At 67.8% G+C, this 57,063-nt stretch carries 53 protein-coding genes (1 of these 53 only partly in view); 20 read left to right on the top strand and 33 right to left on the bottom strand.

The genetic code is table 11. The features are described from left to right. The 6 genes from ABD210_RS06935 to ABD210_RS06910 all read left to right on the top strand — a co-directional run. Positions 1–1,055 carry the 3' portion of an amidohydrolase family protein gene (locus tag ABD210_RS06935; protein ID WP_344109981.1) on the top strand. Its footprint begins 166 nt before the window's first position, so only the last 1,055 of its 1,221 coding nucleotides appear in the window; its start codon lies beyond the left edge, outside the window; the stop codon is at positions 1,053–1,055. After that, the gene (locus tag ABD210_RS06930; protein ID WP_344109979.1) at positions 1,052–1,558 is read left to right on the top strand and encodes a RidA family protein; all 507 of its coding nucleotides are present in this window, start codon (positions 1,052–1,054) and stop codon (positions 1,556–1,558) included. The genes ABD210_RS06935 and ABD210_RS06930 overlap by 4 nt, the downstream gene beginning before the upstream one ends. Then, positions 1,555–2,583 carry a D-cysteine desulfhydrase family protein gene (locus ABD210_RS06925; protein WP_344109977.1) on the top strand — a complete coding sequence of 343 codons (1,029 nt, stop codon included), beginning with the start codon at positions 1,555–1,557 and terminating at the stop codon, positions 2,581–2,583. Before ABD210_RS06930 ends, ABD210_RS06925 begins: the two co-directional genes overlap by 4 nt. A 454-nt stretch (positions 2,584–3,037) precedes the next feature. After that, positions 3,038–6,274 (top strand): discoidin domain-containing protein, encoded by a 3,237-nt coding sequence (locus ABD210_RS06920; RefSeq protein WP_344109975.1) that lies wholly within the window; start codon positions 3,038–3,040, stop codon positions 6,272–6,274. Then, positions 6,275–6,997 carry a FadR/GntR family transcriptional regulator gene (locus tag ABD210_RS06915; RefSeq protein ID WP_344109973.1) on the top strand — a complete coding sequence of 241 codons (723 nt, stop codon included), beginning with the start codon at positions 6,275–6,277 and terminating at the stop codon, positions 6,995–6,997. Then, positions 6,994–8,025 carry an enolase C-terminal domain-like protein gene (locus tag ABD210_RS06910; RefSeq protein WP_344109971.1) on the top strand — a complete coding sequence of 344 codons (1,032 nt, stop codon included), beginning with the start codon at positions 6,994–6,996 and terminating at the stop codon, positions 8,023–8,025. The genes ABD210_RS06915 and ABD210_RS06910 overlap by 4 nt, the downstream gene beginning before the upstream one ends. Before the next feature lie 28 nt (positions 8,026–8,053). Here ABD210_RS06910 and ABD210_RS06905 read toward each other — a convergent pair whose 3' ends face one another. Beyond that, positions 8,054–8,590 (bottom strand): TetR/AcrR family transcriptional regulator, encoded by a 537-nt coding sequence (locus tag ABD210_RS06905; RefSeq protein ID WP_344109969.1) that lies wholly within the window; start codon positions 8,588–8,590, stop codon positions 8,054–8,056. A gap of 127 nt (positions 8,591–8,717) precedes the next feature. Here ABD210_RS06905 and ABD210_RS06900 point away from each other — a divergent pair, with 127 nt between their 5' ends. From ABD210_RS06900 to ABD210_RS06890, 3 genes are all read left to right on the top strand, one after another. Next, positions 8,718–9,692 carry an aldo/keto reductase gene (locus ABD210_RS06900; protein ID WP_344109967.1) on the top strand — a complete coding sequence of 325 codons (975 nt, stop codon included), beginning with the start codon at positions 8,718–8,720 and terminating at the stop codon, positions 9,690–9,692. A 50-nt stretch (positions 9,693–9,742) separates the two neighbouring features. Continuing rightward, entirely contained in the window at positions 9,743–10,240 is a 498-nt protein-coding gene (locus tag ABD210_RS06895) for a DUF2505 domain-containing protein (protein ID WP_344109966.1), read from the top strand. 114 nt (positions 10,241–10,354) lie between these two features. Further along, positions 10,355–10,555 carry a hypothetical protein gene (locus tag ABD210_RS06890; protein WP_344109965.1) on the top strand — a complete coding sequence of 67 codons (201 nt, stop codon included), beginning with the start codon at positions 10,355–10,357 and terminating at the stop codon, positions 10,553–10,555. A gap of 92 nt (positions 10,556–10,647) precedes the next feature. Here the strand turns inward: ABD210_RS06890 and ABD210_RS06885 are convergent, their stop codons facing one another. Next, on the bottom strand, positions 10,648–11,517 hold the full coding sequence (locus ABD210_RS06885) for an alpha/beta fold hydrolase (protein ID WP_344109964.1): 870 nt from the start codon (positions 11,515–11,517) through the stop codon (positions 10,648–10,650). Between the two features lie 140 nt (positions 11,518–11,657). Here ABD210_RS06885 and ABD210_RS06880 point away from each other — a divergent pair, with 140 nt between their 5' ends. Next, entirely contained in the window at positions 11,658–12,296 is a 639-nt protein-coding gene (locus ABD210_RS06880) for a TetR/AcrR family transcriptional regulator (protein WP_344109963.1), read from the top strand. A gap of 13 nt (positions 12,297–12,309) precedes the next feature. Here ABD210_RS06880 and pruA read toward each other — a convergent pair whose 3' ends face one another. From pruA to ABD210_RS06855, 5 genes are all read right to left on the bottom strand, one after another. Continuing rightward, entirely contained in the window at positions 12,310–13,938 is a 1,629-nt protein-coding gene (gene pruA, locus ABD210_RS06875; protein ID WP_344109962.1) for an L-glutamate gamma-semialdehyde dehydrogenase, read from the bottom strand. Between the two features lie 200 nt (positions 13,939–14,138). Beyond that, the gene (locus ABD210_RS06870) at positions 14,139–14,585 is read right to left on the bottom strand and encodes a VOC family protein (RefSeq protein WP_344109961.1); all 447 of its coding nucleotides are present in this window, start codon (positions 14,583–14,585) and stop codon (positions 14,139–14,141) included. A 68-nt stretch (positions 14,586–14,653) separates the two neighbouring features. Continuing rightward, positions 14,654–15,583: a non-homologous end joining protein Ku gene (ku, locus tag ABD210_RS06865; RefSeq protein WP_344109960.1), complete on the bottom strand. Its 930-nt coding sequence runs from the start codon at positions 15,581–15,583 to the stop codon at positions 14,654–14,656. A 25-nt stretch (positions 15,584–15,608) separates the two neighbouring features. After that, positions 15,609–16,133 carry a DUF6912 family protein gene (locus ABD210_RS06860; protein WP_344109959.1) on the bottom strand — a complete coding sequence of 175 codons (525 nt, stop codon included), beginning with the start codon at positions 16,131–16,133 and terminating at the stop codon, positions 15,609–15,611. Further along, positions 16,130–17,596, bottom strand: coding sequence for a WS/DGAT/MGAT family O-acyltransferase (locus ABD210_RS06855; RefSeq protein ID WP_344109958.1), 1,467 nt, complete (start codon positions 17,594–17,596; stop codon positions 16,130–16,132). Before ABD210_RS06855 ends, ABD210_RS06860 begins: the two co-directional genes overlap by 4 nt. Positions 17,597–17,853: 257 nt before the next feature. On the opposite strand from ABD210_RS06855, the gene ABD210_RS06850 reads away from it, so the two are divergent. Together ABD210_RS06850 and ABD210_RS06845 are read left to right on the top strand one after the other, a co-directional pair. Further along, positions 17,854–18,336 carry a cupredoxin domain-containing protein gene (locus tag ABD210_RS06850; protein WP_344109957.1) on the top strand — a complete coding sequence of 161 codons (483 nt, stop codon included), beginning with the start codon at positions 17,854–17,856 and terminating at the stop codon, positions 18,334–18,336. 8 nt (positions 18,337–18,344) lie between these two features. Beyond that, on the top strand, positions 18,345–19,757 hold the full coding sequence (locus ABD210_RS06845; RefSeq protein WP_344109955.1) for a hypothetical protein: 1,413 nt from the start codon (positions 18,345–18,347) through the stop codon (positions 19,755–19,757). A gap of 122 nt (positions 19,758–19,879) precedes the next feature. On the opposite strand, the gene ABD210_RS06840 is transcribed toward ABD210_RS06845, so the two are convergent. After that, the gene (locus tag ABD210_RS06840; RefSeq protein WP_344109954.1) at positions 19,880–20,554 is read right to left on the bottom strand and encodes a DUF1345 domain-containing protein; all 675 of its coding nucleotides are present in this window, start codon (positions 20,552–20,554) and stop codon (positions 19,880–19,882) included. A 67-nt stretch (positions 20,555–20,621) separates the two neighbouring features. Between ABD210_RS06840 and ABD210_RS06835 the strand changes: the two genes are divergently transcribed. Beyond that, a complete protein-coding gene (locus tag ABD210_RS06835; RefSeq protein ID WP_344109953.1) occupies positions 20,622–21,260 on the top strand; it encodes a hypothetical protein in 639 nt (212 codons plus the stop codon). Positions 21,261–21,300: 40 nt separating this feature from the next. On the opposite strand, the gene ABD210_RS06830 is transcribed toward ABD210_RS06835, so the two are convergent. The 3 genes from ABD210_RS06830 to ABD210_RS06820 all read right to left on the bottom strand — a co-directional run bounded on the left by ABD210_RS06830 (position 21,301) and on the right by ABD210_RS06820 (position 24,504). Beyond that, entirely contained in the window at positions 21,301–22,227 is a 927-nt protein-coding gene (locus ABD210_RS06830) for an aldo/keto reductase (RefSeq protein WP_344109952.1), read from the bottom strand. Positions 22,228–22,270: 43 nt separating this feature from the next. After that, the gene (locus tag ABD210_RS06825; protein ID WP_344109950.1) at positions 22,271–23,671 is read right to left on the bottom strand and encodes an FAD-dependent oxidoreductase; all 1,401 of its coding nucleotides are present in this window, start codon (positions 23,669–23,671) and stop codon (positions 22,271–22,273) included. 113 nt (positions 23,672–23,784) lie between these two features. Next, positions 23,785–24,504 carry an LmeA family phospholipid-binding protein gene (locus ABD210_RS06820; RefSeq protein WP_344109948.1) on the bottom strand — a complete coding sequence of 240 codons (720 nt, stop codon included), beginning with the start codon at positions 24,502–24,504 and terminating at the stop codon, positions 23,785–23,787. Positions 24,505–24,611: 107 nt separating this feature from the next. Here ABD210_RS06820 and ABD210_RS06815 point away from each other — a divergent pair, with 107 nt between their 5' ends. Next, a complete protein-coding gene (locus ABD210_RS06815) occupies positions 24,612–25,004 on the top strand; it encodes a VOC family protein (RefSeq protein ID WP_344109946.1) in 393 nt (130 codons plus the stop codon). A 356-nt stretch (positions 25,005–25,360) separates the two neighbouring features. On the opposite strand, the gene ABD210_RS06810 is transcribed toward ABD210_RS06815, so the two are convergent. From ABD210_RS06810 to ABD210_RS06780, 7 genes are all read right to left on the bottom strand, one after another. Continuing rightward, positions 25,361–25,936, bottom strand: a complete 576-nt coding sequence (locus tag ABD210_RS06810; RefSeq protein WP_344109944.1) for a DUF6036 family nucleotidyltransferase — start codon at positions 25,934–25,936, stop codon at positions 25,361–25,363. Beyond that, positions 25,933–26,520, bottom strand: coding sequence for a helix-turn-helix domain-containing protein (locus ABD210_RS06805; protein ID WP_344109943.1), 588 nt, complete (start codon positions 26,518–26,520; stop codon positions 25,933–25,935). The genes ABD210_RS06810 and ABD210_RS06805 overlap by 4 nt, the downstream gene beginning before the upstream one ends. Positions 26,521–26,638: 118 nt before the next feature. Further along, positions 26,639–27,853, bottom strand: coding sequence for a glycosyltransferase 87 family protein (locus ABD210_RS06800; protein WP_344109941.1), 1,215 nt, complete (start codon positions 27,851–27,853; stop codon positions 26,639–26,641). A gap of 2 nt (positions 27,854–27,855) precedes the next feature. Further along, a complete protein-coding gene (locus ABD210_RS06795) occupies positions 27,856–28,512 on the bottom strand; it encodes an HAD family hydrolase (RefSeq protein WP_344109939.1) in 657 nt (218 codons plus the stop codon). A gap of 69 nt (positions 28,513–28,581) precedes the next feature. After that, positions 28,582–29,373, bottom strand: coding sequence for a DUF4097 family beta strand repeat-containing protein (locus ABD210_RS06790; protein WP_344109937.1), 792 nt, complete (start codon positions 29,371–29,373; stop codon positions 28,582–28,584). A gap of 109 nt (positions 29,374–29,482) precedes the next feature. Next, complete coding sequence (locus tag ABD210_RS06785; protein WP_344109935.1) at positions 29,483–30,748, bottom strand: CpaE/TadZ family protein; 1,266 nt, start codon at positions 30,746–30,748, stop codon at positions 29,483–29,485. Continuing rightward, positions 30,748–31,410 (bottom strand): SAF domain-containing protein, encoded by a 663-nt coding sequence (locus ABD210_RS06780; protein ID WP_344109934.1) that lies wholly within the window; start codon positions 31,408–31,410, stop codon positions 30,748–30,750. The genes ABD210_RS06785 and ABD210_RS06780 overlap by 1 nt, the downstream gene beginning before the upstream one ends. A gap of 189 nt (positions 31,411–31,599) precedes the next feature. Here ABD210_RS06780 and ABD210_RS06775 point away from each other — a divergent pair, with 189 nt between their 5' ends. Then, entirely contained in the window at positions 31,600–31,848 is a 249-nt protein-coding gene (locus tag ABD210_RS06775) for a helix-turn-helix domain-containing protein (RefSeq protein ID WP_344109933.1), read from the top strand. Between the two features lie 37 nt (positions 31,849–31,885). Here the strand turns inward: ABD210_RS06775 and ABD210_RS06770 are convergent, their stop codons facing one another. Then, the gene (locus tag ABD210_RS06770) at positions 31,886–32,440 is read right to left on the bottom strand and encodes a hypothetical protein (protein ID WP_344109932.1); all 555 of its coding nucleotides are present in this window, start codon (positions 32,438–32,440) and stop codon (positions 31,886–31,888) included. Positions 32,441–32,595: 155 nt separating this feature from the next. Here ABD210_RS06770 and ABD210_RS06765 point away from each other — a divergent pair, with 155 nt between their 5' ends. From ABD210_RS06765 to ABD210_RS06745, 5 genes are all read left to right on the top strand, one after another. After that, positions 32,596–33,558, top strand: a complete 963-nt coding sequence (locus tag ABD210_RS06765; RefSeq protein ID WP_344109931.1) for a LysM peptidoglycan-binding domain-containing protein — start codon at positions 32,596–32,598, stop codon at positions 33,556–33,558. 1 nt (position 33,559) lies between these two features. Beyond that, positions 33,560–34,066 (top strand): Rv3235 family protein, encoded by a 507-nt coding sequence (locus ABD210_RS06760; protein WP_344109930.1) that lies wholly within the window; start codon positions 33,560–33,562, stop codon positions 34,064–34,066. A gap of 222 nt (positions 34,067–34,288) precedes the next feature. After that, the gene (locus ABD210_RS06755; RefSeq protein WP_344109929.1) at positions 34,289–35,170 is read left to right on the top strand and encodes a VanW family protein; all 882 of its coding nucleotides are present in this window, start codon (positions 34,289–34,291) and stop codon (positions 35,168–35,170) included. An 85-nt stretch (positions 35,171–35,255) separates the two neighbouring features. Next, positions 35,256–35,948, top strand: a complete 693-nt coding sequence (locus ABD210_RS06750) for a helix-turn-helix transcriptional regulator (RefSeq protein ID WP_344109928.1) — start codon at positions 35,256–35,258, stop codon at positions 35,946–35,948. 324 nt (positions 35,949–36,272) lie between these two features. Then, on the top strand, positions 36,273–36,755 hold the full coding sequence (locus ABD210_RS06745; RefSeq protein WP_344112010.1) for a phosphotransferase: 483 nt from the start codon (positions 36,273–36,275) through the stop codon (positions 36,753–36,755). Here the strand turns inward: ABD210_RS06745 and ABD210_RS06740 are convergent. The 14 genes from ABD210_RS06740 to mtrB form a co-directional block, all read right to left on the bottom strand. Continuing rightward, entirely contained in the window at positions 36,746–38,752 is a 2,007-nt protein-coding gene (locus tag ABD210_RS06740; protein WP_344109927.1) for a hypothetical protein, read from the bottom strand. The genes ABD210_RS06745 and ABD210_RS06740 overlap by 10 nt on opposite strands. Beyond that, a complete protein-coding gene (locus ABD210_RS06735; protein ID WP_344109926.1) occupies positions 38,749–39,807 on the bottom strand; it encodes a glycoside hydrolase family 130 protein in 1,059 nt (352 codons plus the stop codon). The genes ABD210_RS06740 and ABD210_RS06735 overlap by 4 nt, the downstream gene beginning before the upstream one ends. A 20-nt stretch (positions 39,808–39,827) precedes the next feature. Continuing rightward, a complete protein-coding gene (locus tag ABD210_RS06730) occupies positions 39,828–40,652 on the bottom strand; it encodes a carbohydrate ABC transporter permease (protein ID WP_344109925.1) in 825 nt (274 codons plus the stop codon). Further along, the gene (locus tag ABD210_RS06725; RefSeq protein ID WP_344109924.1) at positions 40,649–41,578 is read right to left on the bottom strand and encodes a carbohydrate ABC transporter permease; all 930 of its coding nucleotides are present in this window, start codon (positions 41,576–41,578) and stop codon (positions 40,649–40,651) included. The genes ABD210_RS06730 and ABD210_RS06725 overlap by 4 nt, the downstream gene beginning before the upstream one ends. Then, positions 41,575–42,867 carry an extracellular solute-binding protein gene (locus ABD210_RS06720; protein ID WP_344109922.1) on the bottom strand — a complete coding sequence of 431 codons (1,293 nt, stop codon included), beginning with the start codon at positions 42,865–42,867 and terminating at the stop codon, positions 41,575–41,577. The genes ABD210_RS06725 and ABD210_RS06720 overlap by 4 nt, the downstream gene beginning before the upstream one ends. A 15-nt stretch (positions 42,868–42,882) precedes the next feature. Further along, positions 42,883–43,911 carry a LacI family DNA-binding transcriptional regulator gene (locus ABD210_RS06715; protein ID WP_344109920.1) on the bottom strand — a complete coding sequence of 343 codons (1,029 nt, stop codon included), beginning with the start codon at positions 43,909–43,911 and terminating at the stop codon, positions 42,883–42,885. 939 nt (positions 43,912–44,850) lie between these two features. Next, complete coding sequence (locus ABD210_RS06710; protein WP_344109918.1) at positions 44,851–45,801, bottom strand: NAD(P)H-dependent flavin oxidoreductase; 951 nt, start codon at positions 45,799–45,801, stop codon at positions 44,851–44,853. 112 nt (positions 45,802–45,913) lie between these two features. Further along, complete coding sequence (gene secA / locus ABD210_RS06705) at positions 45,914–48,835, bottom strand: preprotein translocase subunit SecA (RefSeq protein ID WP_344109917.1); 2,922 nt, start codon at positions 48,833–48,835, stop codon at positions 45,914–45,916. A 217-nt stretch (positions 48,836–49,052) separates the two neighbouring features. Continuing rightward, complete coding sequence (locus ABD210_RS06700; protein ID WP_425552638.1) at positions 49,053–50,264, bottom strand: winged helix-turn-helix domain-containing protein; 1,212 nt, start codon at positions 50,262–50,264, stop codon at positions 49,053–49,055. Between the two features lie 110 nt (positions 50,265–50,374). Beyond that, positions 50,375–51,706, bottom strand: a complete 1,332-nt coding sequence (locus ABD210_RS06695) for a ferredoxin reductase family protein (protein WP_344109913.1) — start codon at positions 51,704–51,706, stop codon at positions 50,375–50,377. A gap of 189 nt (positions 51,707–51,895) precedes the next feature. Further along, entirely contained in the window at positions 51,896–52,522 is a 627-nt protein-coding gene (gene hpf / locus ABD210_RS06690; RefSeq protein ID WP_344109912.1) for a ribosome hibernation-promoting factor, HPF/YfiA family, read from the bottom strand. A gap of 212 nt (positions 52,523–52,734) precedes the next feature. After that, positions 52,735–53,424, bottom strand: coding sequence for a ComF family protein (locus ABD210_RS06685; RefSeq protein ID WP_344109911.1), 690 nt, complete (start codon positions 53,422–53,424; stop codon positions 52,735–52,737). A gap of 68 nt (positions 53,425–53,492) precedes the next feature. After that, a complete protein-coding gene (locus ABD210_RS06680; protein WP_344109910.1) occupies positions 53,493–55,301 on the bottom strand; it encodes an LpqB family beta-propeller domain-containing protein in 1,809 nt (602 codons plus the stop codon). Further along, positions 55,298–57,063, bottom strand: a 1,766-nt coding sequence (mtrB, locus tag ABD210_RS06675; protein ID WP_344109909.1) for an MtrAB system histidine kinase MtrB, incomplete at its 5' end; no start/stop codon positions are given. The genes ABD210_RS06680 and mtrB, both read right to left, overlap by 4 nt.

Genomic DNA, 57,063 nt, shown 5'->3' with positions numbered 1-57,063 from the left:
AGACCCGGGCCGGTGTGGAGACCTCGCGTCCCGCGGAACTGGCGCTGGCGGGAGCGAGGAACGCCATCGAGTGTCTGCTGGGTGGGGTCACGACCGTGCGGGACCTCGGCGACACCGAGTTCATCACGCTCGACATCAGGGATGCCGTGAACGCCGGCGCACTGCCCGGCCCGCGGATCCTTGCCGCAGGCCCACCGTTGACGACAACCGGCGGCCACCTGCACTGGTGCGGCAACACCGTCGACTCCGCCGACGAGATCCGCCGCGCGACCCGGCTGCTGTGCACCCGCGGCGTCGACGTGGTCAAGGTGATGGCCAGCGGTGGAAACATGACCAGGGGATCCAACAAGCTGCTGCCGCAGTTCGATACGGCTGAGCTCGAGCTGATCGTCACGGAGGCGCACCGGCTCGGCCGGCGTGTCGCCGCGCACGCGCTCAACACCGAGAGCATCCGGCGAGCCGTTCGAGCCGGCGTCGACACGATCGAGCACTGCACCTGGGTCGATGCGAACGGTGATCCCGACCTCGATCTGGAACTGGTCAAGGAGATGGCCGAGCGAGGCGTCGCCGCGACCATCACGATGGCCGGTATCAGCCGGGTGTTGCTGCCCGGCTTCGGGGAGGTCGGTGAGGAGGAGCTGCGCGCCGCTCGAGCCATGTCTGCGACCGGCAGCCTTTTCGGCGACATGGAGTGGGCCCGGATCATGCAGGCCGAGGGCGTGCACCTGGCGATCGCCAGTGACGGCGGAGTGCGCTTCACGCCGTTCCGGCGCTTCGATCAGACCATCGAGTGCGGTATGGCGGGGCTCGGAGCAACCGCGAGCCAAGCGATCGCCCTGTCGACCCTCCGAGCGGCACAGGCGCTCGGCATCGATGACCGGGTCGGCAGTATCGACGTCGGGAAGCGTGCCGATCTCGTCGTCATCGACGGTCGACTCGACGACGAGTCAGCACGTCTCGGCGCTCTGCGTCAGGTCTGGCGCGACGGTGTCCTGGTGGTGGACGACGGTCGGCTGACGGTCGAGACAGCCCCCTCTACAAGTGGAGTGAGATGAATCCCGACATTGCGCAACGTCTGACAGAGCTGGGGATCGACTTGCCCTCGCCGCCGCCGCCGCGCTTCCAGTATGTGGCCGCGACCCGGCTGGATGATCTGGTGTTCTTCTCCGGTCGTACCCCGATCGTCGACGGCATCGTCGCGTACCCCGGCCGGCTCGGTGAATCGGTCAGTCTCGAGGACGGTCGGCTGGCCGCCCGCATCGCGACCATCAACCTGCTGGCAGCAATCGAACAGGAACTCGGGCTGGAGAACGTCGGCCGCATTCTCAAACTGACCGGATTCGTGGCCAGCGGTGACGGTTTCACCGACCAGCCCAAAGTGATCGACGCCGCTTCGTCGCTGCTCGGTGAAGTCCTGGGGGAGGCTGGACGGCACGCCCGCTCGGCGGTCGGTGTCGCCTGGCTGCCCGGCAACGCAGCCGTCGAGGTCGAGGCCATCGTTCACGGGCTGTCCTCGGGGCAACTGTCCTCGGGGCAACTCGCCGAGGCGACCTCATGACCGGCTCGGTGACGGAGAGGATTCGCGACATCCAGTCCCGGATCGACGCGCTGCCGCGGGTTCGCCTGGCTCATCTGCCGACACCGTTGGACGCATGCCCGAATCTGTCCGCCGTACTCGGTTGCGACCTCAGCATCAAGCGCGACGACTGCACCGGACTGGCCTTCGGTGGTAACAAGGCGCGCCAGCACGAGTTCATGCTCGCCGACGCGCTGGCGGACGGAGCAGACTGCATCATCCAGGGATCGGCGTCCCAGTCGAACCACTCCCGCCAACTCGCCGCAGCGGGAGCGAAGCTGGGGCTCGAGGTCTTCCTGCTGCCGAAGATGGACGAGTTCAGCTCACCTGTGCAGGGCAACTACCTGATCGACCAACTGCTGGGCGCAACGATCATCCCGATCAGTCCCGACGAGAGCACGAAAGATCGCAAGGAGCAGTTGGCCGAGAAACTCCGAAGCGCCGGCCGCCGCCCTTACGTCGTCGGCATGGGAGCCACTCGGAGTCTGACACTGGGCGTAATCGCCTACGTGCAAGCGCTGCTGGAGATCATCACCGCGCAGCCGGACGCGATCCCCGACTGGATCTTCTCCGCAACTCAGGGCAGCACGCTCGCGGGTCTGCAGCTCGGATGCGAGCTACTCGGACTGCCGACCAAGCTGGTCGGCATCTGCCCTATGACCGCTTCGCACGAGGCCTACCTGTCCCCGCAGGAGATTGCGGAACTAGCGCAAGGCGCTGCTTCCTTGCTCGGTGTCGGCACCGGCATCACGGCCGACCAGATCAGCACGACGACCGAGTACGTCGGCGAGCGCTACGGGGTCCCCAGCGCTGGTTCTCTCGACGCGATCCGAATGCTCGGATCGCTGGAGGGCATCCTGCTCGATCCGGTGTACTCCGGAAAAGGATTCGCGGGACTGCTCGACTACTGCAAGCGTGGGATCGTCGGACCGGGCGAGCGAATCGTTTTCGTCCACACGGGCGGTCTGCCGGCTCTCTTCAGCCAGTCCGAGTATCTGGTCGGGTAGCGATCCCCACCCGGCTCATCGCGCTTCGCAATAACGATATTTGAGCTACGGCGAGTATTGCACCACAGCAGGGGCCGCGGAGGGCTGGGTGGGGTGTGGCCCTGACCAAGAGTGGGGACCTGGGACAGGTAGTCGGGACCTTGAACACGTTATTTCGTGTCCGCGGTCCCTGTTTGGTGTTCAAGGTCGCCGCTTCGTGACCGCTGGCAGTCCCGGCGCGTCACCGGCCAACCCGCCGGCCACAACTGATCCCTCAGCATCGGGGCACCCGGCCCGCCAACCCGGGTGGCCCCATCCTGACCGACCGCGCCCGACGAATCTGATTTGAGACTCGCGGGGGGTGAATTGATCAGGTACATCTTCCCTCCGGGCCGACATCGTGGCAGTCTGAGCGCCGATAGATCCGATCTATTGCCCAAAGCTTCCGTCCGCCACCGCCCGATTGGTGCCGCCCATGCCGCGATCCGTCCGCCGGCTTCTCGCTGTCCTCACCGGTCTCGTCCTGCCGACCGTCCTGCTCGCCGCTCCCTCCGAAGCGGCCGTCACCACCCTGTACGTCGCGCCGAAGGGCGCGGGGGGTTCCGGGACTCTGGCGCGGCCGTTCACCTCGCTCGAGCAGGCCAGGGACGAGGTCCGCAAGCTGACCAAGAAGCAGCGCGCGGACATCCACGTAGTACTGCTGCCAGGTGACTACCGGTTGGCCAGCACCTTCAAGTTGACCAGCGCTGACTCCGGCCGCAACGGTCACAAGGTCATCTACCAGGCCAAGCCCGGCACGGTCACCGTGAACGGCGGCCGGACGCTCACCGGCTGGACCGTCTCCGACCCGGCGCGGAACATCTACAAGACCCACGTCGGCGCGATCGACTTCCGCCAGTTCTACGTGAACGGTGAACGCGAGCAGCGCGCCCGCGGCCCGGAGAACCCGCCCGGCTTCTCCAAGACGTCGTCGGGTTACACCGACACGACGCAGAGCATGGTCGGCTGGAAGAACCAGGGCGACATCGAGGTGAACAGCCGCTGGGGCTGGATGCACTACCGCTGCCCGGTCCAGTCGGTCTCCGGTACGACAGTCACCATGCAGCAGCCGTGTTTCTACAACGCCAACCTGCACAAGGACCAGGAGATCCAGAACCCGACCTGGATCGAGAACGCCTACGAACTGCTGGACACTCCCGGTGAGTGGTACCTCGACAAGAGCACGGGCGACCTCTACTACCTGCCCAAGCCCGGGCAGGACCTCAACACCGCGACAGTCCCACTCGTCCAGGATCTGCTGAGCGTGACCGGCACGATCACCGACCCGGTGCAGAACCTCAGCTTCGACGGCATCACCTTCTCGTACTCGACCTGGCTCGACCCGAGCAGCGACGACGGGATGGTCGAGGGTCAGGCCGGGTTCCGGATCGTCGGCACCGGCCACCCTGACTTCGACGAGACCCGGCTGACCTGGCTGAAGACGCCGGGCGCGGTGAACGTCGGCTACAGCCGCAACATCTCCTTCACCGGCAACACCTTCACCCACCTGGGCGCGGTCGGGCTGAACCTCAACACCGGCTCGCAGGGCACGACGATCAAGGGCAACGTCGTCCGCGACGTCGCGGCCACCGGAATCCAGGTCGGCGGCACGGACATCATCGACCACCACCCTTCGGACGCCCGGGCGATCACGAGGGACACCCTGGTCAGCAACAACCTGGTCACCAGGGCGGCAGCCGACTACAGCGGCTCTCTCGGGATTCTGGCCGCCTACACCGAGCACACCGTGATCGAGCACAACAAGGTCTACGACCTGCCCTACAGCGGGATCTCGGTCGGCTGGGGCTGGGGCCTCACCGATCCGGGCGGCGACACGAACTACCCCGGCAACTCAGGCGTCCCGATCTACGACACCCCGACGACCTCGAAGAACAACATCATCCGCGACAACGAGATCAGCGACATCATGAAGCACCAGGCCGACGGCGGCGCCATCTATACGCTGAGCATGCAGCCCGACAGCGTGATCTCCGGCAACTACATCAAGAACACGCCCGGCCCGGCGTACGGCGCGATCTACCACGACGAAGGCAGCCGCTACTTCACCACGACCCAGAACGCGCTCTGCAATGTCGACGCCCGCTGGCTGTTCCTCAACCACGGCATGAATATCGATGCCCAGCGCAACTTCACCACCCAGCCCGTGTCCCTGACCCAGGCGAACAGCACGGACTCGACGATCGCGAACAACACCGTGATCCCCGGCTGTGAGCAGCTGCCCGCGTCGATCGTGAACAACGCCGGCCTCGAACCGGCGTACAAGTACCTCGACCCCCAGCCCACTCCTACCGACCGGACAGCACCTTCCACACCGGGCACGCCGTCTGTCCGGACCAGCTTCCCGACGATCGCGGAGCTCACCTGGCCCGCTTCGACGGATACCGTCGGCGTGACCGGCTACTCCGTCTACGCGAACGGCCAACTGGTGAGCGCCTCGAAGGAGCCCTCGGCAAGAATCACCGGCCTCACGCCTGGCGGCACGTATGCCTTCACCCTGACCGCTCGCGATGCCGCTGGCAACGAATCAGCACGCAGTACGGCGACAACAGCAACAATGTCGGCCGGCACGAATCTTGCCCTGGGCAAGGACGTGACTGCCTCCTCGTACTCCGAGCCGAACGACCCGTCGCTGGCGGTGGACGGCAAGCTCCCGACCCGCTGGGCGCAAGGCCTCGGGCAGCCGGATCCCTCCTGGCTGCAGGTCGACCTCGGCGCGCAGTACGAGCTGAGTGGCGTGATCACCACCTTCGAGCTGTCCAGCGGATATCGCTACAAGCTCGAGGTGTCCTCGGACGGCAGCGACTGGATCATGTTCGAGGACCACACCGGTACGGCCACGACGCAGCCCGACAACTACGCCTCCGTGCCGACCTCGGTGCGCGGCAGATATCTGCGGCTCACGGTGGTCGGGTCGAACTTCAACGGCGGCAGCATCTACGAGATCGAGGCCTACGGTAAGCCGGCCACGATCACCGGCGACCAGCAGCCGCCTGCCACTCCGGCATCGCCGACCGCGAACATCTTGCTACCGACAACGATCGACCTGAGTTGGCCGGCGGGCACCGACAATGTCGGAGTGACCAGCTATGTCGTCTATCAGGACGGACAGCGGATCGCCACGACCCCACTGACCCAGCTCAGAGTGGACGGCCTGAGCGACGGCTCCACGCACACCTACACCGTGGTCGCTCGTGACGCGAACCTCAACGCCTCGCCGCCGAGTCCTGCAACGACAGTCACGACACCGGCCGAGGCAGGGATCGCGGTCGGCAAACCCGTCACGGTCTCCTCGTACTCCGAGCCGAACGTCCCGGCCCATGCCGTCGACGGCGATCTGACGACTCGCTGGGCCCAGGGGCTCGGCCTGCCGGATCCGTCCTGGCTGCAGGTCGATCTCGGCGCGGCCACATCCGTGAAGAGCATCGTCACCAACTTCGAGCTTCCGAGCGGCTACAAGTACAAGCTCGAGTACTCACTCGACGGCACGAACTGGTCGCTGTTCGACGATCACACGACAGTCGCCACCAGCGTCCGGCGAAACCCCTCGATCCGCACCACCTCGGTGTCGGCAAGATATGTTCGGTTGACTGTCACCAGCTCGAACTTCAACGGCGGCAGCATCTACGAACTACAGATCTATGGTGGCTTCTGAATGAACGAGACGAACGGCTACCGGCCGGGCTACGAGATGGTCGCCGAGCAACTGCTCGCGTACATCGCGGAGCAGGGACTCCGGCCGGGTGACCGGCTGCCGACCGAGAAGGGCCTGGCCGAGATCCTCGGCACCGGCCGCTCGGTGACGCGCGAGGCGATCAAGGTGCTCGCGGCGGTCGGCAGGGTCGCGGTACGCAAGGGCGCGGGCATCTATGTCTCCGTGCCCTCCAACCCGCAGGCCGACAGCGAGCTGGGCTACTTCAAGCCGACCGATCTGGCGCATGTCGCGATGCTGTTCGACCACCGCAGGCTGATCGAGGCGGAGTCTGCCCGGCTCGCCGCGACTCTCGCCAGACCTGCGCAAGTGCGCACGATCCGTGCGGCGGCCGACGCGTCGGTCGAGGCTCACCAGGACCACGCATTGTTCCGGCAGCACGACCGGGTCTTCCACGACGCCGTGGCCGAGGCGTCGGGCAACGTCTTCCTGCAGGCGGCTGTCACCTCGCTGCGGGACTTCAAGGAGCAGTCCGACCGGTTGCTGTTCGCCGGCGGGCTGCCCGGCTCCCTCGAAGTCGCCGCCCGACAACACGTCCAGCTCGCCGAAGCGATCGCCGCGGGTGACCCCGACAAGGCCCGCAGCGCGGCGATCCAGCACATCGACACCACGCAGGCGCAGTTCGAACAGCGGATCAAGGATCGACTGAAGGCGGCACCTAAGTGAGCTTGATCGAACGCGTAGAAGTCGAGCTGGTCGACATCCCGGCGGCGTATCCGTTCCGCTGGCGCGACGGCCTCCCCGGGTCGGAGCCGGCGCTGCAAGGTGGCGTGCTCACGATCACGACCAGCGACGGGGTGATCGGCCGGGCCTCGACCCCGCGTGGAGTCATCGCCGCGGACCTGGTCAACCGCCGCGTCCGTGGCGACCTGATCGGCCAGAACGCCTTGCACCGCGAGTGGTTGTGGCACCGGATGTGGGAGCTCGACCGGATCGAGGAATTCCCGCTGTACTTCCTCGGCCTGGTCGACATCGCACTGTGGGACATCGCCGGTCAGCTCGCTGGGCAGCCGGTCCACTCCTTGCTGGGGACCTACCGGACCTCGCTGCCTGCCTACGCGTCGACGGTCACGTATGGCTCCGTCGAGGAATACCTGGACGTGGCCGACCAATGTCTCGAGCGCGGGTTCTCGGCGATCAAGCTGCACGCGTGGGGCGACGCAGTACGGGATGCGCGGTTGTGTCAGCGGTTGCGGGAGCACGTCGGCGATGACGTCGAGCTGATGTACGACGGGTCCGCCGGGTTCGACCTGGCCGACGCGATCCGGCTCGGGCGGGTGCTGACCGAGCTCGACTTCCGCTGGTACGAGGAGCCCATGCGCGAGTTCAACATCACGAGTCACCGCTGGCTCGCGGAACGCGTCGGCGTACCACTCCTGGTCGGCGAGACGAGCGACGGCGCACACTTCAACACGGCGGACTTCATCCACGCGGGCACCGCGACGTATGTGCGCACCTCGTCAGGCCTGAAGGGCGGCATCACCGGAGCGATGCGGATCGCCCACCTGGCCGAAAGCTTCGGCCTCCGAGCCGAGGTCCACGGCATGGGCATCCCGAACCAGCACCTGTGCATGGCGATCCCCAACACCACCTACTACGAGGCGCTCGTCTGGGGAAACCCCATCATCACGGACCCAGCAGTCGGCAAGGACGGCCTGATCCGCGCGGCAGTAGACCCCGGCCTATCACCGTAGAGCGACGAACCACCGCTGTACGGGGGCGTCAACTGCGGAGGCCGGCTACCAACAGATCCGACAAACGCCCGGCGAGCGCCCGATCGTCGCCGGCTATCAACGTGATCCCACCCAGCCCCATCATCACATCCTCGGCCGTGACATCGTTGCGCAGGGCACCTTTCGTGATGCCTGCCTGCAGGAGCACCGCGATCGCGTCGGACAGGAGTTTGCGCGAGTCCATCCGCAGGTCGCCGGCGCCGTCGAGGACCGCTTTGAGCGAGTCTGCCATGCCGTGTTTCGTCGCGACGTAGTCGACGAACTGATCCATCCAGGTCCGCAAGGCCTGCACCGGCTCCAGCTTCTCCAGCAGTTCCGTCGCTGCGTCGGCCAGCTTGGTCGTCTCGTTCCGGTAGGTCGCCTCGACGAGCATCTCGCGGGTCGGGAACCGCCGGTACAGCGTGCCGATCCCGACGCCGGCGTCCTTGGCGATGTCCTTCAGCGACGCCTCCGAAGCGTCCCGCGCGAACGCCCTTGCGGCGGCCTCCAGCAACCGCTCATGGTTCTGCTGCGCATCAGCACGCATCCGGACCCCCTTCGCTCGCCCGCGTGTCATCCCACGTTGTGGATTTCGCTTTGGAGTCTGTATCCCGGCGACTATTCTGAATCAACCGGATTCGGCTCCGTTTAACCAGTATAGGAGTTCTCTGCTGATGAAGTACGTGAAGCTCGGCAGCACCGGCCTGGACGTCTCGCCGATCTCCCTCGGCTGCATGACGTACGGCGAACCGACGCGTGGCGGGCAGCCGTGGAGTCTGCCCGAGGACGTGAGCCGGGTCCGGATCAAGCAGGCCCTGGATGCCGGGATCAACTTCTTCGACACCGCCAACGTGTACTCCGCAGGCTCCAGCGAGGAGATCGTCGGCCGCGCCCTGAGGGACTTCGCCGACCGCGACGACGTGGTGGTCGCGACCAAGGTGCACGGGACGATGCGTCCGGGCCGGCCGAACGGCGGGGGTCTTTCGCGCAAGGCGATCCTGGCCGAGATCGACGCGAGCCTGAGCCGGCTCGGGATGGATTACGTCGACCTCTACCAGATCCACCGGCTGGACCGCAGCGTCCCGATGGAGGAGATCCTGCAGACGCTGGACGACCTCGTACGGTCCGGCAAGGTCCGCTACCTCGGCGCCTCCTCGATGTATGCGTGGGAGTTCAGCAAGGCACTGCATTTGCAGCGGGCCAACGGCTGGGCGCGGTTCGTCACGATGCAGAACCACTACAACCTGCTCAACCGTGAGGAAGAGCGCGAGATGCTGCCGCTGTGCGCGGATGAGGGCATCGGCGTCATCCCGTGGAGCCCGCTGGCTCGCGGCGTCCTCACCCGCGACTGGGGCCAGACCACCAACCGCTGGACCGGCGACGAGCGGGCCCGGACCCTGTACGGCCAGAACGCCGGCGACAAAGAGATCGTCGACGCCGTGGCCTCGGTCGCGGCTGATCGCGGCGTTCCCCGGGCCCAGGTCGCCCTCGCGTGGGTCGCCCAGCAGCCGACCGTCTCCGCACCGATCATCGGCGCCACGAAGCCGGAACACCTCGACGACGCGATCGCCTCCCTGGACCTCGAACTCACCCCCGCCGAACTGGTCCGCCTCGAATCCCCCTACACCCCACACGCCGTCGCGATGTGATCACCGCGAGCCGTCCGGGGTGACCGAGCGGTAATGCCATGATGTGCGGCATGGAGCTGAAGCTGTCGGCGTCGTACGACGCCACCCCGGAGGAAGTTTTCGCCATCGTCACCGACGCCACCTTCCGCGAGCAGGCCTGCGAGAAGACCAAGGCGTTGTCGTACGACGTCAAGGTCACCGAGTCCGGCGGCGACACCGTCGTCCGGGTCCAGCGGGAGATGCCGTCGGACAACGTGCCCGACATCGCCCGCAAGTTCGTCGGCCAGACGCTGACGGTCGTGCAGACGGAGACGTGGCACCCGGCGAACGCGGACGGTTCCCGCAACGCGGAGGTGAAGGGCGAGATCACCAACACCCCGGTCACCCTCAGGGGCACCGCCAGGATCAGCTCGGACGGCACTCAGACCGTCCAGGCGATCGACCTCGACGTCAAGGTGGCGGTCCCGCTGATCGGCAAGAAGATCGAGCCCTTCGTGGTGGACGCGATCCGCTCCGGCCTGCAGAAGGAGCACGAACTCGGCCGCGACTGGCACGACGGCACCAACTGACCCCACGCCGTACTGCGGTCCGCTCGCGCCGAGATCCGTGTCGGTCCACCCGCTCGGCGATCTCCGGTGGCAGTCTCTGAAGCAGACGAGCTGTCAGGAGGAGGTGAGCCTGTCATGCGGAAACGCCGGGCTGTCGCGCAGTCAGCTGCCGAGGATTCGCAGTACTGCGTGTTCTGTGATGCCGTGGTGCTCTTCGAGCGGGTCGAGGCGGCCGATCATCCGGTCGACGACCCGGCCGGCGAGTGGATCTGCGTGAGCTGCGGATCCGCCCTGCTGATCGGCCTCCCGCTGCAAGACCTGCACCACACCGCCTAGTCCTGCACCACACCGCCTGGTCCTGCACCAAGCCGGGCGCGGATGTCGGCTCCCCTGCTGCCGACATCCGCGTCCTCTTCGGCTCGATCCACTCAGAGCGGCGGCCCGTAGCCGCAGCTCACCCGTGAGGTGTGCGCGGGATCGAGGGCGTTCGCGACCAGTTGTGCCACGGTCGGATCGAAGGCCAGCCCGACGTGTCCGACAGGATCCAGCGGGCAGGTGTCCTGGACGAACTCGTTCCGTACTCCGGTTTCGCGGATGAACGACGTCTCGTGCGGCGTCACCAGGGCGTCGAAGCGAGAGGCGATCACGGTGTACTTCACGCCGGCCTGGGCGATCGGCCCGGTGGTCAGCCGATTCACCGCGGACCCTCCGACGATGATCTCGTCACAGGCCGGGCAGCCGAACTGCCGCAGCACCTGGTCCACCAACGGCCGCAGCCCGAGGTAGTCGCCCACGCTCACGAGCCCGCCGAACGACGTACCGTGCGTGGGCGGTGCCAGGGCGACCACCTTCGCGACCTTGGCGGCGTACCCGCGAACCTTGGGCCCGTAGATGCTCTGGAAGCCGCCCTCGGAGTGGCCGACGATGTCGACCTTCGCGGCCCCCGTCGTCTGGCGGACCCGGTCGATGAACGCCTCGATCTGCGCCGAGGACTGAACCACGGAGACGGTCCCGCCGACCGGGATGGCAGGGGTCGCCTGGCCGTAGGTCAGGGTGAAGGCGCAGTAGCCCTCGGCCGCGAGGTACGGGCCCAGGTATGAGTAGTTGCCAGGGCCGTTACCGCCTAAGCCGTGGAGCAGGACCAACGGTTCTGGATGGGCGGCCGACGGCTTGCAGGACCAGTTGTCGAAGCCTGAAGAAGGCGCTGCTTGGGTTGCAGCGGTTGCTGCTGTGGCCGAACTGATGATCATCGCGGTGGCCGCCATGGCGACGGCGGCTCGCTTGAGTATCGTTCTCATGGCGGCTCCTCCCGGGGACTGTGTCGTTCGGTGACGACGCGCTGACCGACAGTGCAGCATAACCTCGGGTTATGAACAAGCCCTCATGTTGAGAACCCGCCTGCTAGTTAGTGACTCCATATCCGGGTACCCTCCTCCCCATGGGTCGACGGATCAGAGGACTGGACGCTGACGAGCGCCGCGAGGAACGACGCGAGCAGCTGCTGGATGCCGCGCTGGATCTGTTCGCGGCCAACGGCTACATCAACACGTCGATCGAGCAGATCTGCACCACGGCGTATGTGGGGACCAAGAGCTTCTACGAGGTCTTCGAGAACAGGGAAGCCTGTTACCTCGCCCTCCTGCAGCGCACTTCCGAGCGCCTCGAGGCCGACATGGTCGCGGTCGTCGAGACGGCCACGGGCAACGAGCGGCAGGCCGCCCCGCACCTCATCGCCGCCTTGGCGCACGCCCTGATGGACGACCCGCGGGTCGTCAAGGTCACCTTCGGCATGGCCTCCGGAATCTCGGCAGCCATCGAGCGCCAGCGCCGTACCAACCGCCGCTGGGCAGCAGGTTTCCTGGCGCAGATCTGGAACCGGTACGACGGGACGGCCCCGGACGATCCGGATGAGCGGATGCGGCACAGCGTCGCGATCGGACTGGTCGGCGGGTTGTTCGACCTGATCTCCGACTGGCTCCTGGACGCCGACCTCAAGTCCGAGACCCAACTCGAAGCCCTGATCGACGACATGACCACCTTCTACATCACCGTCCGCCGGGGCTTGTCCGGCCGCTGATGCGCCGCCAGGCTCAGCCCTGGTGGGGGTAGCGGTAGTCCGTCGGCGGGTTGAAGGTCTCCTTCATCGAGCGAGGGCTGGCCCAGCGGATCAGGTTCCACATCGAGCCGGCCTTGTCGTTCGTGCCGCTGGCGCGGGCGCCGCCGAACGGCTGCTGGCCGACCACCGCGCCGGTCGGCTTGTCGTTGACGTAGAAGTTGCCGGCGGCGAACCGCAGGTAGTCACTCGCCTCCGCGACCGCGTGCCGGTCCTGGGCGATCACCGCGCCCGTCAGCCCGTACGGCGCCGCGCTCTCCATTTGCTGGAGCACCTTCGAGTAGTCGGCGTCGTCGTAGACGTGCACGCCGAGGATCGGGCCGAAGTACTCGGTGGTGAAGATCTCGTCGGTCGGGTCGTCCGAGACGAGCAGCGTCGGGCGGACGAAGTATCCCTGGCTGTCGTCGTACGTGCCGCCGGCCAGCACCTCGATCTTGTCGGACTGCTGGGCGCGATCCAGTGCGGCCTTGTGCTTGGCGAACGCGCGGTCGTCGATCACGGCGCCTAGGAAGTTCGACAGGTCGCTGACATCACCCATCGTCAGCGAGTTGGTCTCGGCCGCGATGTCGTCGCGGATCTTGTCCCAGACACTGCGGGCGACGTACGAGCGGCTTGCAGCGGAGCACTTCTGGCCCTGGTACTCGAAGGCGCCGCGGACCATCGCGGTCTTCAGTACCGCGGGGTCGGCCGACGGGTGCGCCAGGATGAAGTCCTTGCCGCCGGTCTCCCCGACCAGCCGCGGGTAGGTCTTGTAGCCGGCGATGTTCTGCCCGACGGTGGACCACAGGCTCTGGAAGGTCTTCGTCGAACCGGTGAAGTGGATGCCGGCCAGCTCCGGGTGGGTCAGCGCCGCCTTGCTCACGTCGATGCCGTCACCGGTGACCAGGTTGATCACGCCGGCCGGCAGTCCCGCGGCCTCGAACAGCCGCATCGTCCAGTGCGCCGCGAACTGCTGCGTCGGCGACGGCTTCCACACCACCGTGTTGCCCATCAGCGCGGGCGCGGTCGGCAGGTTGCCGGCGATCGCGGTGAAGTTGAACGGGGTGATCGCGTAGACGAAGCCCTCGAGCGGGCGGTAGTCGACCCGGTTCCAGATCCCCGGCGAGGAGATCGGCTGGTCGCTGACGATGTTGCGGGCGAACGCGACGTTGAAGCGGAGGAAGTCGATCAGCTCGCAGGCGGCGTCGATCTCGGCCTGCTGGACCGTCTTCGACTGGCCGAGCATGGTCGCCGCGTTCAGCGTGTCGCGCCACGGGCCGGCGAGCAGGTCGGCCGCTTTGAGGAAGATCGCCGCGCGGTCGTCGAAGGACAGCGAGCGCCACGCCGGCGCAGCCGCGAGCGCCGCGTCCACCGCCGCCTTGCCGTCGGCCGCGGTCGCGTTGCCGAGCGTGCCGAGCACGTGCGCGTGCTTGTGCGGCTGGACCACCTCGATGGTGGCGCCGCCGCCGAGCTTCTGCTCGCCACCGATCGTGCAGGTGAGGTCGATCGCGCCGGCCGCGTTGAACTCCTTGAGCTTCGCCTCCAGGCTGCCGCGTTCGGGCGAGCCGGGCGCATACCCCCGGACCGGCTCGTTGACGGGCGTGGGGACGGCGGTGACGGCATCCATGGTGCGGTGCTCCTCGATCAGCTCGGTGGTGGTACGCCGGGGCAGGTGGTGCTGGCAGCGGGGATCGCCCGCGACGAACTCATGCTGCCACGCCGACCCCCCGCACCACGAACCCGACTGGTCCGCTCGTCAATTTGTAGCATGCGTTTCACTCCAGCACCCCCTCCCCGCGTGCGAGCTGGATCACCCCGCCGAAGGAGTCAGGGGCGCCAGGGCATGTGTTGAAGGGTCCAGGTGTTGCCGTCGGGGTCGGCGAAGGACGCGTAGTACACGCCGCCCATGTCCTCGACCGGAGCGACCTCGACGCCGCGAGCGATCAGCTCCGCGCGGGCTGCCTCGATGTCGGCGACGACCAGGTGCAGGCCGCGCAATGTTCCGACCGGCATGTCCAGGGTCGGGAGGCCGGTGGTCAGCGTGATCGAGCAGTACGACCCCGGCGGCGTGAGCTGCACGATCCGGACACCCTCGGCCGGATTGACATCGACATCGACGGTGAACCCGGCCTGCTCGGAGTAGAACGCCTTGGCCCGATCGATGTCGCTCACCGGCACCGGCACCAGCTCAAGCAGGAACGCGCCGGCCCCGACCGTCGCGGTCGGGGTCGACGGGCCGGTGTCGGCGCTGGTGTCGGGCGTGGTCTCTGTCATGTGATCGCCTTTCTGCTGAGGACTTACCGCAGTCTCCGGCAGAAAGACGATCGAGGCGACTGTTCACGTCAGGCGGATTTCTTGGCTGCCTTCTTGGCTGTGGTCTTCTTGGCGGCGGTCTTCTTCGCGGGGGCCGCCTTCTTCGCGGCAGGCGCCTTCTTCGCCGCGCTCTTCTTGGCGGCGGGCTTGTCGCTCGTGTCGGCCGAGCTTCCGCCGGCGCGGCGGGCCTTGGCTGCTTCCACGGAGGCGCGCAGCGCGGCGACCAGGTCGACGACCTGGGCGCCCTCCGGCTCCTCTTCCTCGGTCTCCGGCATCGGGACGCCCGCGGCCTTGGCCTCGACCACCTGCTCCAGCGCGGTCCTGTACTCGTCGTGGTACTGGTCCGGGTCGAACTCGCCGCGCAGGGTGTCGATGTACGACTCGGCCATCGCCTTCTCCTGCTTACGGATCTCGACGTCCTCGGACGGCGCGGCGAAAGAGGAGTCGCGGACCTCGTCCGGCCACAGCATCACCTGCAGTACCAGCACGTTGTCGTGGGTCCGCAGCAGGCCGAGGCTCTCCCGCGACCGCAGCGCCACCTTCACCAGCGCATACAGCTCGGAGCCTTCGAGTGCGTCCCGGAGCAACACGTACGGCTTGGCGCCGGGGCCACCGTCGGCTGCGAGGTAGTACGACTTGCCCAGGTAGAGCGGGTCGACCTGGTCGGCCGGCACGAACTCCAGCACGTCGATGACCTTCTTGCTGGTCAACGGCAGATCGGCGAAGTCGTCCGGCTCGAGCACGACCATCCGGCCGTCGGCCATCTCGTAGCCCTTGCCGATATCGGAGTACGGGACCTCCTCGCCGCACTCGGAGCAGACCCGTTTGTAGCGGATGCGGCCGCCGTCGGCGACGTGCACCTGCCGGAACGAGATGTCCTTCTCCTCGGTCGCCGAGAACACCTTGATCGGGATCGTCACCATCCCGAACGAGATGGCCCCCTTCCAGATCGCCTGCATCGCCATCAACTCCCTGTCTGACCGGTCAGGCTCTCGAACCGCCGCACGGACCCTCGGCGGCGAGGAGATCCGGGATCTCCTGCGTCGCGTACCACAGCAGGTCTTCACCCTCGCACGAGTCGAGGGCGAAGATCGCGTCATCATCGCCATTCTGGGCCGCATCCCACAGATCGGCAGCCTTGCCGACGATGCCGGCGGCATCTACCGCGTCGATGTGGACCGCGGCCACGGTCCGCCACGGCACAACCACGTGTAGCTCCAGCCGGGCATCCCCGAGCTCGACCGTGCCGTCGGCCGGTGGGATCGCGCTCATCTCGCAGGCCACGACCACCCGTCTGCGCTGCGCGCCCGGATCCGCCGCCAGCAGCCCGACCGAGGCTCGCGCCGCCTGGGCCATCGCGGCGTACTCGAGCTCCTCGTCGTCTCCGTCGGTGTACCACTCGCGCAGCGCGGGCGTCACGGCATACGCGACGAGGGGCGCGGGACCGAACTCGCCGGTGTGGCAGGCGAGATCGAGGAGGGGGAACGTGCTCGGGATGTAGACCCTCATGAGCCTGCCTTCTTCGGACTACTGCGCGGTTTCTTCCGGCCCCGCGAGGCGCGACTCCGGCTCCCCTTGGTGGTGTCGAGCAACTCGTCCAGCGCATCCGTCACGCACTGGGTGAACACGGCCAGGTCGGGCATCGCAGTACGGTCCGCGTTCAGCCCGAACGACACCTTCCCGTCGTACGACGTGACGCCCACGGACAGGCCCTGCCCGGGCATCAGCGGGACGACCGGGTACGACGCGAGCATGGGCGCGCCTTGTGCGTACAGCGGGAACTGCGGGCCTGGCACGTTCGTGATGACCACGTCGTCGATCGGTCGCACGGTCGCGGTGGCCACCCTGGCCGCCAGCGCGTGCAACGTGGTCGGCGCGAAGCCGGCGATCCCGACCAGCGAGCGGGCGCTGACCGCACGGCCGGTGTCCTTGTGGACCTTGGTCTGGTACGAGATCTGGTGCAGGCGCATCACCGGCGAGTTCTCCCCCACCGGCAGGTTCACGGTCGAGGCGATCACCCGGGAACCGAGCGAGGTCGGCTCCTCGTCATCGTCGTCGCGGATGCTGACCGGAACCACCGCGCGAACGCCGCGGGTCGGGCTGACGCTCTCACCGCGCGTCATCATCCACGCCCTGAGTGCACCCGCGACGACGGCCAGGATCACGTCGTTCACCGTGCCGCCGTGCATCGCGCGGACGGTCCGGTAGTCCTCCAGGTCGGTCTCGACCGTGGTGAACCGGCGCTGCCCGGAGGTCTTCACATGCAGCGAGCTCTCCTGGACATGCCGCTGCGCGACCACCGAACCCACCACGTCACCGAGCACCTCTCGCACGGACGTGGACCCGGTCAGGCTCGCGATCTCAGCGCGGGCGAGCTCCAGCACGGCGGTCGGGTGGCGGGTGGCGTCGGCGAACACTCCCGCGAGGAGCTCCAGGGCCGATGGCGGGTGCGCGGGCTGCCAGGTGTCGGTCGGGGTCTCCCGCGGATGCGCGGTGGCGTCGAGCACGACCTGGCCGATGTCGACCGTACTGTTGCCGTCGACAAGCGCCTGGTGGGACTTCGCGATGATCGCGAACCGGTCCCCCTGCAGGCCCTCGACCAGGTACATCTCCCAGAGCGGCCGGGCGCGGTCGAGCCGCCGGGACATGATCCGCGCGACCAGCTCCAGCAGCTGGGCGTGAGTCCCCGGCCGCGGCAGGGCGGAGCGGCGTACATGGAAGGTGATGTCGAATTCCTCGTCATCGACCCAGACCGGGCCCGCGAACCGGCCCGGCACGTGCTGGACCCGCTGCCGGTAGCGCGGCACGAAGGCGATCCGGTCGCGGATCAGCGCCACCAGGCTCTCGTAGTCGAACCCGTCGTCCCCGTGCACCGGCGGCTCGAAGATGTCGACCGTGCCGACGTGCATCGGCGTGGCCGGGCTCTCGGCCTTCAGGAACGTGAGGTCCAGCGACGACAACCGGTCCGGCATCCGGGCCCTCCCTTTCCTGTGAGTGTGCGTGTCCAGTCACCCTAACGGTGCCCACCGACAGGGGGCTGCGACACTGGCTCAGCATGGCGAACGCGACCCGGAACGCTGATGGCTCAGGCTGGAAAATGGCCCACAGCGATCGTGACACGACTGATGGTGCATACCGGGGAACACCGGGACGCGCACGTTCGTCAGGCAAGGGGGCGTGTCCCGCGCCCGTAGTTCGGAACCGACCTGCTGAAAGGCTCCTCGAGATCATGCGTTCGACGTTTTCCCGCGGTACCGCGCTCGCGCTCCTGCCCGCTCTCGGCATGCTGGTCCTGGCCGGCTGCAGCGGCTCGAACGACTCGGGATCGCGTCCCAGCACGACCCCGTCCAGCGCACCGACCTCGGCGCCGAGCCTGACGCCGTCGACCACCCCGAGCGGCCCCGACACGAGCAGCCCGTCCAACACCGCCGACCCGTCCGGCGACCAGGCCGACGTGACCATCAACATCACCGTTGCCAACGGCAAGGTCACTCCGAGCGGCGACACCATCAAGGCCAAGGTCGGCCAGACCGTCCTGGTCACCGCTGTGAGTGACGCCGCCGACGAGGTCCACATCCACGGCTACGACAAGCAACTCCCGCTGACGCCCGGCAAGCCGGCGTCGGTGAAGTTCACCGCGAACATGAAGGGCACGTTCGAGATCGAGACGCACGAGAGCGGCAAGCTCGTCGCCAAGCTCGTCGTCTCCTGATCCCGGCTGTGACGCCTCTGCTCCTGCCGCTCCACGGCATCGGCGGCCGCCAGGACCTACCCGTGCCCTTCGGCCTGGCCGTCGGCGGCGCCGCCGTGGCGATCGCAGTCTCGTTCGTGGTACTCGCCCTCGCCTGGCGCAACCCGAAGTACCGCGGCAACGCCTCCGGCATACCGTTGCCCACCACAATCACCCGGCCGCCCCAGCACGAGTCCCTCGTACGCCGTGCCGGCGCGTGGTTGCGCTGGCTCGTCCGGCTGCCCGGCTTCGTGATCGCTCGCACCGTCGACGAGCCCTGGTTCCGCTGGCTTGTGCGGCTGATCGGGCTGGCGATCTTCCTGTACGCGATGGTGTCGCTGATCTTCGGTGTCGATCGGCTGACGAACCCGATCTTCGGCTTCATCTACATCCTGGTCTGGGTAGGCCTGGTCCCGATCTCGCTGCTCCTCGGCCCGGTCTGGCGCACCCTGAACCCGCTCCGTACGCTGCACCTCCTGCTCAGCAAGGCCATGGGACAACCCCCCTCGAAGGGCCTGCTCGAGCTCCCTCGGTGGTTGGGGCTCTGGCCGGCCGCGCTCGGCATCTTCGCGTTCACCTGGCTGGAGCTGGTCGCGCCCGACCGAGCCACGCTGCCGGTCGTGCAGGCCTGGATGGCCCTGTACGTCGTGATCACCATGTTCGGCGCGATCCTCTTCGGGGACCGCTGGTTCTCCACCGGTGATCCCTTCGAGGTCTATGCGACCCTGATGGCGCGGCTGTCCCCCTGGGGTCGCCGCGACGACGGCGCGCTGGTGATCCGCCGGCCCCTGGAAAACCTCGACGGCCTGAAGCCACGACCCGGCCTGGTAGGCATGGTTGCCGCCCTGCTCGGCTCCACGGCGTACGACGGCTTCTCCAACTCGACGGCCTGGATCGGCTGGGCCCAGGACACGAACTACTCGATGACGCTCCTCGGCACCCTCGCGCTGATCTGCTTCATCCTGTTCGTGCTGGTCACGTACTCAAGCGCCACCTTGCTCGCCGGACGGTTGTCCGACAGTTCCCGTACTGCGCTGCCCAGGCTGTTCGCGCACTCCGTCATACCGATCGCCCTCGGGTACGTCGTCGCGCACTACCTCACGCTGCTGATCCTCGAAGGCCAGCGCACCCTGATCTACCTGAGCGATCCGCTCAGCAACGGCGCCAACATCTTCGGCACCGGCCTCCTCGGCCTGAACACCTCAATCACCAACCACAGCACGGCAATCGCCGTCACCCAGGTCCTCGCAGTAGTTGGCGGCCACCTGATGGGCGTCATCTCGGCCCACGACCGGGCAGTAGCCCTCTTCCCCCGCCACAGAGCCCTGGCAGGCCAACTCCCCCTACTAATCGTCATGGTCGGCTACACAGTCGGCGGCCTATTGCTCCTCTTCGCTGCCTAGTACTACGAACCCCCCACGCCGGTCCCACCCTGGGGCGCCACCACCACAGCCGGCATGACATAAGCACAGCGGCTCTGCTTATGTCGTGCCAAGGCTGGACCGGTGACCGTCGTCCGCCACCCCTAGCCGCCACCGCCGGTTCCGAGGCCGGCTATCAGGTTGATAGTGGTTGCCAGGATCACGGCACCGAACAGGTAGGACAGGAGGGCGTGGCGCAGCGCCGTGTGGCGGATCTCCGGGGCCTCGATGTCGGTATCGGACACCTGGAAGGTCATGCCGATCGTGAAGGCGAGGTAGGCGAAGTCGAGGTACCGCGGCGGAGCGGCCTGCTTGAAGTTCACCCCGCCGTCCTCGCCCGTGTAGTAGAGGCGTGCGTAGCGCAGCGTGAACAACGTGTGCACGGTGAACCACGACAGCCCGACGCTGGCGACTCCGAGCCCGGCTAGCAGGGTCTGCTGCGCGCCATTGGCCGAGCTGGCCCGGACCAGCACCAACCCGACCGCGACCAGACTGGCCACCGAAGCGATCAACACGATCAGGTCGGTCACCGCAACGCTCGGATCCTCCCGCGTCGCGTGAGCGGCTGTCGCTGTAGAGCTCATCGGGCTGGTCCCCAGCCACACCCAGACCGTGAACACCAGTGCCGCGATGTCCCAGCCCGCCAAGGGGGCATAATCCCAGGCGCCAGCGATCCCCGTCGCGATCGCGGCAGCCAAGCCCGCGAGCAGCATCGTGACCAGCTTGGCCCGGGATCCCGCCGCTGCCCATGCCGGAGCGGCGCCGGCTGTTCTGCTCATGGAGCCAGTCAACCAGCCGGCCGGGCGAGAGCGCCGCCGAACTGCCGTCGGCGCTAGGGTCCTACCTGTGCGGATCCTGTTCATCGGTAACAGCTTCACAGCGCGCAACAACCTGCCTGCGCTGTTCGCCGGCCTCGCGAACGCGCGCGGACTGACTGTCGATCACCGGCTCATCTCCGCGGGCGGCGCCTCCCTTCGCCAGCACCTCAACGCGGGTACGGCGCTCGCGGCGATCGCCGAGGGAACGTACGACGTCGTAGTACTGCAGGAGCAGAGCACCCTCCCCACCAAGAATCCCGCCCGCATGCACGACAGTGTTCGCGACTTCCACGCCGCGATCGACGAGGCGGGCGCCCGGACCGCGTTGTACCTGACCTGGGCTCGGAGGAACGCACCCGAGGCGCAGCAGGGACTCACCACGGCGTACTCGACCATCGCGGCCGAGGTCGGCGCCACTCTCGTCCCGGTCGGCATGGTCTGGGAACGCTTTCTCAGCACGCACGACAGCCCGCTGCTCCACGACGCCGACAACAGCCATCCCGCCCTCGCGGGCAGCTACCTCGCAGCGTGCGTATTCCTGGTCTCGCTGCTCGGCGAACATCCCGTCGGCATAGACGTCCCCGTGAAGGGCCTCGACGAGAAGACCGCAGCTCTACTTCGCCAAGCCGCCTGGGACATCTGCGAAGACCTCGCCTCGGGCAAGTAGGGACCAACCGGCAGAGCCACGCCCTCGTCGCCCAGATTGCTCAGACCGATGGCATGCCGGCCGACAGTCGGTCGATCTCGGCCGGTGTCAGCTTGAGGGTGGCGGCAGGCAGGATCTGCTCGAGCTGCTCCGTACTACGCGCGCTCGCGATCGGGGCGACGATCCGCGGGCTGGCGAGCAGCCACGCGAGCGCGACGGCGGCCACGGTGGTGTTGTGGGCCGCGGCGATCTCGTCGAGTGCCGCGAGCACCGCCGTACCGCGCTCATCGAGGTACGCACGCGCACCCTCGGCCCGCTGGGACTCGACCACGTCGCTGCCAGGCCGGTACTTCCCCGTCAGGAAGCCTTTCGCCAGCGCGAAGTAGGGCAGCACGGCGAGGTCCCAGGCGTCAGCGACGGGTAGCAGCGTGCGCTCGAAGTCCCGCTCGACCAGGTTGTAGTGCGGCTGCAGAACGGTGAACTCGGCGAGCCCGTGTTCGCGCTGGAACTCGAGGGCCGCGGAGAGGCGCTGCGGCGTGTAGTTCGAGGCGCCGAGGTGACGCACGGTGCCCGCCTGCACCAGCGCGTCGAACGCGCTCAGCGATTCCTCCAGCGGCGTCTCCTCGTCGTCGAAGTGCGCGTAGTACAGGTCGATGCGGTCGCTCCGCAGGCGCTTGAGCGATGCCTCCGCCTCACCCTTGATCGTCTCCGCGCGCAGATTGCGAAGTGGTCCTCGGCCACCCCCGACCTTCGTCGCCACAACGATCTCGTCGCGGTTGCCCCGGTCGGCGAGCCAGCGTCCGATGATCTTCTCGGACTGGCCGTGCTCGACCAGGTAGGAGTTCGCGGTGTCGATGAAGTTGCCGCCCGCTCCGGCGTACGCGTCCAGGACGGCGCGGGACTGCGGCTCGTCGGCGGTCCAGCCGAACACGTTGCCACCGAGGCAGAGGGGAAAGACGTCGAGGTCAGTACGTCCAAGGGAAACCATGTCACTCCACGCTAGTAGTCGGCATTTTGCACAGCGGCTGCGGCTAATCGGCCGGTGCGGTCGGCGGATTCCTCAGCAAGAAGGTGAGCCCTTCGGCTGCGGTCGGGTGGGCGTAGATCGCCCTTTGCAGTGCCGTGTAAGGGATGCGGCCGACCATCGCGGTCTGGACGGCGGCCATCAGCTCGCTGGCCTCGGCCCCGAACGCGGTGAATCCGAGAATCTCGTCGCCGTCCGCGGCGATCAGCATCTTCAGGAACCCGCGCGGTTCGGAGATCGTCCTGGTCCGCAGTACGGCGGCCATCGGCAGGCTGAGCACGCGGTATCCGATGCCGCGGCGCTTGGCCTCGGATTCGTTGAGGCCGACGCGCGCGAGCTCGGGATCGGTGAACATGCAGTACGGCACGAGGCGGTCGGTGGTCGTACTGCTGCCACCGGTCAGGTTGTCGTGCACGATGCGGAAGTCGTCGAAGGCCGCGTGGGTGAATTGCGGACTGCCCGCACACTCGCCCATTGCCCACACGTTGGCCGCTGTGGTGGCAAGGCGCTCGTCAACCGCGACGTAGCCGCTGTCCGTCAGCTTCACCCCGGCCCGCTCCAGCCCGATGCCGCCGGTGTTCGGCGTACGCCCGACACCGACGAGCAGATCCGTGCCCTCGACAACGGATTCGCCGTCGGAGCCGTCAGTGACGATGCGCACGGCGCTGCCGGATCGTCCTTCCACGCTCCAGACCCGCGTCTGCAGGTGAACGGTGATCCCCTCATCGCGGAAGAGTTGAAGTACTGCAGCTCCGACATCCGGGTCTTCGCGGCCGGCCAACTGCGCTCCCTGCTCGATGACGGTTACCTGCGCTCCGAAGCGGCGCATTGCCTGCGCGAATTCCAGCCCAACGTAGCCGCCGCCCATCACGATCAGATGCTCAGGCAGCCGTTCCAGGTCCAGCAGTTCGACGTGGGTCATCGGCCGAGCGGCAACGAGCCCGGGGACGTGGGGCACGGTTGCGTGCGTGCCCAGGTTCAGAAACACCTTCTCGCCACTGATCCTGCGCCGGCCACCGCCAGCCAACTGGACGTCAACCGCTCTCTCGCCGACGAAGCGGGCCTCGCCCATGATCAGCTCAGCACCACTGGCCTTGTACCGATCGAGGTGCAGCTGGCGAAGGCTGTCGACCATCGCCCGCTTCCGAGCCTGTACGCCATGCATGCTGGTGACCGCCGACTCGAGCTCGACCCCGAATTCGGCGGCACGCAGGGTGAACGACCGGACCTTCGCCGAGTGAATGATGTTCTTGCTCGGCAGGCAGGCGATATTCGGGCAGGACCCACCGATCAGCCCGCGCTCGATCACAGCGGTGCGGTGGCCAGCGGCTGCCATGGTCCAAGCGAGATACTTGCCCGCCTCGCCGCTGCCGATGATGAGGATGTCGTAGCTGTCGGTGTCGGGCATGAACTCGGCTCCTGCAAGGGCTCAAAGCGTCGGTCGCCTGGTCGTGAGATCTCAGTGACTGCCACGCTAGGCCCACCGGTCGCCCACAGACATCCCCGCTAGCAGGCTTTGATCTACGCCGCGGGCAGCTCGAAGTTGGCCGCGGTTGCGGTGAGCAGGATCGATTGCCCATCGACCGCGACCTGCTTCACCGAGGCGCCGAACGGTAGGTCCGGCACGACGATGCCCCTGGCCAGCACCGAGTTCACGGCGTCGCGAATGGCGGACGGCACCCCTGGCAGACCATCAACCACCAGGCTGATGCGCCCGTTCTGCACCTGGGGCCGGACCGTCGCGCTCGCCGTCACACCTTGCACCGCCACCCGCGCCTGCAGCTTCGAATTCACGATCCGCAGCGTCAGCCCGTCCAGGCCGCCGGCTCGGGCGAGCCTGTTCAGCGCGTCCGGCGACATCCGCAGCTTCAGGTCCGCCGAGGTGACCTTGACCCCGGCGCCCGTACCGCCGGTCAGCACCTCCCGCGGCACCTGGATGCCCGACATCACCACCGTCAGGTCCTGGGCGGGAATCGAGGAGAAAGTCGGCTGCTGCATGGTCAGCGTGATCCGGGAGAACTCGCCCCTGGCCAACTGCGGCAGGAACCCGAACCCACCCACTTCCACCGACGTGCTGGACGCCCGTACGTCGTACCGCGCCGCTTCATCCTGCGCGACGACCGCCAGCCGGTCCTCGGCGAGCGACTCGGCCACCCGATCCGCGGCGAATCCCAGGCACGCCAGCAACACGACGACGATGACCAGCGCCCGCAACCCACGCCGCGGTCTCGTGGAGCTCATCAACACCTTCTCTGAAGTCCGGCCGGCACGGAGCTCCGGAGCCGCGCTTGGCCCCGCCCCGGTCAGCTTTCGGACAGGGTATGTCGGTCCGCGCGTAGCGTGGGCCCGTGGACCGCATCGGCTACGTCATCCTCTACGTCTCCGACCTCGACGCATCCATCGCGTTCTACCGGGATGTGGTCGGCCTCCCCTACAAATTCACCGACGCCGGGTACGCCGAGTTCGCCACCGAGGGCACCAGGTTCGCCCTCTACGAACGGCGCCGGGCCGAATGGCTCACCGGCCGAGCGATAACCCCCGGCCCGGCCGCCGAGATCGTCCTCCTCGTCGACGACGTGGACGCCCACGCCAGCCGGCTAGCGGCACTGGACGCCACAATCCTCACCGGCCCGGCCGACCGCCCCTGGGGACACCGAACCCTCCACGTCGCCGACCCGGACGGCTTCGTTGTCGAGCTCGCCCAGCACATCCCGCGGCACCGAGGCCGACATCTACCGTGACGGTGGAACGTCGTGCGCCAAATCGTAGGAGTAGTCCCCGTCATACTCCGGCGTAGCCGTCACCACAGCGTCCCTCTGCTCTGGCTCCCGTGAGCGCACAGCCGCGGCCTCGCCACTCGCCTCATGCGCAAGGTCATACTCAAGATCTGCCCCGTCCTGCGCGACCGCCTCAGACTCCTGCTCACTCATGACCGACCACCTTCGCTTGGGTCTCCAGTATCACCTCGTCGCAAGCTGCGACGACCGCCTGAATATCGGGGGTGCGACCCGGCCCGCGACGGCGCCCACTACGGAATCGTCGGGCAGAATCGGTGATTCTGCCGCTGTGATGTGTCGGTTGAAACCGCCGCGGGGAATCACGCCTTCTCGGTATCGGCAGCTAGATCCGCGATCTGCTGGACATAGTCCACTAGATACGGGTCGTGCTCCTCGAACGGATATGCCACGTAGTAGGCGTCGACTGCTGATTGGGCGTCGTCGAACCTACACGATGGCCAGAGGGCCACCATGTCGTCGTGGTCAGCGGTTCGGCCAGCCAGTAGTTTCATCAAGAAGACCTGAGTTGGCGGCGGCCCGAGCAGGGTCAGATGCTTGTGTTCATAAAGGACTTCGCAATCTTCGACCCGTAAACCGGCCGGAGTGAAGCCGGCCGCGCTGTCATTTAGCCAATCAGAACGCAGACCATGGCGATCCGCGATCGTTCGGACCACAGCCCTGAGATCCTGGGCGAGTCGGGTGACTGAATCTATGTCCACGGTTGACTCACGCAGGTCGCGCAGGGCCATATATGAGCCGCCCACCACGACAAGACTGCCTGTCAGTCCGCGGACGCCGAGCTCATCGGCGACCTCGCCGATGTAGGAGAGGATCTCGGTCTTGCCTAGGACACCTGCAGCGGGGCTGGGACGATCAGGTGCATCTGACTCACTCATGCAGCGTCACGCCACAGATCCCGCGCCGCAAGCCAGATGTTGCGGGCCGCGAGCTGAGCGGGGGCATTGGCACGCGCCCGCGCCACCCTCGTCGGTGTGCCCGGTGCGACCCAAGGCGTCGGGGATGGCGGGACGGTCTTAGTCCACCGCGGCCGGGGAATCCCAGCATCATCGGCGACCTTTTCTGCGATGCCTGCCAGAAGTGCATCGAACGCGGCATCACCGCTGCGGGGCGGGGGTGTCTCGATCGCCTCTGCAGCGAGTTCCCGATGCGCTGCGATTTGGTCGAGGAACCCTCGAAGCCGTGCCCAATTGACCTTGCGGCCTTGGGGATCGGGCATATACGCCTGATTGAGCACCTCAATCGCAGGTCTGGTCGAATCGGCTTGCTGAGCGGTCGCGCTGACCGATAGGTGTCGCCCAGCAGCAGCAATCAAGCGGGCGAGCATGGTCAGGGTCGGATCAGTAGAGCCGTCTTCGATCCTGGAAACCGTCGAAGTCGGAACACCCGCCCTCGCGGCGAGCGCGCTGCGAGACAGCCCTGCGTCCTCGCGCGTCTCACGAACCAAGTCGGCTGCACCCATGGGGGTAGCATATATGCAACAATGCGATGGCAAAATGCCTACTCGACTGCCCGCACGGTCCGGGCAGTCGTCAACGCCCTGCTGGCCGAGATCGAACCAGTGGAGACCGAACCGGCTCTCAGGCCGGCTGGGACGCTGCAGGAGCTGACTGCTTGGGCAGGGACCTGCTCGTGTAGGCGAGGAGGAGGAAGGCGAGCATGCCGAGGATCAGGTGGGAGTTGCCGGGGATCGATTGCCAGAAGGTCCAGCTCAGCTCGCGGCCGTCTCGGTACGGCACCCACCAGATCGACCTCAGCACGAACAGCCCGTACCACAGCACGCCCGTGACGACAGCCGGGTTCAACCCCCAGACCCGGTTCACCGCGCGGATCAGGCTGACTCCGAGCGGGATGATCCAAACCCAGTGATGGCTCCACGACACCGGAGACGCATAGAGAACCGCCAACGCCATCACGGAAATCGCCGTGACCCGCTCGTCAGCCAGCCAGAACCGCCGCGCCAGCCACAACACGGCAACTCCGAAGATCGCCGACAACAGGAACCACACCGGCTTGACCCACGACGCCTCGTCACCAAGCCGGCTGAGGAATCCCATGAACGACTGGTTCGCCGTATATGCCAGACCCCCGACCCGGTTGGCGTTGCGGATCACCACGGTCCAGTACTCCCACGACTGGTTGGGCACCACGGCGAACCCGATCGCCATGGTGGCAAGCAAACCCAGTACTGCGTTGCGGAACGCGCGCCACTGCTTGGTGATCAGCAGGAAGGCCAGGAAGGGAAGCGGAGTCAGCTTCACTCCGATGGCGACACCAACCCAGAACCCGCGCCACTTCACCCCGGCCGGACGGACCAGGTCCAGCAGGATCATTGCCGTCAGCAACAGATTGATCTGGCCGAACTGGATCGTCTGCCAGACCGGCTCGAGCAGCAGCGACGCGGCGGTCAACGCGACCAGGACGAGGATCCGCCGACGCTCCGGGAAGTAGGCCCAGGCACTGGCGGGCAGGCTGGCGCGCCAGATCGCCGCGATACAGAGCACCGAGATCGTCGTCCAGACCACCAGCGCGACGCCCCACGGAACCGCCGCCAGCGGCAGCATCGCGATCGCGGCGAACGGCGGATAGGTGAACGGAAGACCCGAGCCCGGGAGCTGAGCGTCGTACAGGGATTGGCGGTCGAGCAGGACCGAGCCGCCCATCCGGTAGACGCGCAGGTCGATCATGCCGTCGAACAGGCCGTACGCCCAGGCGCCGAGCGCGACGATCACCGCGCAGGCGATGACGGCGATGACGATGCGGCGGGCGTCGGTGGTTCGGGTTCGAGTGGTCACGGTCACGTCAGGTCGACTCCGAAAAGGGATTCCAGCTCGCGCCGCGTCTGGTCGTACGAGGTGTGCAGGACCGCGGTCATGCCGAGTGCGCGGGCGCCTTCGACGTTCAGTTCGAGGTCGTCGACGAAGACGCACTCGGCGAGTTCGAGGCTGACCCGCCCGGCGGCGAGCCGGAAGATCTCGGGCTCCGGCTTGCGCAGTCCGACCTCGCCGGAGATGACGATGTCGTCGAACATGCCGTCCCACGTCTCGCGCGGGTAGGTGTTGCCCCAGGAGTTCGACAACAGGGCGGTCTTGATGCCGTGCGACTTGGCCCGCCGGATCAGCGCGGACATCTGCGGTTGGTGCTCGAAGTGCGCGAACATCCGCTCGATCAGCCCTTCGGCCGGCACCGGGGTGCCGTCGCGCCGGATCAGGACGGCGGCCAACTTGCGCTCGAAGTCCGGTACTGCGAGCTGGCCCCGCTCCAGCGCGTGGATCGGGTTCAGCTCGGCCTCGGCCGGGGTGGCGGCCAGCCAGTCGACGATCGCCTGGTAGTACGAGTCGAAGTCGAGGCCGTCCAGTTCCGCCCAGCGGCCCAGGGCGTCGTCGAGACCGGAGGTGAGCACTCCACCCCAGTCCACCAGCAGGCCGCGGAGGGCGGGCTTGTCGTCAGGCATGCGCGCAAGACTACTCAGGACATGGTCGGCGACTCCGGCCGGTCACTCAGCCGCCGGGCGCCGTGACGGTCAGTTGCGGTACTCCACGGTGACGTCGCCGGACGACGTCTTCGCCTTGATCGTGCGGGGCGAATCGGGGTCGGTCTTGAGGCTTCCCGTCGACTCGTCGCCCGAAGACGTGTCGGTCTCGAGCTTGTAGGTCTCGGAGCCGGCTGGAACCCGGACAGTCACATCACCCGAGCTCGACTCGGCCTGGACGGACGACGGCGCCCCGCTGAAACTCAGGGCGACGCTGCCTGAACTGCTCTGAGACGTCACCGACGCCGCCGTCAGATCCTGCGCCTCGACGTCACCGGACGAAGACTCCAGCGACAGGTCGCCACCGATCGCGTGCACTTCGATGCCGCCCGACGACGTCTTCAGGCTGGCACCGGCCGGCAGATCCGAGGCCTTGAGGTCGCCGCTGGTGCTCTCGATCGTCACCTTGAGGTCCTTCGGCACGGTCACCACGTAGTCGGTGGCGCAGCCGAAGGACAGGAACCCGCAGCCGGTGTCCTTGATCTCCAGCTTGCCGTCGTTGTACTTCTCCGAGGGCTCGGACCCGAACACGTTGCGGTCGAACTTCTTGGTCACCGTGATCTCGCGGACGTCGCCCGAGCGCAGCTCCAGATCGGCAGAGCTGGTCTGGACGGTCAGCGCGCCGCCCTGCACCGGGTAGCTGCCCTGGCCCGTCCTGGTGTCCTCGGTCAGCCCGGTCAGGGCCCAGTAGCCCCCACCCAGGATCAAGGCGACCGAGATCGCGATGCCGTATCTGCGCTCCATGCTCATCGTGCCGGCCTGCCGACCCTGGACCTCGGACATCGCTCTCCCCTGGCAGTGCTCATGTCACCAGTTGCTGGTCGCAGCTGGTGACTCCCAGGTCAACCCTGGCATATCCCGGGGGTGCTGTCGGTGGGGTTATCCCCCGTATTCACCTGAGCAGATCCCCCATCACCCCGGCGGCCAACCCTTGCATCGCCTTGCGGAGTTTGCTCGACTTCGCGGCGTCGGTGAGGCTCCGCCCGTGCGAAAGCGCCGCATCACAAGCCGCCTGATCGAACGGCAACAACGCAGCCGCCTGTACTCCGGCGTACCGGCTGAGCGCCTCCGCCACGGCCTCGGCCGGCGAGTTCCCCAGCGGCCCCGACCGGACCCGGTTCACCACAACCCGAGGGGTCGCCGACGGCACGGCAGCGCGGAGCTCGTGCAGCGCGCGGATCAGGCGGGTCAATCCGACCGGGTCGGCCGTTCCGACCACGACCACCTCGTCGGCCTCTTCGAGCGTGGCCAGGGTGGCACCGTTGCGACGTGGGGCGAGCGTGTCGAAGGAGATCTCCTCATCGCTCTCGATGCAGAAGCCCGCATCGACCACGGTGCAAGGCGCGAGCATCCTGGCCGTCGCCCAGACGGATTCGATCGCAGTCGCCCGCAGCTCGGTCCAGCGATCGGCACGGCTCAATCCGGTCAGCACCAGCAAGTGCGGACCGACCTGCCTGGCCTGCCGAGCCAGCACCTCCACATCCAGCGAACCACCGCTGGCTGAACGCGCCGCCGCGGCCAATCCCGAGGTCTCGTCGAGCATGCCGAGCAGCTGAGCCACCGTGCCGCCGTACACATCAGCATCGGCAAGCAGAGTGGAGACCCCTCGCGCTGCGAGCTCAGTGGCCAATCCGACCGCGACCGTACTGCGGCCCGGTGCGCCGGTGGGACCCCAGACGGCAATCACCCGGCCGGTTCCCTCACCGTAGGCCCGGGGCGGCTGCGGAGGGGCGTCTCCGGTGTACGGCACGAATCCGCCGGCGAAGTGCGAGATAGTTGCCGGCGGCCCGGATTCCACCGCGTCAGTGATCGCCCGGCCGAGGTCCTCGGCGCTGACGTCGGCCGGCAGGATCCGCTCGACCCCCATCCGGCTCAGCCTGTCCTCGCTGCCGGTGGGTTCTCCGTTGTCGGTGGGGTCGACCATCGCGACTACCGCGATCCGGCGAGAGTGCAGCGCGGCTACTGCGTCGGAGGTCAACCTGGGCAGGTCTTCCGCGAGCAGTACGGCCCGTGCTTGTCCGCTGGCAGCCGCGGCCATCACGTCGGCGATGTCCACGCACCTGCGGACGATGCGGATTCCCGGGGCTCTTTCGGCCCGCCGTACGACATCGGCCTCCCACGGTGCGCCTGTCACCGCGAGCAGGAGAGGTATTGACATCAGCGGCCTCGCCGGACCAGCACCGGCTCACCAGTGCTCATCGCGGCCAGCGCAGCGGGAAGCTTGGGAAGGTCCGACGGGTCCAGCCCAACCAGCACCTGCCGCCGGGCCGAACTACCGGCAACGCCTTTGACAGCGTCGACCTGGACCACGCGGATCGTGTCCCAGAGCTTCTTCGCCGGCTCGTCCGCTGCCTTGGGAACCACCCAGACGTCGACCTGATCGCCTGCGGCCGTGTCTGCCGGCAAGCGCCCGGTCGCGATGGACAGCGGCAACTCCGTGCGGTCGTTGTCGGCCTGCGTGACCGCTGCTTGCCGCGGCACGAATTCGCCCGCTCCGATGGCCCGCACGACCACCAGTCCCTTGAGGTCCGCGTCAGCGGCGACGTACTGACCTGCCGCCTCGCTGCTGGTGAAGCGGACCCGGACCGTAGTGAGGTCTCCGCTGCTGAGCTTGGTCCCGGAGGGCAGATCATGGTCTGCGGCCCAGATGGCGGTTGTGTCGTCCGCCGAGGCGAGCAGTTTGGCCCCGGCGAGCGCGGTGATCGCGACCAGCAGCACGCCGAGCACCAGTCGGCCGTCCTTCCACCGCGCCCGCCGGTTGCGCAGGGTCGGGGTGGAAGGAGCGGCGAATCCGCCCCGCACTCCTGGACTCTCGACCACTCGAACTCCCCAGATCTCTCGCTGTCACTGCCTGATCGCGCTCGGAGACCGATATTCTGCCGTGTTCCGGGGTTCTGATGCTCCTCGTCATCCACAGGTCGGGGGTCACTTGGGACAAACAGCCCGATTCCGACGCCAACCGTGGCAAACTGAGGCAATCAGCCCCGCTCACACCTCGAAAGGGCGCGCATGCCGGCACCGCGCTTCCTCCAGCTCTCCGACGTCGCCGAGGTGCTGAACATCTCGGCCAACCAGGTCTATGCGCTGGTCCGCCGCGGTGACATCCCGGCCGTGAAGATCGGCGGCCGCGGCCAGTGGCGGGTGGAGTCGACCGAGCTCGAGAAGTACATCGAGCGGCTCTACACCGAGACGAAGCAGTTCATCGACTCGCATCCGTTCGGCGAGGAAGCCGAGCAATCCGAGGACGTACAAAGCTAGTCCCAGCTGTTGTGGCGGGTGCCGCGGCACGGCAGTTTCAGCGGCGGCGGACGGCTGTGAGCGCCTGGGTGGGGACCAGGCGCGAGTTGTAGACCTCCGTACGCCGGCGCGGCGCGTCCAGCGGGTGCTCGGCGACCTCGAGGAAATCGGCGCCGACCCGATCGATCGTGCCGGTGACCGGGTGAGCGCTGCCCGCCGCGCAGTACAACGTCACCGGTGAGCGGTCCCGCGCGATCCCTCGGAGCAGATGCGCCAGGCCCAACTTCGCCGCGACCGCGCCTTCGGCCGGCTCGGCCCAAGGCCCGAGCCCATGCACCGCGGTGAGAGCCGTGACCGGGATCAGCCACTCCTCGTGGCGCTCCGCCTCCAGCAACAGACAGTCCTTGCCGACGCGGCTGAGCGTGCCATGGACCGGTTCCGCGTGCGTCAACTCGACCCGCACGACGGTCCCGACCGCCCCGCGAAGGCGGTCCAGCACGGTGATCTTGCCGACCTCCGCGCGGATCCGATCCGCCACCTCGCCGTACAGGTCTCCGTCCTGCAGCGCGTCGAACTGCGACTCCAGGTCCTCGAACAGGGCATCCAGACGCATGCCGTGAACCTACTTCATCGGCACTCTCCGTGGGCTCACCTGACTGTCCGTGACACTTCCGTGCGAATTCCGACTTGCCAAAGCTGGGCTAGGCCGGTCTATATTGATCAAGCCAAAGCAAACTAACGCAAACTCATAGATCGGAGGTGAACGACATGGTTCGTTGCGTGAAGGGGCTGGTCTTGGTCGGAGCGCTCGCCGGAATCGGCGTGAGTCTGCGCTGGGCGACCGCCGGGTCCGTCGCCTCCGCGAAGACCCAGGACCTCCCGTCGATGGCCGCGCTAACGGTCGGCGCGGTCGCCTGGGTCGCCTACGGCTGGCTGCTGATCGCGGTGCTGGCCACCGTCCTCGAGCAAGTCCCGGGGGCTGTCGGTCGGGCCGCCTCCGTCGTGGGCGCCCGGATCACCTCCCCGACATCGCGTGCGTTGCTGCGGTCCGCACTCGGGGTCGCTGCCGTCACCCCGCTGACGATCGGAGTCGCCCATGCCTCTCCAGGCGACGGCGGATCCCAGCCCCTGTCGGGTGCCGTGGAACCACGGTCGTCGGTACAGCTCTCGGAAAGCTCCCCCGATGACTGGCGAGCCACCGAGAAGCCTTCAAGCCTTCGCCTGACCGAGCCACCCAACCGCACAACGCAACCCATCCGACGACCTGCAGCACGGCCCACAGCCAGCACCCCGAGGCCGGCTGGCAGTCCGACCCACCCTCCGAATCAGCCGGCGCCGGTTCGAAGTCAACCCACGCAGGCCCCCGAGCGGCCGGCCCAAGTCGCTGTGCCCGACCGGCCCGCGCAGGTCCAGGAGCGCCCGACGCAAGTCGGGGTTCCGGATCGGCCGACGGAGGGGGCTCCGACTCGATACACGGATCTGCGGACCGGGCAGTTGGTTGGGACCGCCGCACAGGTGGTCAGACCAGGCGACTCGCTGTGGAGCCTCGCCGCGGCCGAGCTCGGACCGACGGCCGGCGACGTGGCAGTCGCGACCCGCTGGCCGCAGTGGTACGCCGCGAACCGCGCTGTCATCGGCCCCGATCCCGACCTCATCCTTCCTGGCCAGGTGCTCCGTATCCCGGCGCCCGCAACCGATCAACCCGTGCCGCCTACCCATCAGGAGAAGTGACATGAGTCAGCACCCGACGCTCGTCGCCGTTCGCCCGCTGCCAGAAACCGAGCCGATGCCACGGCCGGTGCCGATCACCGAGGGCGCGTTGGCGCTCCACTACCAGGCCATCCCAGAGCTCCACGCCATACCCGCTCCGCCGGTACTGCGGTTGGTTCCGACTGGTCCATCCTTGCCCGACGTGCAGGCGTGGGCATCCCGCATGGTGCAGGCAGTGGCTGAGGTCCTAGCCGGCGACCGGCCCATCACGCAGTTGATCCGCTTCACCGACTCGGTGGTGTTCACCGACCTCAACCGCCGGGTCCGCGTGCTCGGGCTGACCACCACCGCGACCGGCCGCGGCTTGAAGGAGCGCAGCGCCGTCCGGTCCGTGCACGTGTTCACCCCCGCCATGGAGGTCGCCGAGGTCGCCGCTCACGTCCGGTACGGCGACCGCTCCCGGGCGATGGCTCTCCGCCTCGAGGTCCACCGCGGCCGGTGGATCTGCACCGCACTCGAACTCGGTTGAGGTTCGCGGCGTCATACCAGCAGCGCAACCCGATCGTGCGCGGGCTGTCACCGAGCCGCCACACGACCGGGCGTACCGTTGCCGGATCGGTCAGGGGGACCGACCACGTCCCGTTCGGGGGAACGAATGCCTGAGAGCACCACCAGCACTGCAGCTCCATACGCAGCCGACCACTTACAGCCCGGCCGGACCCCGTCCTTTCCCAACATTGAGGTTGAGGAGTTGACGCCGGCGGAGTTGGCGCGGGTATTGCCGCGGGTCGGCGCACGGCGCTGGTCCCAGCGGATCCCGGCGCTCTATCCGGTCGCCGTGCGGTATCACCGCGCCCGGCGACGGCTCGAGTGGCTGCGGTCGGACACGGCGTTCGCGCACACCTTGCAGCGCGATGATCTGCCCGTGCGGGTCAAGCGGCACAAGTCGCTCCTCCTGCGGCAGCTCGGCGAGACCGAGATGTGGATGCAGCACAACAAGGTCACCAACCTGAAGCTGGCGTGCGCGCAGGTCGATGGTCTGCTGATCCGCCCCGGCGAGACGTTCTCCTTCAACAAGCTGGTCGGCAACGCGACCCGCCGCAAGGGCTATCTCAAAGGCATGCGGCTGTCCAACGGCCAAGCCCGGCCCGGCATCGGCGGCGGAATCTGTCAGCTGGCCAACCTGCTGCACTGGATGGTGCTGCACTCGCCGCTGACCGTGACCCAGCGATCCACCCACAGCTTCGACCCGTTCCCCGACAACGGCCGTGTGCTTCCCTGGGGAGTCGGCTGCAGCATCGTCTACAACTACGTGGACCTGCAGTTCCGCAATGACACGGACCAGACGTTCCAGCTCCGCGTCGGCGTCGGCGATCGCTACCTGGAAGGCGAGATCCTCGCGGACGAGACCACCCGGGCGTCGTACCGGGTGTTCGCGCGCGGCGAGAGGTTCTACCGGGCAGGCGCGGAATACTTCCGCCGCAATGAGATCTGGCGAACCCTCATCGACCGCCACACAGGCGCCCGCCTCGGGGATGAGCTGATCCGCGAGAACGTTGCCCTGGTCAAATACGTCCCCACCGGCGTCGACGTGATCGACCTCAACCTCCACCAGTGCCCGCCCGCCGGCTGACCGCCCGACGCATCTGCCCGGAAGCGTGCCGGCACTGCGCTCAGCTCGTCCGGAAATTGTCGGTGGCGGGCGCCAGACTGAGGTGGTGAGTCAGATCGGGGAGCCGTACCGGGAGCGTCGCGCGCGGCTGCCCGGCGCCGTGCTCTGGACCCGTACTACGGACGGCTCGGCGTACCGGGTCCTCCCCGACGGCTGCATGGATCTCCTCTGGATCGAGGGGGAGCTGGTGGTTGCGGGACCCGATACGCGCGCCTACATCGGAGCCTCCGAGCCAGGCACTCGGCACGCAGCCATTCGGTTCGCTCCGGGCACGGCGCCAGGACTCCTAGGCGTGCCGGCGCGGGAAATCCTCGACATCCGGGTGCCGTTGGCCGAGCTGTGGTCAGCCAGCCGAGCGCGGCGCCTGGCGGATCGGGTGAGCACAGCGGCAGATCCTGCGCTTGCGCTGGAGGAGGTCGCCGTCAGCCTTTTCGACGAATCGCCCGACAGGTTGGCCGAGCAGGTACTCAACGGCGTACGGCAGGGTGTCCACGTGCCGGCTCTGGCAGACAGCATCGGTTTGAGCGAGCGCCAGTTGCACCGTCGATGCCTGGACGCCTTCGGCTACGGCCCGAAGATGCTCGCACGCGTCCTCCGGATGAACGCCGCCCTCGATCGCGCCCGTGCAGGTCTGGCGCTCGCCGAAGTCGCCATCCAAACCGGCTACTCCGACCAGGCCCACTTCACCCGCGAGATCAAGGCCCTGACCGGGGTGCCTCCCCGCGTTCTGCTCGCCTGACCGCGGGTGGGGGTTGCATCAGTCAGTATTGGCGGTCATGAGCCTGTTCCGACTCGGAGGAGAAGCGGTCAATACTACGACGCTGAGGCATAACCCCCTGAACGCGGTGACGGCGACCGTTGAGCGGATCGCTGACGCCGACGGTCGCACGGTGATCCGCAAGGAGCTGCGTGCGCCGGCCGAGTCTGCAGGCCCCTGGGCGGCCTCCGCGACTACTCCACCACCCGCGACGTGTCGTGGCAGTTGCTCGACGATGACGCGGCGTGAAGGCAACCACTCGTCGCGAACCATTGGCCTTCGGGTCTACGGACGTCGTGGAGGAAGCTGGTTGCACATCGCAACAAGCTGCTCACGGCAGTCGAGACCCTGCCACGCGCGCGGTGTCATCTGGACCTCTGGGTCAGCAACGTGATCCGAAGACCTACTGGAGAAATCGCCTTGCTGGACTGGGCGTTCACCGGTGACGGCGCGATGGGTGAGGACATCGGCAACCACATTCCCGACGCGGTCTTCGACCTTTTCTGGCCGGCCGAACACATGCGCGAACTCGCCGAGACCTGCATCGAGGGCTACCTCGAAGGTCTTCACGAGGCAGGCTGGCGAGGCGATCCCTCCCAGGTCCGCCTTGCCGTGATGGCCTCGGGGGTCAAGTACGCCTGGCTCCTTCCCGGCCTCCTGGCGCGCGCATCCGACAAGTCGCACAAGGCCTACCACCAGGAAGCAGACAGCCAGCACCTCTTTCAGCAGCGCGGTCTGGCGTTGGCCTTCGTCGCGGACTGGTGCTCCCAGGCTCTGGATCAGCTGTAGACGACGGTGAAGCCGCCGGGAAGCACAGGCGCGCCGAACGTCGCGGCGGTGGTGGTCAGGCGGGTGCGGAGGATGCCGTCCCGGTCGTAGACGGTGGTGTCAGCTCGTCGGGCGGCGGTCAGGGTGACGGGATGCGACCGCGGGTGGGCGTCGACGCTCGTCAGCAGGATCGCTTTCGACAGTTGGAGACGGGAGACGAGGGGGATCAGGAGGACGGCGTCCACGCGCAACGCCCCAGCCGTCGTGGAGGCGATGCAACTCAACTCGGTCGACTGGGCGGGGAGCACACCGGCGAGAGTGATCGGCAACAACGCGCCCGGCGCAGCTGAGACGCCCTGCGGACCGCCGGAGCCGTGGTCGATCACGCCGAGAGACCGAGAGCCCGACGCCCAGTTGGTGCGACCCACCGAGCGGTCATCCACAACGTCGACGATCGGGGCGACGAGCCGGGGCTGCTCGGAGGCCGGCACCTCCAAGGTGAGCCGACCAGCGGCAGGCAGCGAGACATACGAGCCGTTGCTCCATTGGGATTCGCCGGTCCACGCTGACGAGGGCGTCACGGCGGTCGCACCGGCAGAGAGTGCACCGGCCTCCGCCTCGACCACCTGGAGGCCAGAGGCCGAGCGTGAGCCGACTCCTACCTCGCGCGCCAGCCGAGCAAGAGCCGGGCTCTGGTCGACGGCGAGCATGGACAAGAGTCCGTGGATCGTGGACTCGGCGCCCGAGTTCCGGTTGATCACCCCCTCGCCCGAGATCCCGTCGTACGTGCGGCCGCTCGCCGGGTCGTACATCGCCGACCCCGCGCGGTTCGCGCCGAAGTACCAGGCGGCCACGAAGGCGGCGACCTGCTGCAGCCCTGGCCGATCAGCCGCGCGTGCAACCGCGAGGAGACCCTGCAGCCTGGCGTCCACGCCGTACGCGATCTGGCTGCGATCGATCGGTGCCGGTAGCCAGCCGTTGTCCGGTCCGCCCGCGGTCAGGAGCAGCGGTGTGAAGCCTGCGGTGTCACCAACGGCGGGGCCTAGCAGCGACTGGTCGCCCAACGCCGATGATGCAGCAGCGAGAGCGGACGGCATCTGTGCACCCCACGCGTGCCACGTCGAGATCGACTGGCCCCATGGGAGTAGCGCTCGGAACGGCCAGGTTCGACTGTCACCAGAACTCATCGCGGCAACAGCTTCAGCAAATCGAACCAGTGCCCATCGAGCGCGCGACGAGCCGCCGGCCCGCGTATAGGCCGACAGCCCGAGCACAGCTTCGGCAGTAGCGTCCGCGCCGTCCACGATCAGCCAGGCCGGCACACGGCGACCATCTACAACCTGATACTGCCCATACCGGGTCAGCACCTGCCGCTCCAGCGCAGCGATCGCCAACTCGAGCCGCTCACGCAGGAAGGATGCAAAGCCGGGGTCAGGACGCCGGAAGACCTCGTACCCTTCTCCGAGCGCCCAAACCGTCCGAGCCAGCCAGTACGACGGCCCGGAGTCCGACGGGTCCGGCAGTTCGACCGGATCGGCGCTGGGGTTCAGCGTCCCGTCTGGCTGCATCCACAGCACCACGTTGCCAGCAAACGAACCACTAGCCGTCTGCAAGAACGTCAAACCACGCAACAACCCGTACGCCGCGGCCCGGCTGTGCGTGTCACCATGCGCCGCGTAGTGCCGCAGATAGACCACAGCAGCCCGAGCGATATCGTCCGCGTTGAACGCACCCTGGCCGTAGGTGTTCGTCGCCGGGTCGTAGGTACCGCCGCCAACCCGCGCATATGACCCGTCCGCGCGGCGGTCGGCGTACGTCCAAAGCACACCGAGTGGCCCCGACCCGTACGTCGAATGCCCAGCCACAGCAGGCGGCGTCACCACAGCGCCCAGGAAGTCCAAGTGCGCCAGGTTGGTCAAGGCCCCGCCGGCGGAGGCAGGCAACGACGCCCCGGCGGTTGAGGCAGCGGTCAGAGCCAGCGCAGCCCCACCGAGGACGGTCCGCCGTGAAGTGATCATGACAGCCGATCCAGCCTGGCAACACCGATCTTGGCGTCGGCCATCCCGTAGAAGACGTAGTGGACGCCGTCCACCTCCTCGATCGCCGTCGGGAAGACCACATTTCCGACGGTCCCGATCCGCTCCTCCTCGGTCTCCGGCACCAGGATCGGCTCCGCTGTACGGTCCAGCACGCGGGTGACATCAGACGGATCCAGCAGCAGCGCGCCCGCGGCGTACGAGACTTTCTGGGTCGTCGGGTCGAAGCCCTTCGGCTGCTCCCCCGTCACCCCGTGGTGGATCACGAGCCATCCCTCGGGCACCCGCAGCGGTGCCGGTCCGGCCCCGATCTTCAGTTCCTCGAACGGGTACTCCGACATCGCGACCAGCCGGTGATTCCGCAGGTGCACGAGATTCGACAGCCCTCGTTCCACCTCCGCCACCGGTACGAACGACACCCAGATCCCCGGCCGGTCGTCCTTCACGCCGGCCGGAAGGTGCACGCCTTCGCCCTCGCGGAACCAGCCGAGATCCCACATCGGCCGGTGCAGCATCGCGTACGACGGCTCGCCGTCCGGCCCCGGCACGGGTTCGGGGAAGAACACCGTGTCCTTGTTCGGGAACAGGTTGAGGTCCGTGTCGAGATCCGGCTGGTACTCGAAGTGCAACGGGCCGAGCCGGGTCCACGTCCGCAGGTCCTCTGACACCGCGAGCGCGGGTTTCGGCCCGAGCGGCCCGTACGCGACGTACGTCATCACGTGCTGTCCGAGCGAGGGGATCCAGGTCACCCGCGGGTCCTCGACGCCTGCGTTGTTGCGGCCCCGCTCCCAGCCTTCATCGGGCGCGAGCACGATCCCCTCGCGACGTACCCCCGTCGGTACGCCGTCAGTCAGTTCGACCTCGGCCAGGCCGACGCGCGACACGTTGCCTGGAGCAACCAGTCGCGGGAGCAGGTAGAGCCGGCCGTCCGGGGTGTGTCCGGTCGCGGGGTTCAGCACCCCCTCGGACTCGAACTCGTTGCCGGGCTCAGGCGCCATCACGAGGCCGAGACGGGTCAGGGTGTAGGGAACTGTCACAGCGGAGAACCTTTCGAGGATTAGCCTTTGACCCCGGACTCGAGGCTGGAGGAGATGAAGCGGCGCTGGAAGATGACGAACAGCGCGACGGCAGGCGCGGCGAGCACACACGCACCGGCCAGTACTGCGCCGAACGGGTTCGCCGCCCGCGCCGAGACAGTGGTGATGTAGTTCGACAGCGACACCGCGAGCGGCTGCAGATCCTGTTGCTTCGTGATCAGGAACGGCCAGAGGAACTCGTTCCACGGCCCGATGAAGGTCAGCAGTACTCCGGTCAGCAGCGCGGGTTTCACCAACGGAACGGCGACCCGCAGCAGGATGTTCAGCTCGTTCGCGCCGTCGATCCGGGCGGCGTCGAACAACTCCTGCGGCAGCTGCAGGAAGTACTGGCGAAACACGAACACCGCGGTCGAGTTGATCGCGAACGGCGCGATCATGCCCAGGTAGGAGTCCGCCAGCCCGTAGCTGCGCACGATCATCACGTACAGCGGGATGGTCAGCAGCTGGAACGGGACCACCTGGACCAGCAACATCAGGTTGAACACCGTGCCCCTGCCGCGGAACTGGAGCCGCGCCAACGCATAGCCGGCCAGGACTCCGAAGACCAGCGTGCCGAGGATGACCCCGCCGGTGAAGATCCCCGAGTTCACCAGCGACCTGCCGAGGTTGATCGCCGCGTTGATCTCCGTGTAGTTCTTGCCGGTCAGGTTGGCCGGCGACGGGAAGGCGCCCTTGACCGAGGGGTCCGGCTCGGCCTGCAGGCTGCCGACGAGCATGTAGTAGAAGGGGAACAGGAAGACGAACGCCCCGATGAGCAGGGCGACGAACCGCCAGGGGCTCTTCATCGGTTCTCCCTCCCGACGAAGCGGCGTTCGACCAGAGCCAGGATCAGTACTCCGATCACCAGCAGGACGCCGATCGCCGACCCGACATCAGGGTTGCCCTGCTCGATGCCGCGCTGGTACATGATCAGCACCGGCGAGGCGGAAGCTCCGTCGGGACCACCGCCGCCAGTGAGCAGGTAGGGCTCGGTGAAGAGGTTCGCGCCGGTCACCGTGGCCAGCAGTACTACGAGCGTCGTGGCCGGCCGCACCCCGGGAACGGTGACGTTCCAGAAGGACTTCAGCCGCGAGGCGCCGTCGACTGACGCCGCTTCGTAGAGGTCCTTCGACACATTCTGCAAGGCGGCCAGGTAGAGCAGGATGAAGAAGCCGAGCTGCTTCCAGGTCACGTAGAGCGCGACCGTGGGCATCGCGAGCTTCGAGTTGACCAGCCAGGACGGATCCGGGGCGAGCGGACCGAGGACGGAGTTGACCAGGCCGTTCGAGTTGAACAGGAACAGCCAGACCCCGACCACGGCCACACTCGCCGCCACGTAAGGGACGTAGTAGCTGACCCGGAAGAAGGTCCGCCACCGGATAGCGGCGTTCAGTGCGTAGGCGAGCAGCAGTGACAGTACGACCGTCAGCGGCACGTTGATCAGCAGGAAGATGCCGACATTGCCGAACGACCGCCGCACGGCCGGGTCCGACAGCACCGCGGCATAGTTCTCGAACCCCACGAACGGCCGCTCCACGATCGCGCCGGGCGCCGTGAAGAAGTAGTCGTGGAACGACATGTACACCGCGAACCCGAGCGGATAGGCGAAGATCGCCGCCAGGAAAACGACGTACGGGGTGACGAACGCCGTGCCGATCGGCTGCTTGCCGAGCAGCCGGCCGACGCCGAAGCGCCGACCCGCTGACCCGGCGACCGCGAGGTCCTGTTTCATGACTGGGAGGCGAGCTGGTCGACCTTCTTCGCGGCTCCGTCGAGGGCTGTGCCCGGGTCCTCCTGGCCGAAGATCACGGACTTGGAGTAGGCGTCGCGGAAGGTCTGCCAGATGGTGATGGAGTTGGCCACATTCGGCACCTCGACGGTCCGGGCGGCCTGGTCGGCGAACTGCTTGTAGTCGGTGTTCTTGGCGAAGTACTCCGGGTAGGAGCCGGCGACGTCGTCGCGCAGCGGCATCTGCCCGGTGCCCTCCAGCAGTTTGCCGTCCTGCTCCTTGCTGGTGGCGAACTTCAGCACGTCCCAGGCCGTGCCGCGGTTCTTGCAGGCCGAGTACATCGCGACGTTCTTCGCGTCACTGAAGGTGTAGGTCTCGGCGGCGGGCTTGCCGGTCGAGGTCGGCACCGGAACAGCACCCCACCCGACCTTGCCCTTGTAGGTCGCGATCGCCCAGGGCCCGACGATCGCCATCGCGGCCGTGCCGTCGACGAACGCGTCACCGGTGTACTTCTCCTGCGACGCCAGCTTCTCGGCGTACAGGGTCCGCCAGAAGGCGGCGACCTTCTTGCCCTCGTCCGACGTGAACTGCGATTTGCCGTCGGCAACCAACTGCTTGCCGCCGGTCTCGGCCGCGAACAGCGGGTAGTAGTCGAACCAGGACTGGTAGAACTCGTTGCTCGGCGCCGGGTAGATGGCGTACTTCGCGCCCTTGGCCGCGACCACCTTGCGGGACGTGGCGAGGAACTCGTCGTACGTCGCCAGCGGCGGCTTGGCCGTGTCGATGCCCGCCTTGGCGAAGGCCTTCTTGTTGTAGAAGATCATCACCGGGTTGGCCTTCCACGGCAGCTGGTAGAACTTGCCGTCGGTCGACTTGTACTGCTCGGCGGTCTTGCCGGTCCGGCTCTCGATGTAGGACTTGCCGTCGGAGAAGCTGTCGAGCGCCACCAGGCCACCCTGCTTCTGGAACTGCGAGACCGAGGCCGGCGAGGTGTTGAAGATCAGGCAGGGCGCGTTGCCCGCGGTGATCGCCGCGCCGATGACTTCCTCGGAGCTCTTGCCGGTGGGGATCTCCTGGGCGGTCACCTTCTGGTCCGCATGCGCGGCGTTCCAGGCGGCGACCATCTGCTTGCCCCAGGCAACCTCTTCCTTGTTGTTCGAGAGCCAGACCGTGATCTCGCCCTTCGCCTGCGCCGCGGCGTCGGAACTGCCGCCGCCACTGTTACCGCCGCAGGCGGCCGAAGTACCGGCCAGTCCCACTGCGAGCAGCACCGCTGTGAGTTTGTGTCTCATTGCTCCTCCATCAATTCATTGCGAAGCGGGGGTGGCGGTGGACCGCCGGATGACCAGACGAGCGGGCGGCAGTTCGACATCCGGGACTTCGCCGTCGCCATCGATGAGTCGGTTGAGGGTCTGTGCGGCGGCCGCCCCGAAGCCGAACGGATCGGCGCGCACGGTGGTCAGGCCGGGGTGGACGAACTCCGCGAGCTCGCTGTCGTCGAAACCCGCGATGCTGACGTCGCTCGGCACCCTCAGCCCGGCTTGGTGGGCCGCTCCGATGCCGGCGATCGCCATCCGGTCGTTCGCGTAGACGATGGCGGTCGGTGGCTCGGGCAGTGCGAGCAGCCGCCGGGTCGCCTCGGTGCCGCCGGCGGCGGTGAAGTCGCTCACCTCGATCGCCACCGGCTCGAGACCGGCCTCGGCCAGCGCCGAGACGAACGCGTCCGATCGCGCGGTCGCGTGGACGAAGGCCGGCGGACCCGCCACGTGTCCGATCCGCCGGTGACCGAGCTCCAGCAGGTGCTCGACGACGGCGATCGTGCCCGGACGGTCGTCGAGGCAGACCGCCGGGAACGGTGAGGAGCCTTCGGGCCGGTTCAGCGTGACGGCGGGCAGGCCGAGCTCCACCAGGAGGTCGATCCGGGGGTCGTCGTGCCGGAGATCGGACAGGAAGATCCCGTCCACCCGGCCGTCCTGGGCCAGCCGCCGGTAGCCGACCGCCTCTTCCTCCCCGGGAGTGACGACCTGCAGGACGAGCGCCTGTCCGCGGGGTGCGAGCACGCTCTCGACCCCCGCGATGAAGGCCGGGAAGAACGGGTCCGACGACAGCACGGCCGGGTCTCTCGTGATAACGAGCCCGAGGGCGAAGGCCTTGGACACCGACAGCGAACGGGCCCGGTTACTCGGCCGCCAGCCGAGCTCGTCGGCAGCCGCGAGGATCCTGTCCACGGTCGCCTGAGCGAGCCCCGGCCGGCCGTTGAGGGCGAACGAGACGGCGCCCTTGGACACGCCTGCCCGGGTCGCCACATCTGCGATCGTCGGCCGCACTTTGCTCATCGGCATCCTTGCACTGAGGGTTTAAACCGGTTTAGGTGGCCACTAAACCGGTACAAACAGTCGCCGTCAAGACCTCGCGACTCCCGATTGCCAGCCGAAGGCGATCAGACGCAGGATCCGCGGCTCGCGCTGGGCCGGGCACCTTGGCGCATGCGGGCGCGCCTGCCGCCACCGACCCGGCCGCGGCCAACTTCCCAAACAACCCGGCAGGGACGGGGTCTGTGGAGACGGGACGAGTCGGGCGGACGGACGGGGTGGGAGGGGGCCGGTGGGACGGGGGTCGGTGGCGGTTGCGGGGGTTGCGTCCGAGGAGGTGTGGGGTCTGCCCCGCGGGTGTTCGGACGTTACGCGGGGGTCGTGGGGTTGCGGGGGTTGCGTCCGAGGGGGCGTGGGGTCTGCCCTACGGGTGTTCGGACGTTACGCGGGGTCGCGGCGGTTGCGGGGGTTGCGTCCGAGGGGGCGTGGGGTCTGCCCCACGGGTGTTCGGACGCTACGCCGGGGTCGCGGCGGTTGCGGGGCTTGCGTCCGAGGAGGCGTGGGGTCTGCCCTACGGGAGTTCGGACGCTACGCCGGGGCCGCGGCGGTTGCGGGGCTTGCGTCCGAGGAGGCGTGGGGTCTGCCCGGCGGGAGTTCGGACGTTACGCCGGGGCCGCGGCGGTTGCGGGGTTGCGTCCGAAGGGGCGTGGGGTCTGCCCCGCGGGAGTTCGGACGTTACGCCGGGGTCGCGGCGGTTGCGGGGGTTGCGTCCGAAGGGGTGTGGGGTCTGCCCTGCGGGAGTTCGGACGTTACGCCGGGGCCGTGGCGGTTGCGGGGGTTGCGTCCGAAGGGGTGTGGGGTCTGCCCTGCGGGAGTTCGGACGTTGCGCCGGGGCCTCGCTCGCGGCTGCGTTTGTCCGTGGAGGTCTCCGGCAGATCGGCATGCGGATGCACCGGGTTGTGGTCAGGGCTGGGCTGCCTGGAGGTAGGTGGTGTAGGTGGCGAAGGTTGCGAGGGCTTCGGCGGCGGTGGGTTGGGTGGTTAGGGCGCCTACGCCTTGGCCGGCGTAGAGCGACGAGGCGGTGGAGTCGGCCGCGCGGACCGCGGTGAGGTATTCCTCGTGCGCCGCGTCGTCGGACTTCAAGGCTGACTCGTGGCCTTCCCAGCGGTCGTAGAAGGGGTTGCGGAGGGCGCGGCCGCCGAATTCATCGGGCCAGCCGGCGCGGGAGGCGGCGTCGAAGACCGTGCCGTAGACGGTGTCGGTCTCGTCGGCTTCGAGGAGTCGCCGGCGGATCGGCTCCGGCGTGAGGGCCTCGGCGCAGGTCAGGAAGGCCGTGCCGATCCAGGCGCCTGCGGCCCCGGCCGCGAGAACTGCTGCCAGGCCGCGGGGTCCCGAGATCCCTCCCGCCGCGAGGACCGGGAGCTCGGTGAGATCGAGAATCGCTTGCAGCAACGGGAGTGTGGCGATGGCGTTCCGGCCGTGACCGCCTGCTTCGGCGCCTCGGGCAACGATCACGTCGACGCCTGCGGCGATCGCCTCGCGGGCGTCGGCGACAGTTCCGGCCTGGGTCGCGACGACGATCCCGGCCGCCTGCAGCGTCTCGACGTACTGCGAATAGTCGCCGAAGCTGAGGGAGACCAGGGCGGGTCGGAGCTCGAGCACTGCCTCGAGGTGTTCCGGGCGGTTCGCCATGGACCACGCCATCAGGCCGATCCCATAAGGCCTGCCAGTCGCGGCGGCGACTGCGCCCTCCGTGCGGATCCACTCGGCGCTGACCGCCGAACCGGCGCCGAGCATGCCGAGTCCCCCGGCAGCGGAGATCGCCCCCGTCAGGTTGCCGCCACTAACGTTCGCCATCGGCGCACCTGCGACCGGCACCGACAGCCCGAACTTCTCGGTCAGCCAAGTTTCCATACGGCCAGAGCACCACAGAAAACATCGGGCCCGCCATGGCAGGCGTCACTAACCGGCTATGCAGAAAGCCCGCCCCAGCCAGAGCTGGGACGGGCTTCCTTCAGCGCTTCAGTCAGCTCTTGTAGAAGTCTGCCTGCGGGTCGCCGTGGCAGCGCTTGTACTTCTTGCCGGAGCCGCACGGGCAGGCCGCGTTGCGCGGCGTCCCGGCGTACTCCAGGGCGCCGGCCTCGGCACCCTCACTGTGGACCGCGACCTCTTCGTCACCGTCGATCGTCGGCGCCGAGTAGGACAACCGCTGCGGGCGGCTCGAGCCGCTCAGGCCCTTCGCACGCAGCCGCGGGGTGTCCTGCGGACGCGGCGTGTCCTGCGGCCGGCCTTCGTCGGTGTCGGCCTCGCGGCCCGGGAACTCGGCCACCGGCGCACCCGGCACCAGGATGTCCTCGGGGTCGGTGTCCTCGAGCTCGGCCAGCTCCGCCTGCGCGGCCAGGTCGGCCTGCATCGCCTCGATGTCGACCTCGACGTTGAAGATGAAGGCGACCGACTCCTCCTTGATGGATTCCATCATGGCGGCGAACATGTCGTAGCCCTCGCGCTGGTACTCCACCAGCGGGTCGCGCTGCGCCATCGCCCGCAGGCCGATGCCCTCACGCAGGTAGTCCATCTCGTACAGGTGCTCGCGCCACTTGCGGTCCAGCACGCTCAGCACGACCCGGCGCTCCAGCTCGCGCATAGCGTCGCTGCCGAGCAGCTCCTCGCGTCGCGCGTACGCCTCGCGGGCGTCCTCGATGAACCGCTCGATCAGGAAGTCCTGGGTGAGCCCGGCCCGGTCGCCACCGGCCTCCTCGATCAGCTCTTCCTCGGTCAGCTCGGTCTGGTAGAGCGTCCGGAGCGCGGTGAACAGCGCGTTCAGGTCCCAGTCCTCGGCGAACCCGTCGGCGGTCGCGCCTTGCACGTACCCGGTGACGGTCTCGTCGAGCATGTCCTGCACCTGGTCGTGCAGGTCGGCGCCCTCGAGCACCCGGCGGCGCTCGTCGTACACGACGTGGCGCTGCCGGTTCATCACGTCGTCGTACTTGAGGATGTTCTTCCGGGTCTCGAAGTTCTGTGCCTCGACCTGGGACTGTGCCGACGCGATCGCCTTGGTGACGACCTTGTTCTCCAGCGGCACGGTGTCGTCGTCGTTGCGCGACATCGCCCAGTCGACCATCTCGCGCTTGAACAGCCGCATCAGGTCGTCCTCGAGGGACAGGTAGAAGCGGGACTCGCCCGGGTCGCCCTGACGGCCGGCACGACCACGCAGCTGGTTGTCGATCCGGCGGGACTCGTGCCGCTCGGTGCCCAGCACGTACAGACCGCCGGCCTCGCGGACCTCGACCTGCTCGTCCTTCACCTGCTGCTCGAACTTCTCCAGGACCTTCGGGTACTCCGCTTCGTACTCCTCGGCGGACTCCACCGGGTCGATGCCGCGGGCGCGCAGGTCCTTGTCGGCCAGGTGCTCCGGGTTGCCGCCCAGGATGATGTCCGTACCACGACCGGCCATGTTGGTGGCCACCGTGACGGCACCCTTGCGGCCGGCCTCGGCGACGATCGCGGCCTCACGCGCGTGCTGCTTCGCGTTCAGCACCTCGTGCGCGATCTGGCGCTTGCGCAGCTGGTTGGACAGCCGCTCGGACTTCTCCACGCTGGTGGTGCCGACCAGGATCGGTTGCCCGGACTTGTGCCGGCTCGCGATGTCCTCGACCACCGCGTCGAACTTGGCGTCCTCCGTGCGGTAGATCAGGTCGCGCTGGTCCGCGCGAACCATCGGCTTGTTGGTCGGGATCGGGACCACGCCGAGACCGTAGATCTTGGAGAACTCCGCGGCCTCCGTCATCGCCGTACCGGTCATGCCGGCCAGCTTGCTGTAGAGGCGGAAGTAGTTCTGCAGCGTGATCGTCGCGAGGGTCTGGTACTCCTCCTTGATCTCGACCTTCTCCTTGGCCTCGATCGCCTGGTGCAGACCCTCGTTGTAGCGGCGACCGTGCAGCGTGCGGCCGGTGTGCTCGTCGACGATCAGCACCTCGTCGTCGACGACCACGTAGTCCTTGTCCTTGCGGAACAGGTCCTTGGCCTTCAGCGCGTTGTTCAGGTAGCTGATCAGCGGGGTGTTGGCCGACTCGTAAAGGTTGTCGATGCCGAGCCGGTCCTCGACCTTCTCGATGCCGCGCTCGAGGATCGCGACGGTGCGCTTCTTCTCGTCCACCTCGTAGTCGGCGACGGGGCGCTGCTCCTCGGGGATCTTGTCGTCGGCGAACCGCGGCTTCAGCTGCGCCGCCAGGTTCGCCATCTCGACGTACCAGCGCTGCGAGTCCTCGGCCGGTCCGGAGATGATCAGCGGGGTGCGGGCCTCGTCGACCAGGATCGAGTCGACCTCGTCCACGATCGCGTAGTTGTGCTCGCGCTGCACGCAGTCGGCGATGTCGCCGGCCATGTTGTCGCGCAGGTAGTCGAAGCCGAACTCGTTGTTGGTGCCGTAGGTGATCTCCTTGGCGTAGGCGATCCGGCGCTCGGCCGGGGTCATCTCCGGCAGGATCACGCCGTAGTCGACGCCGAGGAAGTGGTACACCCGGCCCATCCACTCGGCCTGGAACTTGGCGAGGTAGTCGTTCACCGTGACCACGTGCACGCCCTTGCCCGACAGCGCGTTCAGGTACGTCGGCAGCGTTCCGACCAGGGTCTTGCCCTCACCGGTCTTCATCTCGGCGATGTTGCCCAGGTGCAGCGCCGCGCCACCCATGATCTGGACGTCGTAGGGGCGCTGGTGCAGGGTGCGTTTGGCCGCCTCGCGGACGACCGCGAAGGCCTCGGGCAGCAGAGCGTCGAGAGACTCCCCGTTCTCGACCCGCTGCTTGAACTCGGCCGTCTGGCCGCGCAGCTCCTCGTCCGTCATGTTGACGAAGTCGTCCTCGATCGAGTTGACCAGCCTGGCGATGCCTTCGAGCCGGCGCAGGATCTTGCCCTCGCCGATCCGCAGGACCTTGTCGATCACCTTCATGGTGGGGAGTTCTCTCCTTGCTGCTGAAGCCTGTGGGCGGGCTTGCCTTGAGTCCACGCTCGCCCCGGTCCGGGTGCGGCGCGGTCAACCCGCCGGGCGGGCGTCACCCATGGTACGGGGCGCGGTGTGTCAAGCCACCCCCGATGCGTGCGTCGGCCCCCAACTGAACTCACGTCTGACGAGGCAGGAAAGTTCCGGCCCCGCGCCCGTGACAGGCTCAGAAACCGCGCAGGGCGTCACTCAGAGCAGGCGCGAGGTCACCGCCACCGGCCACCCGGACCTGCTCGAGCCCCAGCCAGCCCGCGAGCTGGACAAGCTCCGCGGCCAGCTCCTCGGCGGTTTCCAGGGGTGCCTTGGGCTCGGAATGAGCCGACTGGACCAGCAGGACCCCCGCGGTCCGATCCGCCTTGAGGTCCACCCGGCCCACCAGGCGGTCCCCGAGCAGGAACGGGAGCACGTAGTACCCGTGGATCCGCTTCTCGGCGGGGACGTAGATCTCGATCCGGTAGTGGAAGTCGAACAGCACCTCCGTCCGGGTCCGCTCGAACACGAGCGAGTCGAACGGGCTGACCAGAGCGCGCGTGTTCACCCGGCGCGGCAGCCTGGCGTCGCGGTGCAGATAGGCCGGGCGTTTCCACCCCTGGATCGAGACCGGGAGGAGTTCCCCCTCCTCGACCAGTTCGCGGATCGCCTGCGCGGTGGGAGCGGGCGCAGTACGGAAGTAGTCCTTCAGGCACTGCGCGGTGGCGACGCCGTGCGCCCGGGCGGCGATCGAGACCAACCCGCGATGCGCCTCCTCCACGGTCGGCGTCGGAGTCGCCAGTACTGCGCTGGGCAGCACGCGCTCCGGGATGTCGTACATGCGCTCGAACTGCTGGTTGCGCCTTGCCACGGTGATCTCACCGGCGAAGAACAGGAACTCGAGCGCGCGCTTCACGTCGGACCAGTTCCAGCCCCAGTTGTCCCGCTCCCGCTCCACGTCGTCGTCGATCTCGCGGGCCGTGAGCGGACCGTGATCGCGGACATCGGCGAGCACCTGCTTCACCAGGTCGGGTCGCTGGGTCGCGATCGCCCGCGGACCGCCCCACGCCTCGGTGGTCGCGCGGGCCATCCGCCAGCGCAGCAGCGGATGCGTCTCCACCGGAACCAGCGAGGCCTCGTGCGCCCAGTACTCCACCAGCCTGCGCGGCGCCTTTCCGGCGGCCCGATCCAGCAGGTCGCGCGGATATGGACCCAGCCGGGAGTACAGCGGGAGGTACTGCGCTCTGCTGAGCACGTTCACAGAGTCGATCTGGATCAGGCCGATCCGACCGACCACCCGTCCCAGCGCCCGCAGGTCGGCCACGCCCTTGGGGCGCGGGTCACTGAACCCCTGAGCAGCCAACGCGATCCGCCGTGCCTGGGCCCGCGACAACACCTGAGATTCCACGTCGCGAATTCTGCCGGTCGCCACCGACAGAATCCGCGACATAACTCCGGTGTTACCGAACGTGAGACCGTGCGCTACCAGCTGTGGCGGAAGGAGGCCGCGTCGCCCGGCTAGACAGCGCCGAAGCGCTCTGTGTGGATGCGTCGCAGCGGTATCCCCAGCTGGGCCAGTTCGGTACTGACCGAGCCCACCATCGACTGTGGGCCGCACAGGAAGTACTGCAGCCGGTTGGGCCGGCGAGGCAGGTAGCGGATGAGCAGACTCTTCGTGATCCGGCCGGTCTCGCCGGTCCAGTCGGCGTCGGGGCGACTGAGTACCTCGACCACCTTCAGGTTCAGGCGCGCACGCAACTCCTCGATCTCCGGCCTGAGCATCAACTGGTTCTCTGTCCGGGCGGCGACGATCAACAGGTGCCTGCGGCTGTCGCCGCGATCAGCAAGTGTCCGCAGCATGCTCAGCAGCGGCGTGATGCCGACACCCGCGGCGATGAGGACGAAGCCCGGCGCCTTGTCCTGTCCCTCGATCGTGAAGCCGCCGTACGGGCCGTCCAGGAACACCTTGCGACCCGGGCGGAGGGCGCTCAGCAGTTCGGTGAAGTCACCCAGCGCCTTGATGGTGAACTCCTTGCGCTCCGGGTGTTCCGCGGTGGAGGCGATGCTGAACGGATGCTCCTCGAAGACGAACGGGGTCGAGCCGATCTTCAGCCAGGCGAACTGACCGGCATCGAACGGGACCCCGCCGTGACCGTCGGCGCGGATCGCCAGCGTCACGCCGTCGCCGGGCACCTGACGGACCTCCTCGACGACGTACGAGTGCTTGCGCGACCGCATCGGCAGCCAGATCCACCGGCGAACGGCGAGCCCCACCAGCAGCAGGCCTGTGAGGATGAACCAGGCAGCGAGCAGCGTGTGCGAGATGAGATGCCGCAGCCACCAGACATGGAGCCAGGCGGTCGTCAGCACGACCGCGACCAGGCCGTTGTGGACGAGTCGCCAGCCCTCGTAGCGAGGCAGTGTGCGCGGGCGACGGATCGCGAGCACGACCACGAGGACCAGCGCCGCGGTCGAGACGAGCGCCGCCCGCGCGGCCCAGGTGGTGTGGAAGACATCGAGGATGCTGACGCCGCGCGGGTCGACGAGCAGCACCCCGCCGAAGTGGAGCAGGACCAGCGCGACCGCGATGAGCGCGATCAGCTTGTGGATCCCCAGGATCGTCTCGATGCCGAAGGTCGCGATCAGCGGCGGCAGCCGGGCGGGGAGCACGACCGTCACCACCAACGCCGAGAACGCGACCAGCCCCGCGCTGAGGACGATCGCCTCGCCCGGGTCGGTGCCCGGCGACCCGATCACGGTCCAGGTCAGGAGCAGGGGCACCAGCAGCACGGCGACGTACAGCAGGAACCAGCCCAGTCGGGCGACCGGTCCGTACACATGAGCAGACACGCGTCGGCGGGACATCTCAGCTTGCTTCCAGCATCAGGGGAAATGCGGCGATGGGACGCTGGAAACCTACGCTCGGCCGGGGCCCTTCAGGAATAGTTCGGCGCTCAATGACAAAGCTGTCACCGATCCCGACGGGAGACGGGGCCCGGAAGCCCGGGCCCCGTCCTTTGGTGCGGCTCCTCCCGGGACTCAGACGGCCAGGCGGATGACGCCGTAGTCGTAGCCACGGCGGCGGTAGACCACGCTGGGCTGGTTCTCGTCGGCATCGACGAACAGGTAGAAGTCGTGCCCGACCAGTTCGAGCTCGTAGAGCGCCTGGTCCAGCGACATCGGCTTGGCCGTGTGGGTCTTCTCGCGCATCACCAGCGGCCCGTCACCGGTCACCGTCAGCGATCCGAACTTCTGTGTCGTCACCACGTCGTCGGCGGTTGTCTCCTCGACCACGGGTGCCGTGCCGTTGGCGGCCTGCTTGGCGGCGACATGCCGCAGACCTTCCACTGCCTCGCCGCCCTTGTGGACCCGGCGGCGGTCGGCGGCCTTGCGGACCTGGGCCCGCAGCCGGTCCAGGCTGACGTCGAACGCCGCCTGCTTGGTCTCACCACACGCCTCGGCCCGGACCACCGGGCCCTTCGTGTACATGGTGAGTTCGACGCGCATCGCCCGGTCGTGCTGTCGCGGGTTCTTCTCCTGGCTGACTTCTACCTCGCATCGCAGTACCCGGTGATCGACCTTCTCGATCCGCTCGAGTTTTTCCTCGACGTACTGCCGGAAGCGGTCACTGACCTCGCAGTGATGACCCTTGACAACGACGTCCACGGAAACCTCCATCGATCGGCGACTCTGTTACGTCTTCGGACCCCCGTCTGACGCGATCGGCCCGAAACGAGAACACCCGCCGTGGCGCCCGCCGGACTCCGTGGAGAGGATTCCGGCTGATCCGGTCCTCACCCACATCCGTGTCCGACAAGCCCTGGCGGGTGTCATGGGCCAACGCTAGTCGGCTTCGGGCAAAACCGGTAGGGAAGTTCTCATGAACCGGATGCCACCCGGCGCCGGGTCGCGGCCACCACCGCACAACCCAGTGCGGGAATTCCTCGCGCCGACAGTGCGCGGCACGCCTCGGCCAGCGTGGAACCGGTGGTGAGCACATCGTCGACGAGCAGGACCGGCTGAGCTGTCAGCCTTTCAGCCCAGCGCGAACGGACCCCGAAAGCCCCTGCCAGGTTGGCCGCACGCTCCCCTGCCGACAGCCCCGCCTGGTCAGCGGGACGCCGTACGACGGTGAGCGCGTCCGCCACGCGAACGTCATATCCCTGCCTGCTCAGGTGCCTGGCGGCGGCCGCTGTGATCCGCCGGAGTGGATCGTGTCCCCGCTTGCGAACGGTGGATCGCGAGGACGGGACCGGGCAGAGCCACACGGCGCGGCCGCAGCCGAGACTCGCCTGCACAGCGAGGGCAAGCGCCTCGCCCAGCGGCTTGGCCAATGCATACCGGGCGTGTTCTTTGTGGGCCAGGATCACCTCCCTGACGATGCCGTCGTACGCCGTCGTCGCCGTGGGCGGGAGTAGTCCGGCAGGGCTCGGGTCCGGCCAGGTGACGTACGGCGTGGCGGCGGTCAGGATCGCCCGGCATGACCGGCAGATCGACGAGCCGGGCCGATCGCAGCCAGCACAGCTGCCGCCGAGCACGAGATCCATGAACGCGTCCCGCAGCGGCACCGCTCCAACGATGCGCGGTCAGCCCGGTAGCTCGCAACCGTCCAGGCCCACACCTGTGGACAACCGGGTCAGCCCGGGTAGACGGGGTCGACTCGGGGGTCCTGCCCCGCCCCGTCGTCCAGGCCGGTCCAGCTCGAGTCCTTCTGCTGCCAGTGCAGTCGGCCCTGCGCGTCCTGGACGACGGGCAACGTGTCGATGTTCGGGTTGGAGGCGACCTTCGTCGCCTCGAACAGGCTGCTCGCACCCGTCAGAAGCCGCAGCCGGGAGCCGTCGATGTCCACCTGCCAGGGTTGCCGGGAGGCGCCCGGAGCGGACTTCCCGGCGACCAGGATGCCGGGCTGGTTCCAGGACGCGTCGGTGATGTCGGTCAACGCCAGCTCGAGTCGGTGGAACTGGCCGAACACGACCTGTCTCGCGTCGTTGGTCGTGATCGCGCCGGTCTGCACATAGGTCGCCGAAGAGTTCTTGCTCTTCATCACCATCAGCACCCGGACGCCGTCCGGGGCGACCCGCAGAGTGATGGGGGTGTCGCCACCGAAGCTGGTGCTGACCTCGGTCAGCTTGCCGTCCTTGCTGCGCATCCGCAGCCGGGGCTTGGTCCGGTCGGCACGGTCGAGGATCCACAGGTTGTCGTCATTGTCGAAGCTGGGCCGCAACACCTTGCCGTCAGTGGGGATCGAGTCGATCTTGTCGGTCTTGTCGGTGGAGTCCAGCCGGGCCACGGCGACCACGCCGTCGCCGTTCGACCTGGTGACGACCGCACCGAATTCGCCGCGCAGGCTGACCGCGAACGACTCGGCCGACAATCCGTACAGCTGGCTGCCGTCGACCGGCCTCGCCTCGATCGTCTGCCCGTCGCCCAGGCCGACGATGTGCACGATCTTGCCGCCGGGGCGCCGGACCCCGTAGAGGTCCTTGCTCTGCGCACCCGGTATCGAAGGGTCGTACTGCCCGGTGCTGGCGAACTGGATGATGTCGGACGGATCGTCCGGGAACAGCCGGGCGCCGCCGACGGTGATCCGGATCCTGGTGCTGATCGGGCGCAGCGTCCACGCGATCTGGGCGGCCAGTTGCCGGCGCTCTTCCTCGCCCAGGCCCGCAGCGGTGTCACTGAGCGCAACGGTCGCGACGCCCAGGTCCACCGGCACCGAGACGTTCACCTGGGTGCCTGGCGGGGCCGCGGACACGACACCGTTGCCGAGCCGGTCGGTGGGGCCCTTCAGCAGCTCCTGGACCAGCTGGGTGGCGGTCTGGCCCGGTGGCAGGTTGTTCGGCAGGTAGACCTGGTCCGGGACGAGCATGTTCCGTTCCGGGTTGAAGAAGTACAGGTAGCGCGGCGTCAGCTTCGGCTCGAGCTGGAAGCTGCCCAGGAACACCCCGGGCGGCGGGGTCGTGACCCGCCACTGGTTGTCGACCTTGACGAGCTTGAAGACGAACTTCGCCGGCTGATTGTTTGTCGCCGGAGCCCACGAGCCCCGCTGGTTGATGGTGCTGATCAACGGGGCGTTCAGCTCGACGGCGGGGGTCTCCGGAGGACCCGGCAGCAGCGCGACCGCCTTGGTCGAGCTCTGGTCGTAAACCTGGATCTGGGACTCGGGCTTCCAGGCCGCAGCCGCCTCCGGCGTCAGGTACTTGCGGGCGACATCGAACGCCCGTGAATCCGCCATCGCCTCCAGGAAGCCGTTCACCACGTTGAGCGGCGTCGCGTTGTCCCGGGGTGCCTGGGCCTCGACGCCGATACCGGTGATATCCGGTGCGAGACCGGCCTGGCTTCCGGACCTGATCGGGCCCTGAGTCGGCACGGTCGCACAGCCGGCCAGCAGGACGGCGACAGCCAGCGCGGCCGCAGGCAAGGCGGCGGGCAGCTTCACCCTCACAGGTCGTCACCGCCGGTCAGCCTCTGGTACGGCGCGCCGACGTCGACGAGGGACATGTCCACCACGCGGCTGGCGTCGTTCGGCCTGGCCGGCAGAGGCGATCCGGACAGTGTCACCTCCGGGCTTCGCGGCAGGGTCAGGCGGAAGTAGGCACCGTCGCCGGGTGATCCCCAGGCATCCAGTCGGCCACCGTGCAGCCGGGCGTCCTCCAGGGCGATGGACAGGCCCAAGCCGGTCCCGCCGGTGGTCCTGGCCCGGGCCGGGTCCGCCCGCCAGAAGCGGCTGAACACCATCTCGGCTTCCTCGGCCCGGAAGCCGACGCCGTGGTCGCGCACGGCGACCGCCGCGGCGTCCTCGTCGCACGCGGCGCTGATCTTGATCGGCAGGCCTTCGCTGTGCTCGATCGCGTTGCCGATCAGGTTGCGCAGGATCCGCTCGATCCGGCGCGAGTCCACCTGAGCCCGGCAGGGCTCCGGCATGTCCAGCTGAACCTCGACGCCCTTGCGGTGCAGCAGCGTCTCGTGGTTCTCCAGCACTCGCGCGACGATGTCCCGCAGGTCCACGTCCTCCAGGTCGAGGGCTGCCGCGCCGGCGTCGAAGCGGCTGATCTCGAGCAGGTCGGCGAGCAGTTCCTCGAACCGGTTCAACTCGTTCTGCAGCAGCTCGACCGAGCGCCGGCTGATCGGATCGAACTGGTCCCGGGACTCGTGCAACAGGTCCGCTGCCATCCGGACCGTGGTGAGCGGGGTGCGCAGCTCGTGCGAGACGTCCGAGACGAAGCGGCGCTGGAGCCTGGACAGCTCTTCGAGGCGGCGGATCTGCTGCTGCAGGTTGCTGGCCATCTTGTTGAAGGAGACCGCGAGCCGGGCAAGGTCGTCGGTGCCACGGACTTGCATCCGCTCTTCCAGCTTGCCGGCTGCCAGCCGCTCTGCGATCCGCCTGGCCATCCGGACGGGGGTGACCACCTGTCGGGTGACCAGCCAGGCGACAGCACCGAGCAGCAGGACCAGCAGAAGGCCTGCGGTGACCAGTGCCCGCTGGACCACGTCCAGGGTGTCCTTCTGAGCGGTCAGCGGGAACAGGAAGTACACCTCGTAGTGCTCACCGGTGGAGTTCACCCGGACCTGCGAGCCGATCGCCAGACCCGGTTGGCTCGGCTGACCGTTGTAGTTGATCCGGGTGTAGGTGTCGTACATCTTCGACTCGTCGGTGGAGACCGAGGACTTCAGCTCGTGCGGGATGGAGTCGCTGCGGACCAGACCCGTACTGCGGATCGAGGTCGAGGCGGAACTGTCCGTCGGGAAGAGCACCACGTCGTACAAACCGGCCCGGTTGGAGCCCTGGACCAACTGGGACAGGTTCTGCGGGATGCTGGCCGGATCGGCCGCGTTGATCGAGTTGGACAACGCGGCCAGTTGGGCGACGGCCTCCTGCTGGGCGCTCGTACGGCGGGACTCCAGCACGCCGTCGGTGACCTGGCTCATCATCACCCAGCCGACCAGGATCAGCACCACGGTCGACATCAGCAGGGTGCCGGTGACGATCCGGGCCTGGATCGAGCGGCGCCAGATGTCCGCCCAGTGCTTGGGGTGTGTCCGCCACAACGGCAGCGGCTGGGCATGCCAGTCCACCCCGGCGGCGGTGAGTTCGATCTCGGTTCCGCGGGGCTCCGGCTCGAGGTCCGGCTTCTCCGCCTGCGACTGGTCGTCGCGGCCGTACTCGATCAGTCCGCACCCGCCTTGTAGCCGACACCGCGGACCGT

Source organism: Kribbella alba, from assembly GCF_039529635.1.
Lineage (GTDB): Bacteria > Actinomycetota > Actinomycetes > Propionibacteriales > Kribbellaceae > Kribbella > Kribbella alba.
Note: the sequence above shows the minus strand (reverse complement) of the source record. Positions and strands in the feature narration are given on the sequence as shown.

Excerpts from the sequence above, each read along its gene's own strand:
- ABD210_RS06930 (WP_344109979.1), top strand. The coding sequence starts at position 1,052 with ATGAATCCCGACATTGCGCAACGTCTGACAGAGCTGGGGATCGACTTG.
- ABD210_RS06925 (WP_344109977.1), top strand. The coding sequence starts at position 1,555 with ATGACCGGCTCGGTGACGGAGAGGATTCGCGACATCCAGTCCCGGATC.
- ABD210_RS06920 (WP_344109975.1), top strand. The coding sequence starts at position 3,038 with ATGCCGCGATCCGTCCGCCGGCTTCTCGCTGTCCTCACCGGTCTCGTC.
- ABD210_RS06915 (WP_344109973.1), top strand. The coding sequence starts at position 6,275 with ATGAACGAGACGAACGGCTACCGGCCGGGCTACGAGATGGTCGCCGAG.
- ABD210_RS06905 (WP_344109969.1), bottom strand. The coding sequence starts at position 8,590 with ATGCGTGCTGATGCGCAGCAGAACCATGAGCGGTTGCTGGAGGCCGCC.
- ABD210_RS06900 (WP_344109967.1), top strand. The coding sequence starts at position 8,718 with ATGAAGTACGTGAAGCTCGGCAGCACCGGCCTGGACGTCTCGCCGATC.
- ABD210_RS06895 (WP_344109966.1), top strand. The coding sequence starts at position 9,743 with ATGGAGCTGAAGCTGTCGGCGTCGTACGACGCCACCCCGGAGGAAGTT.
- ABD210_RS06890 (WP_344109965.1), top strand. The coding sequence starts at position 10,355 with ATGCGGAAACGCCGGGCTGTCGCGCAGTCAGCTGCCGAGGATTCGCAG.
- ABD210_RS06885 (WP_344109964.1), bottom strand. The coding sequence starts at position 11,517 with ATGAGAACGATACTCAAGCGAGCCGCCGTCGCCATGGCGGCCACCGCG.
- ABD210_RS06880 (WP_344109963.1), top strand. The coding sequence starts at position 11,658 with ATGGGTCGACGGATCAGAGGACTGGACGCTGACGAGCGCCGCGAGGAA.
- pruA (WP_344109962.1), bottom strand. The coding sequence starts at position 13,938 with ATGGATGCCGTCACCGCCGTCCCCACGCCCGTCAACGAGCCGGTCCGG.
- ABD210_RS06870 (WP_344109961.1), bottom strand. The coding sequence starts at position 14,585 with ATGACAGAGACCACGCCCGACACCAGCGCCGACACCGGCCCGTCGACC.
- ku (WP_344109960.1), bottom strand. The coding sequence starts at position 15,583 with ATGCAGGCGATCTGGAAGGGGGCCATCTCGTTCGGGATGGTGACGATC.
- ABD210_RS06860 (WP_344109959.1), bottom strand. The coding sequence starts at position 16,133 with ATGAGGGTCTACATCCCGAGCACGTTCCCCCTCCTCGATCTCGCCTGC.
- ABD210_RS06855 (WP_344109958.1), bottom strand. The coding sequence starts at position 17,596 with ATGCCGGACCGGTTGTCGTCGCTGGACCTCACGTTCCTGAAGGCCGAG.
- ABD210_RS06850 (WP_344109957.1), top strand. The coding sequence starts at position 17,854 with ATGCGTTCGACGTTTTCCCGCGGTACCGCGCTCGCGCTCCTGCCCGCT.
- ABD210_RS06840 (WP_344109954.1), bottom strand. The coding sequence starts at position 20,554 with ATGAGCAGAACAGCCGGCGCCGCTCCGGCATGGGCAGCGGCGGGATCC.
- ABD210_RS06830 (WP_344109952.1), bottom strand. The coding sequence starts at position 22,227 with ATGGTTTCCCTTGGACGTACTGACCTCGACGTCTTTCCCCTCTGCCTC.
- ABD210_RS06825 (WP_344109950.1), bottom strand. The coding sequence starts at position 23,671 with ATGCCCGACACCGACAGCTACGACATCCTCATCATCGGCAGCGGCGAG.
- ABD210_RS06820 (WP_344109948.1), bottom strand. The coding sequence starts at position 24,504 with ATGAGCTCCACGAGACCGCGGCGTGGGTTGCGGGCGCTGGTCATCGTC.
- ABD210_RS06810 (WP_344109944.1), bottom strand. The coding sequence starts at position 25,936 with ATGAGTGAGTCAGATGCACCTGATCGTCCCAGCCCCGCTGCAGGTGTC.
- ABD210_RS06805 (WP_344109943.1), bottom strand. The coding sequence starts at position 26,520 with ATGGGTGCAGCCGACTTGGTTCGTGAGACGCGCGAGGACGCAGGGCTG.
- ABD210_RS06795 (WP_344109939.1), bottom strand. The coding sequence starts at position 28,512 with ATGCCTGACGACAAGCCCGCCCTCCGCGGCCTGCTGGTGGACTGGGGT.
- ABD210_RS06790 (WP_344109937.1), bottom strand. The coding sequence starts at position 29,373 with ATGTCCGAGGTCCAGGGTCGGCAGGCCGGCACGATGAGCATGGAGCGC.
- ABD210_RS06785 (WP_344109935.1), bottom strand. The coding sequence starts at position 30,748 with ATGTCAATACCTCTCCTGCTCGCGGTGACAGGCGCACCGTGGGAGGCC.
- ABD210_RS06775 (WP_344109933.1), top strand. The coding sequence starts at position 31,600 with ATGCCGGCACCGCGCTTCCTCCAGCTCTCCGACGTCGCCGAGGTGCTG.
- ABD210_RS06770 (WP_344109932.1), bottom strand. The coding sequence starts at position 32,440 with ATGCGTCTGGATGCCCTGTTCGAGGACCTGGAGTCGCAGTTCGACGCG.
- ABD210_RS06765 (WP_344109931.1), top strand. The coding sequence starts at position 32,596 with ATGGTTCGTTGCGTGAAGGGGCTGGTCTTGGTCGGAGCGCTCGCCGGA.
- ABD210_RS06760 (WP_344109930.1), top strand. The coding sequence starts at position 33,560 with ATGAGTCAGCACCCGACGCTCGTCGCCGTTCGCCCGCTGCCAGAAACC.
- ABD210_RS06740 (WP_344109927.1), bottom strand. The coding sequence starts at position 38,752 with ATGATCACTTCACGGCGGACCGTCCTCGGTGGGGCTGCGCTGGCTCTG.
- ABD210_RS06730 (WP_344109925.1), bottom strand. The coding sequence starts at position 40,652 with ATGAAGAGCCCCTGGCGGTTCGTCGCCCTGCTCATCGGGGCGTTCGTC.
- ABD210_RS06725 (WP_344109924.1), bottom strand. The coding sequence starts at position 41,578 with ATGAAACAGGACCTCGCGGTCGCCGGGTCAGCGGGTCGGCGCTTCGGC.
- ABD210_RS06720 (WP_344109922.1), bottom strand. The coding sequence starts at position 42,867 with ATGAGACACAAACTCACAGCGGTGCTGCTCGCAGTGGGACTGGCCGGT.
- ABD210_RS06715 (WP_344109920.1), bottom strand. The coding sequence starts at position 43,911 with ATGAGCAAAGTGCGGCCGACGATCGCAGATGTGGCGACCCGGGCAGGC.
- ABD210_RS06710 (WP_344109918.1), bottom strand. The coding sequence starts at position 45,801 with ATGGAAACTTGGCTGACCGAGAAGTTCGGGCTGTCGGTGCCGGTCGCA.
- secA (WP_344109917.1), bottom strand. The coding sequence starts at position 48,835 with ATGAAGGTGATCGACAAGGTCCTGCGGATCGGCGAGGGCAAGATCCTG.